Annotated in this window: 57 protein-coding genes, 1 tRNA gene and 1 pseudogene (2 of these 59 cut by a window edge); 22 read left to right on the top strand and 37 right to left on the bottom strand. The window is 61.7% G+C overall.

The genetic code is table 11. The features are described 5' to 3' along the window. Both groL and J3R84_RS02180 read left to right on the top strand, forming a co-directional pair. On the top strand, positions 1-588 hold the 3' portion of the coding sequence (groL, locus tag J3R84_RS02185) for a chaperonin GroEL (RefSeq protein ID WP_203527653.1). The gene continues 1041 nt to the left of window position 1, outside the view; the window shows 588 of its 1629 coding nt (coding positions 1042-1629); its start codon lies off the left edge, out of view; the stop codon is at positions 586-588. Positions 589-1353: 765 nt separating this feature from the next. Continuing rightward, entirely contained in the window at positions 1354-1800 is a 447-nt protein-coding gene (locus tag J3R84_RS02180) for a hypothetical protein (protein ID WP_025426056.1), read from the top strand. Positions 1801-1965: 165 nt separating this feature from the next. Here J3R84_RS02180 and J3R84_RS02175 read toward each other — a convergent pair whose 3' ends face one another. From J3R84_RS02175 to hisS, 6 genes and pseudogenes are all read right to left on the bottom strand, one after another. Next, positions 1966-4764, bottom strand: coding sequence for a bifunctional diguanylate cyclase/phosphodiesterase (locus J3R84_RS02175; RefSeq protein WP_025426055.1), 2799 nt, complete (start codon positions 4762-4764; stop codon positions 1966-1968). A 425-nt stretch (positions 4765-5189) separates the two neighbouring features. Then, complete coding sequence (locus J3R84_RS02170; protein WP_038575919.1) at positions 5190-6428, bottom strand: NAD(P)/FAD-dependent oxidoreductase; 1239 nt, start codon at positions 6426-6428, stop codon at positions 5190-5192. Between the two features lie 77 nt (positions 6429-6505). Beyond that, positions 6506-7214: pseudogene (locus J3R84_RS02165) on the bottom strand (glutathione binding-like protein). 107 nt (positions 7215-7321) lie between these two features. Continuing rightward, positions 7322-8017: an ATP phosphoribosyltransferase gene (gene hisG, locus J3R84_RS02160; protein ID WP_025426053.1), complete on the bottom strand. Its 696-nt coding sequence runs from the start codon at positions 8015-8017 to the stop codon at positions 7322-7324. Continuing rightward, complete coding sequence (locus J3R84_RS02155) at positions 8014-9156, bottom strand: ATP phosphoribosyltransferase regulatory subunit (protein ID WP_025426052.1); 1143 nt, start codon at positions 9154-9156, stop codon at positions 8014-8016. Before J3R84_RS02155 ends, hisG begins: the two co-directional genes overlap by 4 nt. 5 nt (positions 9157-9161) lie before the next feature. Then, positions 9162-10676: a histidine--tRNA ligase gene (gene hisS, locus J3R84_RS02150; RefSeq protein WP_025426051.1), complete on the bottom strand. Its 1515-nt coding sequence runs from the start codon at positions 10674-10676 to the stop codon at positions 9162-9164. A 173-nt stretch (positions 10677-10849) separates the two neighbouring features. On the opposite strand from hisS, the gene J3R84_RS02145 reads away from it, so the two are divergent. Together J3R84_RS02145 and copM are read left to right on the top strand one after the other, a co-directional pair. Next, positions 10850-11218, top strand: coding sequence for a hypothetical protein (locus J3R84_RS02145; protein WP_025426050.1), 369 nt, complete (start codon positions 10850-10852; stop codon positions 11216-11218). Positions 11219-11368: 150 nt separating this feature from the next. After that, a complete protein-coding gene (gene copM / locus J3R84_RS02140; protein WP_025426049.1) occupies positions 11369-11752 on the top strand; it encodes a CopM family metallochaperone in 384 nt (127 codons plus the stop codon). Positions 11753-11776: 24 nt separating this feature from the next. Here copM and J3R84_RS02135 read toward each other — a convergent pair whose 3' ends face one another. Then, positions 11777-12412: a DNA-3-methyladenine glycosylase I gene (locus J3R84_RS02135; protein ID WP_025426048.1), complete on the bottom strand. Its 636-nt coding sequence runs from the start codon at positions 12410-12412 to the stop codon at positions 11777-11779. A gap of 251 nt (positions 12413-12663) precedes the next feature. On the opposite strand from J3R84_RS02135, the gene J3R84_RS02130 reads away from it, so the two are divergent. Together J3R84_RS02130 and J3R84_RS02125 are read left to right on the top strand one after the other, a co-directional pair. Beyond that, the gene (locus J3R84_RS02130; RefSeq protein WP_025426047.1) at positions 12664-13434 is read left to right on the top strand and encodes a L,D-transpeptidase; all 771 of its coding nucleotides are present in this window, start codon (positions 12664-12666) and stop codon (positions 13432-13434) included. Positions 13435-13625: 191 nt separating this feature from the next. Further along, positions 13626-14321 carry a L,D-transpeptidase gene (locus tag J3R84_RS02125; protein WP_025426046.1) on the top strand — a complete coding sequence of 232 codons (696 nt, stop codon included), beginning with the start codon at positions 13626-13628 and terminating at the stop codon, positions 14319-14321. A 63-nt stretch (positions 14322-14384) separates the two neighbouring features. Here the strand turns inward: J3R84_RS02125 and glcF are convergent, their stop codons facing one another. The 4 genes from glcF to J3R84_RS02105 all read right to left on the bottom strand — a co-directional run bounded on the left by glcF (position 14385) and on the right by J3R84_RS02105 (position 18870). Continuing rightward, positions 14385-15680, bottom strand: coding sequence for a glycolate oxidase subunit GlcF (gene glcF / locus J3R84_RS02120; RefSeq protein WP_025426045.1), 1296 nt, complete (start codon positions 15678-15680; stop codon positions 14385-14387). A 128-nt stretch (positions 15681-15808) separates the two neighbouring features. Further along, positions 15809-16189, bottom strand: coding sequence for a DUF4870 family protein (locus J3R84_RS02115; protein ID WP_025426044.1), 381 nt, complete (start codon positions 16187-16189; stop codon positions 15809-15811). 33 nt (positions 16190-16222) lie between these two features. Beyond that, complete coding sequence (gene glcE, locus J3R84_RS02110) at positions 16223-17434, bottom strand: glycolate oxidase subunit GlcE (RefSeq protein WP_057211572.1); 1212 nt, start codon at positions 17432-17434, stop codon at positions 16223-16225. Next, positions 17431-18870 (bottom strand): FAD-linked oxidase C-terminal domain-containing protein, encoded by a 1440-nt coding sequence (locus J3R84_RS02105; RefSeq protein WP_025426042.1) that lies wholly within the window; start codon positions 18868-18870, stop codon positions 17431-17433. The genes glcE and J3R84_RS02105 overlap by 4 nt, the downstream gene beginning before the upstream one ends. A gap of 106 nt (positions 18871-18976) precedes the next feature. Between J3R84_RS02105 and J3R84_RS02100 the strand changes: the two genes are divergently transcribed. Further along, a complete protein-coding gene (locus J3R84_RS02100; protein WP_203527655.1) occupies positions 18977-19873 on the top strand; it encodes a LysR family transcriptional regulator in 897 nt (298 codons plus the stop codon). A gap of 3 nt (positions 19874-19876) precedes the next feature. Here J3R84_RS02100 and J3R84_RS02095 read toward each other — a convergent pair whose 3' ends face one another. Further along, a complete protein-coding gene (locus tag J3R84_RS02095) occupies positions 19877-21151 on the bottom strand; it encodes a DUF3422 family protein (RefSeq protein WP_203527657.1) in 1275 nt (424 codons plus the stop codon). 171 nt (positions 21152-21322) lie between these two features. On the opposite strand from J3R84_RS02095, the gene J3R84_RS02090 reads away from it, so the two are divergent. The 6 genes from J3R84_RS02090 to J3R84_RS02065 all read left to right on the top strand — a co-directional run bounded on the left by J3R84_RS02090 (position 21323) and on the right by J3R84_RS02065 (position 27838). Next, positions 21323-22111 carry a FadR/GntR family transcriptional regulator gene (locus tag J3R84_RS02090; protein ID WP_025426039.1) on the top strand — a complete coding sequence of 263 codons (789 nt, stop codon included), beginning with the start codon at positions 21323-21325 and terminating at the stop codon, positions 22109-22111. Between the two features lie 205 nt (positions 22112-22316). Next, entirely contained in the window at positions 22317-22823 is a 507-nt protein-coding gene (locus J3R84_RS02085) for an NUDIX hydrolase (RefSeq protein WP_025426038.1), read from the top strand. 114 nt (positions 22824-22937) lie between these two features. Then, positions 22938-24443 carry an inorganic phosphate transporter gene (locus J3R84_RS02080; RefSeq protein ID WP_025426037.1) on the top strand — a complete coding sequence of 502 codons (1506 nt, stop codon included), beginning with the start codon at positions 22938-22940 and terminating at the stop codon, positions 24441-24443. Between the two features lie 11 nt (positions 24444-24454). Further along, positions 24455-25192: a 16S rRNA (uracil(1498)-N(3))-methyltransferase gene (locus J3R84_RS02075; RefSeq protein WP_025426036.1), complete on the top strand. Its 738-nt coding sequence runs from the start codon at positions 24455-24457 to the stop codon at positions 25190-25192. A 144-nt stretch (positions 25193-25336) separates the two neighbouring features. Next, entirely contained in the window at positions 25337-26710 is a 1374-nt protein-coding gene (locus J3R84_RS02070) for a glutamate--cysteine ligase (RefSeq protein ID WP_025426035.1), read from the top strand. 300 nt (positions 26711-27010) lie between these two features. After that, entirely contained in the window at positions 27011-27838 is an 828-nt protein-coding gene (locus tag J3R84_RS02065) for a DUF937 domain-containing protein (RefSeq protein WP_057211571.1), read from the top strand. A gap of 353 nt (positions 27839-28191) precedes the next feature. On the opposite strand, the gene J3R84_RS02060 is transcribed toward J3R84_RS02065, so the two are convergent. Next, positions 28192-28482 (bottom strand): YjiS-like domain-containing protein, encoded by a 291-nt coding sequence (locus tag J3R84_RS02060; protein WP_057211569.1) that lies wholly within the window; start codon positions 28480-28482, stop codon positions 28192-28194. Between the two features lie 208 nt (positions 28483-28690). Here J3R84_RS02060 and J3R84_RS02055 point away from each other — a divergent pair, with 208 nt between their 5' ends. Then, positions 28691-29641, top strand: a complete 951-nt coding sequence (locus J3R84_RS02055; protein WP_025426032.1) for a LysR substrate-binding domain-containing protein — start codon at positions 28691-28693, stop codon at positions 29639-29641. Between the two features lie 263 nt (positions 29642-29904). Here J3R84_RS02055 and J3R84_RS02050 read toward each other — a convergent pair whose 3' ends face one another. The 5 genes from J3R84_RS02050 to J3R84_RS02030 all read right to left on the bottom strand — a co-directional run bounded on the left by J3R84_RS02050 (position 29905) and on the right by J3R84_RS02030 (position 35569). Then, entirely contained in the window at positions 29905-30780 is an 876-nt protein-coding gene (locus J3R84_RS02050; RefSeq protein ID WP_025426031.1) for a dienelactone hydrolase family protein, read from the bottom strand. A gap of 242 nt (positions 30781-31022) precedes the next feature. After that, complete coding sequence (gene adhP, locus J3R84_RS02045; protein WP_025426030.1) at positions 31023-32051, bottom strand: alcohol dehydrogenase AdhP; 1029 nt, start codon at positions 32049-32051, stop codon at positions 31023-31025. Between the two features lie 304 nt (positions 32052-32355). Further along, a complete protein-coding gene (locus J3R84_RS02040) occupies positions 32356-32772 on the bottom strand; it encodes an MAPEG family protein (protein WP_025426029.1) in 417 nt (138 codons plus the stop codon). 104 nt (positions 32773-32876) lie between these two features. Next, a complete protein-coding gene (guaB, locus tag J3R84_RS02035; RefSeq protein ID WP_025426028.1) occupies positions 32877-34379 on the bottom strand; it encodes an IMP dehydrogenase in 1503 nt (500 codons plus the stop codon). A 197-nt stretch (positions 34380-34576) separates the two neighbouring features. Further along, on the bottom strand, positions 34577-35569 hold the full coding sequence (locus tag J3R84_RS02030; protein ID WP_025426027.1) for an MBL fold metallo-hydrolase: 993 nt from the start codon (positions 35567-35569) through the stop codon (positions 34577-34579). Positions 35570-35749: 180 nt separating this feature from the next. On the opposite strand from J3R84_RS02030, the gene J3R84_RS02025 reads away from it, so the two are divergent. Continuing rightward, positions 35750-37159: a DHA2 family efflux MFS transporter permease subunit gene (locus J3R84_RS02025; RefSeq protein ID WP_025426026.1), complete on the top strand. Its 1410-nt coding sequence runs from the start codon at positions 35750-35752 to the stop codon at positions 37157-37159. Between the two features lie 4 nt (positions 37160-37163). On the opposite strand, the gene J3R84_RS02020 is transcribed toward J3R84_RS02025, so the two are convergent. The 4 genes from J3R84_RS02020 to J3R84_RS02005 all read right to left on the bottom strand — a co-directional run bounded on the left by J3R84_RS02020 (position 37164) and on the right by J3R84_RS02005 (position 40217). Then, a complete protein-coding gene (locus tag J3R84_RS02020) occupies positions 37164-37547 on the bottom strand; it encodes a VOC family protein (protein ID WP_025426025.1) in 384 nt (127 codons plus the stop codon). A 3-nt stretch (positions 37548-37550) separates the two neighbouring features. Next, the gene (locus tag J3R84_RS02015; RefSeq protein WP_025426024.1) at positions 37551-38288 is read right to left on the bottom strand and encodes an RlmE family RNA methyltransferase; all 738 of its coding nucleotides are present in this window, start codon (positions 38286-38288) and stop codon (positions 37551-37553) included. A 112-nt stretch (positions 38289-38400) separates the two neighbouring features. Continuing rightward, positions 38401-39951: a Ppx/GppA phosphatase family protein gene (locus J3R84_RS02010; protein ID WP_025426023.1), complete on the bottom strand. Its 1551-nt coding sequence runs from the start codon at positions 39949-39951 to the stop codon at positions 38401-38403. A 5-nt stretch (positions 39952-39956) separates the two neighbouring features. Beyond that, complete coding sequence (locus J3R84_RS02005) at positions 39957-40217, bottom strand: hypothetical protein (RefSeq protein WP_128090403.1); 261 nt, start codon at positions 40215-40217, stop codon at positions 39957-39959. 63 nt (positions 40218-40280) lie between these two features. Here J3R84_RS02005 and J3R84_RS02000 point away from each other — a divergent pair. Further along, a tRNA-Gln gene (locus tag J3R84_RS02000) sits at positions 40281-40354 on the top strand. Between the two features lie 207 nt (positions 40355-40561). After that, positions 40562-41401, top strand: coding sequence for a hypothetical protein (locus J3R84_RS01995; protein WP_025426022.1), 840 nt, complete (start codon positions 40562-40564; stop codon positions 41399-41401). Positions 41402-41610: 209 nt separating this feature from the next. Here J3R84_RS01995 and J3R84_RS01990 read toward each other — a convergent pair whose 3' ends face one another. Continuing rightward, a complete protein-coding gene (locus tag J3R84_RS01990; RefSeq protein WP_025426021.1) occupies positions 41611-42249 on the bottom strand; it encodes a class I SAM-dependent methyltransferase in 639 nt (212 codons plus the stop codon). A 189-nt stretch (positions 42250-42438) separates the two neighbouring features. On the opposite strand from J3R84_RS01990, the gene J3R84_RS01985 reads away from it, so the two are divergent. After that, positions 42439-42621 carry a YegP family protein gene (locus J3R84_RS01985; protein WP_025426020.1) on the top strand — a complete coding sequence of 61 codons (183 nt, stop codon included), beginning with the start codon at positions 42439-42441 and terminating at the stop codon, positions 42619-42621. 110 nt (positions 42622-42731) lie between these two features. On the opposite strand, the gene J3R84_RS01980 is transcribed toward J3R84_RS01985, so the two are convergent. Continuing rightward, positions 42732-43871, bottom strand: coding sequence for a fumarylacetoacetate hydrolase family protein (locus tag J3R84_RS01980; protein WP_144239134.1), 1140 nt, complete (start codon positions 43869-43871; stop codon positions 42732-42734). Positions 43872-44116: 245 nt separating this feature from the next. Between J3R84_RS01980 and J3R84_RS01975 the strand changes: the two genes are divergently transcribed. Then, entirely contained in the window at positions 44117-44527 is a 411-nt protein-coding gene (locus J3R84_RS01975; protein ID WP_025426018.1) for a hypothetical protein, read from the top strand. Between the two features lie 161 nt (positions 44528-44688). Here J3R84_RS01975 and J3R84_RS01970 read toward each other — a convergent pair whose 3' ends face one another. Continuing rightward, positions 44689-45309: a TetR/AcrR family transcriptional regulator gene (locus J3R84_RS01970; protein WP_025426017.1), complete on the bottom strand. Its 621-nt coding sequence runs from the start codon at positions 45307-45309 to the stop codon at positions 44689-44691. A 73-nt stretch (positions 45310-45382) separates the two neighbouring features. Between J3R84_RS01970 and J3R84_RS01965 the strand changes: the two genes are divergently transcribed. Continuing rightward, the gene (locus tag J3R84_RS01965; protein WP_203527659.1) at positions 45383-46156 is read left to right on the top strand and encodes an SDR family NAD(P)-dependent oxidoreductase; all 774 of its coding nucleotides are present in this window, start codon (positions 45383-45385) and stop codon (positions 46154-46156) included. Positions 46157-46223: 67 nt separating this feature from the next. Here the strand turns inward: J3R84_RS01965 and J3R84_RS01960 are convergent, their stop codons facing one another. The 5 genes from J3R84_RS01960 to J3R84_RS01940 form a co-directional block, all read right to left on the bottom strand. After that, entirely contained in the window at positions 46224-47477 is a 1254-nt protein-coding gene (locus tag J3R84_RS01960) for an NAD(P)/FAD-dependent oxidoreductase (RefSeq protein WP_025426015.1), read from the bottom strand. 60 nt (positions 47478-47537) lie between these two features. Then, on the bottom strand, positions 47538-48041 hold the full coding sequence (locus J3R84_RS01955) for a TIGR00645 family protein (RefSeq protein WP_203527661.1): 504 nt from the start codon (positions 48039-48041) through the stop codon (positions 47538-47540). 219 nt (positions 48042-48260) lie between these two features. Continuing rightward, a complete protein-coding gene (locus J3R84_RS01950) occupies positions 48261-48425 on the bottom strand; it encodes a DUF1328 domain-containing protein (RefSeq protein WP_025426013.1) in 165 nt (54 codons plus the stop codon). A gap of 639 nt (positions 48426-49064) precedes the next feature. Next, on the bottom strand, positions 49065-49262 hold the full coding sequence (locus J3R84_RS01945) for a CsbD family protein (RefSeq protein WP_025426012.1): 198 nt from the start codon (positions 49260-49262) through the stop codon (positions 49065-49067). 58 nt (positions 49263-49320) lie between these two features. Beyond that, positions 49321-49644: a hypothetical protein gene (locus J3R84_RS01940; protein WP_025426011.1), complete on the bottom strand. Its 324-nt coding sequence runs from the start codon at positions 49642-49644 to the stop codon at positions 49321-49323. 527 nt (positions 49645-50171) lie between these two features. On the opposite strand from J3R84_RS01940, the gene J3R84_RS01935 reads away from it, so the two are divergent. Continuing rightward, positions 50172-50420 carry a YMGG-like glycine zipper-containing protein gene (locus J3R84_RS01935; protein ID WP_025426010.1) on the top strand — a complete coding sequence of 83 codons (249 nt, stop codon included), beginning with the start codon at positions 50172-50174 and terminating at the stop codon, positions 50418-50420. A 123-nt stretch (positions 50421-50543) separates the two neighbouring features. Here the strand turns inward: J3R84_RS01935 and J3R84_RS01930 are convergent, their stop codons facing one another. Beyond that, entirely contained in the window at positions 50544-50768 is a 225-nt protein-coding gene (locus tag J3R84_RS01930) for a NepR family anti-sigma factor (protein ID WP_025426009.1), read from the bottom strand. 164 nt (positions 50769-50932) lie between these two features. Between J3R84_RS01930 and J3R84_RS01925 the strand changes: the two genes are divergently transcribed. Further along, positions 50933-51730 carry a response regulator gene (locus tag J3R84_RS01925; RefSeq protein ID WP_025426008.1) on the top strand — a complete coding sequence of 266 codons (798 nt, stop codon included), beginning with the start codon at positions 50933-50935 and terminating at the stop codon, positions 51728-51730. An 11-nt stretch (positions 51731-51741) separates the two neighbouring features. Here the strand turns inward: J3R84_RS01925 and J3R84_RS01920 are convergent, their stop codons facing one another. From J3R84_RS01920 to J3R84_RS01895, 6 genes are all read right to left on the bottom strand, one after another. Beyond that, complete coding sequence (locus tag J3R84_RS01920; protein ID WP_025426007.1) at positions 51742-52872, bottom strand: AI-2E family transporter; 1131 nt, start codon at positions 52870-52872, stop codon at positions 51742-51744. A gap of 207 nt (positions 52873-53079) precedes the next feature. After that, on the bottom strand, positions 53080-53394 hold the full coding sequence (locus J3R84_RS01915; RefSeq protein WP_144239133.1) for a hypothetical protein: 315 nt from the start codon (positions 53392-53394) through the stop codon (positions 53080-53082). Positions 53395-53485: 91 nt separating this feature from the next. After that, positions 53486-53833: a RidA family protein gene (locus tag J3R84_RS01910; protein WP_025426006.1), complete on the bottom strand. Its 348-nt coding sequence runs from the start codon at positions 53831-53833 to the stop codon at positions 53486-53488. Between the two features lie 271 nt (positions 53834-54104). Next, complete coding sequence (locus J3R84_RS01905) at positions 54105-54932, bottom strand: dipeptide ABC transporter ATP-binding protein (RefSeq protein ID WP_025426005.1); 828 nt, start codon at positions 54930-54932, stop codon at positions 54105-54107. Then, entirely contained in the window at positions 54929-55783 is an 855-nt protein-coding gene (locus J3R84_RS01900) for an ABC transporter ATP-binding protein (protein WP_025426004.1), read from the bottom strand. Before J3R84_RS01900 ends, J3R84_RS01905 begins: the two co-directional genes overlap by 4 nt. A 2-nt stretch (positions 55784-55785) precedes the next feature. Then, a protein-coding gene (locus J3R84_RS01895; protein WP_025426003.1) for an ABC transporter permease subunit crosses the window boundary here: on the bottom strand, positions 55786-56395 show its 3' portion. 299 nt of this gene lie beyond the right edge of the window; the window shows 610 of its 909 coding nt (coding positions 300-909); its start codon lies beyond the right edge, outside the window; the stop codon is at positions 55786-55788.

The following is a 56395-nucleotide window of genomic DNA, read 5'->3' as shown; positions in this document are numbered from 1 at the left end:
CAGATCAAGGCTCAGATCGAAGAAACCACTTCTGACTACGACCGCGAAAAGCTGCAGGAACGTCTTGCCAAGCTCGCTGGCGGCGTTGCCGTAATCCGCGTTGGCGGCTCGACGGAAGTTGAAGTGAAGGAAAAGAAGGACCGCATCGACGACGCTCTCAACGCGACGCGCGCTGCTGTTCAGGAAGGCATCGTACCGGGCGGCGGCGTTGCCCTGCTGCGTTCTTCCGTCAAGATCACCGTCAAGGGTGTGAACGACGACCAGGAAGCCGGCATCAACATCGTTCGTCGCGCTCTGCAGGCTCCGGCCCGCCAGATCGCTGAGAACGCTGGTGACGAAGCTTCGATCGTTGTCGGCAAGATCCTCGACAAGGACCAGGACAACTTCGGCTACAACGCCCAGACCGGCGAATATGGCGACATGATTGCCATGGGCATCATCGACCCGGTCAAGGTTGTTCGCACCGCCCTTCAGGACGCGGCTTCGGTTGCTGGCCTTCTCGTTACGACGGAAGCCATGATCGCCGAACTGCCGAAGAAGGACTCGCCGGCGATGCCGGGCGGCATGGGCGGCATGGACATGATGTGATAGGGCGCCAGCCCAATCGCAGCATTGTCCATAGAGCTTCGCCCATGCACCAAGAGCAGTTCAGCGCGTCAAGCGCGCTGAACGGGCGGCATGGACATGATGTGATAGGGCGCCAGCCCAATCGCAGCATTGTCCATAAAGCTTTGCCCATGCACTAAGAGCGGTTCAGCGCGTCAAGCGCGCTGAACGGGCAGCATGGACATGATGTGATAGGGCGCCAGCCTTATCGCGGACCTGTTCAAGCAGATCCACGATGATCCATTCGGATCGGAAAGGGCGACCCTCGGGTCGCCCTTTCTCGTTTTTGCGATAATCCTGCGGTTGCATCTAACGTGCACGTCAAAGCTGTCCGCAGGAAAAATTACCCGGTAGCTGCGGCGGCACTAAAAAAGCGTTGAAGTCGAGAAAAAACGAACTATAACACCGCCCCAAGTGGACAGAGATTCACGAGAGACTGGATGGTGGGCCTAAAGCGAGCGAAAAATCGCTCAAACTTTTCATATTAACTGTGTGTCCAAGCTCTCTTTGAGAACATCACGCAAAGCATATAAGTATTTCATCGCAAATTAAGCCGGCCTTTCCTGCGAAATCATTTCGCTTGGCGAGCTACGTCACAGTTTCGTGACCTTTCCGTACAGAAAGACGCAAACGACTATCGTGCGTGTTCTTCCTGCTATGGGTCGATGGCTGGCGAGGGTTGTATATTGGGGATGGGCCTGCCTGGTGGGAAGACGACATTCGCCAGGGGTCGTGCTGGGGTAGACCGTGTTTAAGATCACGAGAACAAATTCAGTTCCCCTCGGTGTTCCGGGACAGATGCATTCCGGTCTCCCGCATCAGGAATTCCTGGAACAGTTCTGCGTTTCCGAAGGTTGGTCGGGCGACCTGTCGACGGGCCTGTTCCGGCTTGGCGAGAAGGCGTCCGCGATCCACGGTCTCAACGAGAGCGAATGCGGGCTGCTCAATTTCGTGCGCTGCTACGACCTCGCCGACCGCAACCACGTGCTCGAGCTTTTTGAGCAGGCGGCAACCACGTGTTCGTCCTTCTGCTTCTCGACGACGATCAGCCTCGAATCCGGCCACAAGCAGCCGGTGTTCTGCATCGGCGAATCCTCGGGCCTCGAAGAACGCTATTCCGGTACGATCCACGGCATCTTCTTCTTCCCGCGCTTCCTTGTCGAAGGTGCGGGAAAGATGCTTCTGCGCCAGTAGGTGCATTCCCGCCTACAGAGCGCTTCCGCGCTTAAACAGAGTCCCAAAAGCGTTCCAGCTCGTTGTCTTTACGCGTTTCCTGGTGGAAAATCGCATCGCACTTTTCCTGGAAATAGCCTCAATGATGTTTGCCGGGCCGCCGTGTCGTGCAGGCGGCGGCGACCGTCAGGCGGCCGCCACTTTCACCTTGCCCATGGCGAGACTTGAGATCGGTGCTGGTCTGCCGAGCAGGTAACCCTGCGCTTCGTCACAGCCTTCCGCCTGCAGGATATCGAGCTGCGTCTGCGTCTCGACGCCTTCGGCGAGAACAGGAACCGAGAGGCTCTGCCCGAGTGCGAGGATGGCGCGCACGATCGCCTTTGCCTGCGGACTTGCTTCCACCTCCCACATGAAGCTCTTGTCGAGCTTGATCTTGTCGAACGGGAAGGACCGCAGCGTCTCGAGCGACGAATAGCCGGTGCCGAAGTCGTCGATCGCGATGGTGACCCCAAGCTCCTTGATCTGGCGAAGGGTCAGGAGCGCGCGCTCCTTGTCGTCGATGATCGTCGATTCCGTGATTTCGAGTTCCAGCCGCTTCGGGTCGAGCCCGGTCTCGGAAATCACGTCCTCGACCAGGCTGACGATGTCACCATTGGCAAGCTGCACCGGCGAAAGATTGACGGCGATCTTGTGGGTGCTCTGCCAGCCCGCGGCTTCGCGGCAGGCCTCGCGCAGAACCCATTCGCCGATCGGCAGGATCGCGCCGCATTCTTCCGCCAGCGGAATGAACTCGTTCGGAGGCACCATACCGCGCTCGGGATGGTGCCAGCGCAGAAGCACCTCATAACCGATGACGTCACCTGACATCACCGACTTCTGGACCTGGTAGTGCAACGCCAACTGATTCTTCTCGATCGCATCCCACAGATCGTTGGCAAGGCTGCGGCGCTGGCGTGCAGCCTCATCCATCGACACTTCGTAGAAGCAGACGCTCTGGTTCAGCGCGGCCTTGGCGCGGTACATCGCAAGGTCGGCATTGTTGATCAGCGTGTCGGCCGTCTCGGCGTCCTGCGGATAGATCGCGACACCCATGCTGCCACCGGACTTCAACTCGAAGTCGCCGAAGCGCATTTCTTCATGCAGGCTTTTCTCGATGCGGCGGAGGAAGTCGTTGAGTTCGGACAATTCCTCGAAGCGCTTGACGGCCGCGAACTCGTCGCCGCCGAAGCGGGCCACGAACTCGCCCTCCTGCAACAGCGACTTCATCCGCTGGGCAATCGTCACCAACACGAAATCGCCGGCAGCATGGCCATGCAGGTCGTTGACTTCCTTGAACTTATTGAGGTCGAGACCGATCACCGCGACCTTGCGCGAGAACCAGGCGGCCGCATCGAGTTCCTCCTCTAGATAGCTGCTGAACTGCAGCCGGTTCGGGAGGCCCGTCAGGCTGTCATGGCGAGCGAGGAACGAAATCTGCTCCTCGCTGTCCAGGCGCTCGGTGATGTCCTCGTAGGTGCTGACCCAGCCGCCATCCGCGAGGGTGCGGTGCTTGGTCAGGATCGAGCGACCGTTCGGCAGCTTTTCGACGATGTCGCCACCGCCCTTGCCGACCATGTCGACGCGGTGCCTCTGATAGAGTTCTTCCGATTTCGCCCGGGCGATGACCGGATCGGAATAGGTTCGGGCAAAAACCTCGTCGAGGATCTGGCGGAACGTCAGGCCCTTTCCGGCCAGCGTCTCCGAGAAGCCGAAGATCTCGCGGCAGCGCCGGTTGGATAGCAGCAGGCGGTCGCCGCTGTCGAAGAGGCAGATGCCCTGCGACATGTTCTCAAGCGCAATGTCGAGATTCTTGCTCACTTCGGCGATGCGGTCGGCGTCGACCTTTTCCTTGGTGATGTCCTTGACGATCTTGATGAAGCCCGCATGCGTGCCATCCTCATGCAGGAACGGGTCGATCACGACATGCGCCCAGAAGCGCGTGCCATCCCTGCGATAGCGCCAGCCTACACACTCGAACTTGCCGTTGGCATAGGCTTCGTCGAGCGCCTGTTGCGGTACGCCTGCCCGCTGATCCTCGGGAGAATAGAAGCATCCGAAACTCTTGCCGACGATTTCGTCGGCAGTATAGCCCTTGTTGGCTTCGGCTCCGGCATTCCAGCTCGCGACGCGGCCTTTTGCGTCGAGCATGTAGATGGCGTAGTCCTTGACGCTTTTCACGAAGCGGGCGAATTCGCGCTCGGAGGCGGCGGCGGAAAGCTCGGCATGGTGCGCAAAGCCTGCGGCAAGCAAGACCATGGTTAGCAGGAAGAAAGCGGTTCCGGCGATGACGAAAGCAAGAAAATGCGGCTGTATCATCCCCTCGGGCGACGGCAGCAGCAAATCGGCTTCGATCGTCACCGCACCCATCGCCGTGAAGTGCAAGGCGACGATACCGAGCGTCATGAACAGCGTCGCCAGAATTTTGGCTTTCAACGGCCGATCGATGTGTGTGATGGCCCGCAAGGCGCCGATATCGAACAGGGAGCCGGCAAAGACGGAGGCGACGACGAGCGTCCAGTCCCAGCGGATGGTACCTGGAACATCGAGCGCCGCCATGCCGAGGAAGTGCATGCAGGCGACGCCGAAACCGAGGACGATGCCGCCGGCGATCCAGGCGACAGGTCCCTGCGCATAGGTCGCAATCAGCAGTGCCATCGTCGTCAGAACGACCGCGACGGCAAGCGACAGGGCCGTCAGATCGATCTGATAGCCGAGCACGACGCCTGGGTCGTAGGCAAGCATGGCGATGAAGTGGGTCGCCCAGATGCCGAAGCCACTGGCGATGCCGGCAGCCACGGCCCATATCGCCCGCGCCTTGCCTGCGGATGCGCGTCCTCGCTGAAGCAAGGTCACGGCACCGTAGCTCGACAGGAAGCAGATGAGGGCGGCGAGCACGACCAGCTTTGGGTCATGCTCGACCACGAGGCATGTAAGAACCTTGAACATCGCCAAACGCCTAAATGAAATTTCTGGTCCGGAAATGGAACGCCCACTTCCGGTTCATCGCTTCTGTTGGCGTCGTGCCGTTTAAGGAATTGTGAAAAGTCAGGTCGCAACGTCCGTTTCGAAACAGGACGTTGCTTTCGTCCTTAACGAAGGCTGAAATGCCAACGCCTTGTAGTTAAAGATTTCGAAGCGGCCCAATGACGCTGTGACGGTCACACCGCTAAAGCGCATCGGGGTCTCTACTGCATGTTTCCTTAAATCGTCTTCGATATAAGGATAAAAACATGCAGCAATTCAAAGTGCTACAGCGACCTTTGCGCGTCTAATAAGACGCGCGGCGCTGTAGAATTCGCTTGGTGCGCTTCAAGCCCCTGTTTTCGCCTGTCGATGTCGCAAATCCGCTACGCACTTTTGCGCGACAGGCTCTAAGCCTGGGCCAGAAGCGCCTTCAGATCCGATTGCGGATCGGCAATGACGGCCCTGTCCGGATGAATACCCGTCTCCAGCAGCTTCTTGCCGGTGACATAGGCCTTGGCGTCGTTGATCGCGTCGACGGCCAGAAGCTTGCCCTCGCGGAAATACCAGACCGAAACGCTGCCCTCGCGCTGGCCGGGGCGAACGATGGTTTCGTCGTGGCCGAGGCCAAAGCCGGCGATCTGCAACTTCACATCGTACTGGTCCGACCAGAACCAGGGCTTGGGCGCATAAGGCTCGACACCGCCGGCAATGACGGCGGCAACAGCCTCGGCCTGATCCACGGCGTTCTGAACCGATTCGAGGCGGATGCGCATGTTGCCCCAGGGCTGAACGGCGCAATCGCCCATCGCGAAAATCGCCGGGTCGGAGGTGCGGCCGTGGCTGTCGACGACGATGCCGCCGGCGGTTTCAAGACCGGCGTCGTGCGCCAGGTGGTCGTTGGCGGTCACGCCGATACCGACGATGACGAGGTCGACCGGAAGCACCGACCCGTCGGAAAGCTCGACGCCGGTAACGCGGCCATTCTCGCCAACCAGCCGGTTGAGCCCTGTTCCCTCGCGAATATCGACACCGCGCGATCGATGGATTTCTCGAACGATGCCTGACGTCGCCGCGGAGGCGACGCGTTGCAGGATGCGGTCGGCCATCTCGATGACCGTCACCTCAAGCCCGAGCGTTCGTGCAACGGCCGCGGCCTCAAGGCCGATATAGCCGCCGCCGACGACGAGCGCCCGCCTGCCCGGCTTCATCTCTTCAGCCAGCAGATCGGCATCCCTGAAGTCGCGGACGGTGAAAACGCCGTCGAGATCGCCGCCGACCGAGGCTGGCAACCGACGGGGGGTGGCGCCGGTTGCAAACGCGAGCGTCTCATAGTCGAGCGACGTGCCGTCGCTCAGCATCACGCGGCTGGCATCTCGGTCGAGATCCGTCACCGTGGTCGACAGCCTGATGTCGACATCATGCTCGCCGTACCAGGCTTCCGCCCGATAAAGCAGTCGATCAAGGCTCATCTCGCGAAGCAGGTATTTCTTGGAAAGTGGCGGACGCTGATAGGGCAGGCTTGCCTCGGACGCGACGATGGTGATCGGTCTTTCGTCCTTCAACGCCCGCAGTTTGGCGACCAACGCAAAGGCGGCCTGACCGCCACCGATAACAACAAGCTTTCCGGACACGCTCTCACCCGTCATTTATTCGTTTGTACAACAAGGCGTAGCCTTTCCGCCCGAGCCTCGTCAACTCGAACGACGGCCACGCCGGCCGATCGTCAGCCCTTGGCCGGGATCTCCATGCCCTTTTGCGCTGCCGGACGCGCCAGTCCTCGGTCGACCCAGGCCATCACATTCGGGAAGCTCTTGTAGTCGAGCACATCGGCGCCGCCATAGAATTTGCGCGCACCTTCGACCCAGGGATAGGTGGCGATGTCGGCGATCGTATACTCATCGCCCATCAGCCATTACCGCCCCTGGAGCCGCCCCTCCAGCACGCCCAGCAGCCGTTTCGATTCGTCGCGGTAGCGCTCCACCGGATAGATGTTGTTGGCGACCTTGTCGGCAGCGAATTTGAAGAAGTGACCGAACTGGCCGAGCATCGGGCCGACGCCGCCCATCTGGAACATCACCCAGCAGATCGCTTCATAACGCGCGGCCGCATCCGAAGGCAGAAGTTTCCCTGTCTTTTCCGCGAGATAGAGAAGGATCGCCCCAGACTCGAACAACCCGATCGCCTTGCCGCCAGGGCCGTGCGGATCGATGATCGCCGGAATGCGGCCATTGGGGTTGAGCGACAGGAATTCCGCCGATTTCTGGTCGTTGGTGTCGAACGAGATCCGGTGCGCCTCGTAGGGCAATCCCAGTTCTTCGAGCACAATGGAGATCTTCACGCCGTTCGGCGTCGGCAAGGAATAGAGCTGGGACGATGTCCGGGTTCTTCGCAGGCCAGCGCTTGGTGATCGGAAAGGCGGAAAGGTCGGCCATGGAATGCTCCTCGAAACGAATGGCGCGAACGGCACCCGCCGCTTGCGCCGCGCAGATACCAACCTGCGCTGCGCCCGGCAGAGCGCCTGAGCGGCGGTTCTTAAGTTTCAAAGCGCGTCGCGCACCGCCGAGAGAATGCGACCGACGATCGGGTCGCCGTCATGCGCCGGCTTGCGTGCACGCACCAGGCAGGCCTCCGACCGCAGTATGACGCCGTCGGCAAGGGTCTTCAGGTGGTTGGCATGCAGGGTCGAACCGGTCGAGGTGATGTCGACGATGATGTCGGCAGAGCCGGAGGCCGGCGCACCCTCGGTCGCTCCGAGGCTTTCGACGATGTGGTAGAGCTGGATGCCGTGGCTGCCGGAAAAGTGGTTCTGCGTCAGCCGCCAGTATTTGGTGGCAATCGCCAGCCGCCGCCCGTGGCGGGCGCGGAAGTCGGCGGCGACGTCGCCGAGGTCGGCCATGGTGTCGACGTCGTACCAGATCTCCGGAACGGCGACGACGACATCGGCATGGCCGAAGCCGAGGCGGGCGCAGAACTCGACGCGAGCGTCGGCATTGGCAAGCCCCTCGCGCACAAGGTCTTCTCCGGTGACGCCGAAATCGATCGAGCCGTTGCCGAGCTCGCGCGAAATCTCCGAGGCCGACAGGAAGGCGATCTCGACATCGTCCCAGCCTTCGACACGGCCGCGATAGGAGCGGTCATTGCCGACGGCGACGATCTTCATGCCGGCGCGCTCGAAGATCGCCGAGGCGTCGTCCTTCATCCGCCCCTTGGACGGCAATGCGATGGTGATGGTCATGCGGCACCTCCGCTGGCGGCGATCGCCGCTTCGATCCGGTCGAGCCAGAGCGAGAAGCCGACGGCGGGAATATGTTCGCGCGCGCCAAGCAGGGTTAGGAGCCGGTCGAAGCGCCCGCCACCGGCAAGCACCGCCGGTGTCCCCTCGACTTCGACTTCGAAGACGAGGCCGGTATAATAGTCGAGCGGGCGGCCGAAGGCGGCACGATAGCGAATGACATCGACATCGGCGCCGATGCCGGCAAGCGCCGCCACGCGCGCGTCAAAACGCGCCAGCGCTCCATCGAGCGTCAATCCGGTCTTCTCGGCAAAGCGGAAGAGTGCGGCAGGCGCTTCGGCAAGCGGCATGTCGAGCGCCAGGAATTCACGCACGAGATCCAGCGTTTCCGGATCGAGCCGGGTATTCGCCAGTTCCATCTTTTCCTTCAGGCGGCGGGCGATGTCCTGCGGCGAGCGGCTGGCATTGGTGGAGTAGCCCGTCGCCTCCATGGTTTCGCCGATATGGGCGACAAGCCGCACCTCGTCATCGAGCATGCCGGCGATCGCCAGCCGCTCGACCTCGGGGCCAAAGACGCCGGCAGCCTTTGGATCGGCAAGCTCGGCAAGCAGCTTCTGCAGGTGCTTCTGGTCGCCGAAGGCATGGATCAGCCGCTTCTGCCAGCCGCCCGGCAGGCCACAGGCACCGACGACCGCTTCGAAGACCGACTGGTCGCCGAGCGTGACCGCCAGGCGCCGGCCAGGAAGACGATTGGCAACCACCCGCATGGCATTGCCGACCGCACGCGCGTCGGAGGCGGCGATATCGGTATCACCGAGATCTTCGATGCCGGCCTGATAGAATTCGTTGCCGCCTTCGCGGCGCTGACGAAACACTTCGCCGAGATAGGCATAACGCTTGGGCGTGCCGGTTGCCGTTTCGATGTGGCGAAGGCAGACGGGGATGGTGAATTCCGGCCGCAGACAGAGGCTCTCTCCGGTCTCACTCTCGGTCATGAAGATGCGGCGGCGAAGATCCTCGCCAGCCATGGCGAGAAACGGCTCCGCCGGTTGGATCACCGGTGTGTCGACCCGAAGCGTGCCGAGACTTTCGAACTCGGCAAGCAGATCTGCGGAGAAGGCGGGAAGGTTGATCAGAGGCATCGCCGTCAGCCTGCCCTTGCCCGGTCCTCGGCCTGTGCCGCGAGCATTTCACGCACCTTTTCGACAAGGTCGCCTGCGGGCACGGAGACCTGCGCCACCCGCGCCTCGCGCCATGCCGCATTGTCCTCGATTTCGCCCGACAAGCGCTTGCCCTCGATCAGATCCTTGATCTGCACCAGACCGGCGGCGCGCTCGTCGCCGCCCTGAATGATCGCGAGCGGCGCACCGCGACGGTCGGCGTATTTCAGCTGGTCGCCGAAGTTCTTCTTGTTGCCCTGGTACATCTCGGCGCGAATGCCGGCATGGCGGAGCTGCTGCACGAAGCGCTGGTAGTGGCCCATGCTGTCGATGTCACGGTCCATAACGCAGACGACGACCGGTGCCACGACGTCCGACGTGCCGAGCTTGCCAAGGTTCTTGAGCGCGGTCATCAGGCGCGAAACACCGATCGAGAAACCGGTGGCCGGCACCGGCTGGCCCATGAAGCGCGAGACGAGACCATCGTAACGTCCGCCGCCGCCGACCGAACCGAAGACGACCTTTTCGCCCTTCTCATTGGTGACGGCAAACTGCAACTCGGCCTCGAAAACCGGGCCGGTGTAATATTCGAGACCGCGAACGACCGAAGGGTCGATCTTGATGCGATCGGCCTCGTAGCCCGCGCTCACGACCAGGCTGCGGATGGTGTTGAGTTCCTCGACGCCCTCGCCGCCCTTGGCTGTGCCGGCAACGAGCGCTGCGAGTTCGGCGGCACTTTCGGCGTAGTCCTGGATGCCAACGAAGAACAGGACCTTGTCGATCTGCTCGCCGTTCAGACCGGCGCCCTTGGTGAAGTCGCCGCTCTCGTCCTTGCGGCCTTCGCCGAGCAGCAGGCGCACGCCTTCGGGACCGAACTTGTCGAGCTTGTCGATGGCGCGCAGCACCGTCAGGCGGGCATTCGCCTTGTCGTCGCCGCCGAGGCCAATCGCCTCCATGACGCCATCAAGAACCTTGCGGTTGTTGACCCGGATCACGTAGTCGCCGCGCTTGATGCCGAGCGCTTCCATCGTGTCGGCCATCATCATGCACATTTCGGCATCCGCCTGGACGCCGGCGGCACCGACCGTATCGGCATCGAACTGCATGAACTGGCGGAAGCGACCCGGGCCCGGCTTTTCGTTGCGGAAAACGTAGCCGGCGCGATAGGTGCGGAAGGGAAGCTGGATCTCGTTGAAGTTCTCGGCGACGTGACGGGCAAGCGGCGCCGTCAGGTCGTAGCGCAGCGACATCCACTGGTCGTCGTCATCCGTCAGCGAAAACACGCCCTCGTTCGGGCGGTCGCTGTCGGGCAGGAATTTTCCAAGCGCATCGGTGTATTCGAACAGCGGCGTTTCGACCGGATCGAAACCATAACGCTCATAGACTTCGCGGATCTTGACGATCATGTCGTCGGTGGCGCGAATATCGGCGGCCGAACGGTCGACAAAGCCACGCGGAAGGCGTGCCTTGAGCTTCTGCGGTTTCTTTTGTTTCTCGGTCATGGGGAGCATTCCGGACTGTCAGCGGGTTTCGAGCTTTCCCTATCGGATAGAGGCATGGGCGGCAAGGGTTAGCACGGCGCAAAGCGGCTCCAGGCGTGCGCGAAGGCAACGATCGGACCGGCAGCGTGCCGATCACGTCTTCTCTTTGCCACGGGCCATCCTAAGTAAAGGGCATGCGTTTTGCCGCCGTCATACTCCTGTTCGTTGCAGCCCTGTTCTCAGGCGCGCCTTCGGCGATGCTGCAGGCCCAGGACCTGGCGGCCGGTGCCGCACAAACCGCCGCCCATGACTCGTCGCAAAAGCAAGCCGTTCACGCTGGCCATGCGATCTCCTGCGAAGATATCCGGGCATGCAAGGACCACTCGAAAAAACAGGCGCATCCTTCGTCCTGTTCGGCCTGCATCGCGATCGAGCCAATTGCCTTGATGTTCGATCCGGCGACCACGACATCGTCGCGTCTGGCGGCAGCGACATATCCCGCATTGCACGCGATCACGATCGGGCCGCGCTCGCCACCACCCAAGTCGTTCCTGCTTGTGTGACCGTCATCGTGGCTCACCTTCGGGTGTATCGGCTGCGCTGACGAAACGAAATTCCATATGACCGGCCGCAACAACCGGCCGACATTTCGGCGATTGCACGGCGCTGCCTCAGTCGCGCGAGATGATAATGAGATGAAGAAGGAAACCATCATGTCTTTGAAAACGATCATAGCAGCCTCAGTCCTGATCGCGTCACTTTATGCTCCCGCTATGGCCCAGGACCACGGCAGCAGCATGCATCACGGATCGGCTGAGGCGGCGGCGCCGGCCGGCGACACCTCCGCCTCCAGCAAGGCTTTCGCCGAGGTCAACGCCCGCATGCACAAGGGCATGGACATCGCCTTTACCGGCAACGCCGATGTCGACTTCGTGCGGGGCATGATCGCCCATCATCAGGGCGCGATCGGCATGGCCAGGGTCGAACTCGAATACGGCAAGGACGAACAACTGCGCAAACTGGCGGAAGACATCATCAAGGCCCAGGAGGGCGAGATCCAGATGATGAAGGATTGGCTTGCCAAGAACGGTGGCTGAAGCCGTTCCTGGAAAGATGCAAATTCAGGGTTGCGGGCGCGTCAGCGCCCGCCGCATGTCCTCGACCGTCGCGCGGCAATGGCAGCCTTCGATGTGGTCGTTGACAAGCCCCATGGCCTGCATGAAGGCATAGATCGTCGTCGGGCCGACGAAGGTCCAGCCGCGCTTTTTCAGATCCTTGGAGATCAGCGTCGAGGTCGGAGTCGTCGGATTGGCGGCGATCGCTTCATAGCTGACAAATGCCGGCCGCTCGTCCGGGCCGGGTTCGTGCGACCAGAAATAGGCAGCAAGCGAACCAAACTCGGCTTTAAGCTCCTGGGCGCGCTTGGCGTTGTTGATGGTCGAGACGATTTTGCCGCGATGGCGCACGATGCCGGTATTGCCAAGGCAGCGCTCGATGTCAGCATCGCCGAAGGCGGCAACCGCATCGACGTCGAAGCCGGCGAAGGCGGCGCGAAAGGCCTCGCGCTTGCGCAGGATCGTCAGCCAGGAGAGGCCGGATTGAAACCCCTCCAGACAGATCTTCTCGAAGAGGCGCCGGTCATCGGTAACCGGCCGCCCCCATTCCTCGTCGTGATACCGTCTGTAGTCATCGAGATTGCTCTGCCAGGCGCAACGCCCAAGGCCGTCTTCGCCAATCATTATGCCCTTGGTCGTCATTACCAGCCCCGTTTCATCGTGCTCTTCCGCATTTACCATTCACAAACCAGATTCCTAAAGCGACGGATAACCTTACCCAAAGCTTTATCGGCGCTTCCTCCCTTTCGCGGGCTGCCGTTTACCATTCCGTGGCGCCGCGATGACACGATCGCCCCATTGCCAAGGCGCATGCCGTCCGTCCTGGAGACCCGTTCTCCGGCTGGCCGCGCCCCATTTTGATACGTTTCGGCGAAAGGTAGCGAGTCCGTCCGATGTTGAAAAAATCCCTTGTTGTAGCCGCATCCATCCTCACCCTCGTCGCCGGCCAGGCGCAGGCCCAGGACCGGTACCAGAACCGGCCGCCGGTGATCGTCAGCCCAGACCTGACCGCCCCGTGGGTGATGCAGCTCGGCGGCCAGCCGCAACAGGCGCGCCGGGTCATCTACCGCCAGCAGATACCGACCACCACCCGAAAACAGTATTATCAGGGCCTGACCGTGAAGCCGCAGGCAAAACGCCGCGTCGGCGCCCCGCTGGTACAACCGGTCAACGCCACCCGCGCCCAGCGTCCCGTCAAGTCTAAGTTCGACCCGCAGTATCTGCCGCAGACAGTTGCCTACGACGGCAAGGAAAAGGCAGGCACGATCGTCATCGATACCAACAATCGTTTCCTCTACCTTGTCGCCGGTAATGGTCAGGCACGGCGCTACGGTGTCGGCGTCGGCAAGCCGGGGTTCGAATGGGCCGGCGCTCATAAGGTCACCCGCAAGGCGGAATGGCCGAGCTGGACGCCGCCGACGGAAATGATCTCGCGCGAAGCCGCCAAGGGGCACTACCTGCCGGCCCGCATGGACGGCGGCCCGGAAAATCCGCTTGGCGCACGCGCCATGTATCTCGGCTCGACGCTTTACCGCATCCACGGCACCAATGCGCCCTGGACGATCGGTTACGCGGTCTCCTCAGGCTGCATCCGCATGCGCAACGAGGACGTCGTCGATCTCTATGAACGGGTGAATGTCGGCACCAAGGTTATCGTCATATAATTGGCGCCGGACATAGAATATTTCCCTCTCCCCATACGTTTTGCTGTTGCCTGGTCGTGATCTTCAGGCAACAGACGGGCTTAAAGATACAAAATCCGTGACCATGTTCGGTCTATCGGATGTATCCCGGGCTTGAACTTCGGGCCAATTTGCATAGCCTTGATGTAACGAGGGCTTAGAGGGAATCGTATATGAAACGTCATGCCAGCAAATTGGTCGCGATCGCCATCGCGACCAGCGCTATTCTTGCCGCCGCCAATGCCCAGGCTTTCACGCCCGCGCCGACATCCGGAACCACTCCCAAGAGCAGTGATATCGTCCTTGTCGCGACGCAGAAAAAGCCGCCGAAGCAATTCTGGCGCACCAAGGTTCGCTTCAGCACCGACGAAGCCCCCGGCACGATCATTGTCGATACCAACAACAAGTTTCTCTACTACATCGACGGTCCGAACCGCGCGACCCGATACGGTATCGGCGTCGGTCGTGAAGGCTTCGGCTGGTCAGGCGTGGTGAAGGTGGGCCGCAAGGCTGAATGGCCGACCTGGACGCCGCCGGAAGAAATGCGCCGCCGCGAAGCCGCCAAGGGCCGCATCCTGCCGATCACGCAGGAAGGCGGCATCGACAACCCGCTCGGCGCGCGTGCCATGTATCTCTATAAGGGCGGCCGCGACACGATCTTCCGCATCCACGGCACCAACCAGCCGTGGACGATCGGCCAGAATATGTCTTCGGGCTGCATCCGCATGATGAATAACGACATCGAGCACCTCTACGACCGGGCCGACGTCGGCACCAAGGTGATCGTCATCGGACCCGGCAGCAAGACCGGCGATACCTACTTCAACGATCGCGGCGTCGATATCTTCCGCCAGATCTTTGGCGGCTGATACGCTCGCCAGAAATAGCCCAGAAAAACCAATGCCGGCGCCATCGCGCCGGCATTTTTCGTTTCACAATCCAGCCGGTTTCGCGCCGCCATAGGCCCAGTCGAGCAGTTCGACCGTGTGGACGATCGGGATCGCCGTGCCGGTCGCGATCTGGGTGATGCAGCCGATATTGCCGGTGGCGATCACGTCGGGCTTCGTCGCCGCGAGGTTCTTGACCTTGCGGTCCTTGAGCTTCTGCGAGATCTCCGGCTGCAGGATGTTGTAGGTGCCGGCCGAGCCGCAACAGAGATGGCCTTCTGCGGGATCGCGCACGACGAACCCCGCCTGTTTTAACAGTTGCTTCGGCGCCATGGTGATCTTCTGGCCGTGCTGCATGGAGCAGGCGGAATGATAGGTCACGGTCATGCCGCGCGGATCCTGCACTGGAAGATCCAGAGTCGACAGGTATTCGGTGATGTCCTTCGCCATGGCCGAGACCCTTGCTGCCTTTTCCGCATAGGCGGGGTCGAGGCGCAGCATGTGGCCATAATCCTTGATCGTCGTGCCGCAGCCGGATGCGGTGATGATGATCGCATCGAGACTACCTTCGTCTGCCACGCTCAGCCAGGCATCGACATTGCGCCGGGCCGCGTCGAGCGCCTGGCCCTCCCGCCCCATGTGATGCACCAGCGCGCCGCAACAGCCCTCGCCTGCCGAGACGACCACCTCTATGCCGAGACGGGTAAGGAGGCGGATGGTTGCCTCGTTGATCTCCGGCTTCAGTACCGGTTGCGCGCAACCGTTCAGCAGCGCAACGCGGCCGACGCGCTTGCCGCTGGCGGCATGGGTGCCCGTGATCGCGGTCGCCGAGGGCTCCGGCACCGCCTTCGGCGCCAGATCGAGCATCACTCCGAAGGTCTTGAGCGCCGCCACCTTTTTCAGAACCCTGGCAAAGGGCCTTCCGAAAGCGGCCGCCTTCAAGGCAAGGCGAAAACGCGAGGGATAGGGCAGGACTTGCGCCAGCACGGCGCGGGCCAGCCTATCCTTCAATGGCCGCTTGTAGGTCTTCTCTATATGAACACGGGCATGATCAACGAGATGCATGTAGTCGACGCCTGACGGACACGTGGTGGTGCAGGCGAGACAGGACAGACAGCGGTCGATATGCGTCACGGTTTCGGTGTCGGCCGGCCGACTGTTCTCCAGCATATCCTTGATGAGATAGATGCGGCCACGCGGGCTATCGAGCTCGTCGCCAAGCGTCACATAGGTGGGACAGGTGGCGGTGCAAAAACCGCAATGCACGCATTTGCGCAGGATGGCCTCGGATTCGGCCACATGCGGATCGGCAAGCTGCGCGGGCGTAAAGTTCGTTTGCAAGCGGCTACTCCAGTATCGGGGCTCTGCCCCTCACGCGCGTTGCGATCTCTGATCGCTTACCGCATTTCAAGCTCTTGTTTTCCCATGTCGCTGTCGCAAAACCGCTACACACTTTTGCGCCACACGGTTTAGATCATCCAGCTTTCCGGATTGCTGATCGGCTCCTCGCGAGCGGCGCGTTGCAGGCCGACGACACAGCGCACGACGATCCAGACCGCGGTGGCGATAAACCCTAAAAACCCGATCAGCAACACCATCAGCAGCGCCGAGATGAGACCGAACAACAGCGCAATCCAGAAGGTGCGGATCGCCCAAGTATAGTGTGTCTGGACCCAGGGCGCACCCTTGCCGCGGTTGAGATAAGCAAGCACGACGCCGATGACAGACGTGATCCCCACGGCGAAAGCGACGAGATAGAGCACATAAATGACCTGGACGTTGACCTTCCCGGGCTCCAGCCAGCGATCGGTCTCTCTGGGAGGCGGAGCCTGCGGACCATTGTCACTCATCGATACCTCCCTCTCTCGTCATTTCCCCGTGCCTCAGGAGACGGCCTGCATCCGGCCCGGATTGAAGATCCGCTGTGGATCGAACTTTTCCCGGACGCGCTCGCTCAACAGCGCCACCGGCGCGGGTTGCGGCTCGAACGATGGAATGGTCGCGCGAAAGCCGTCAGCTGCGCGAACGAGGCTCGCATGGCCGCCGCCAAGCGCCTTGATATAGCGGCGCACCAGCGCCGCCTCCGGATCGGCCTCCATGCGCAGCCACACAAGTCCGCCCTGCCAGTCATAAAAGGCATCGACACCCGTTTGCAGGCGCAACGCGGCAACCAGTTGGTGGCCGGCCGAAGGCGCAACCGAGACACGCCAGAGCGGGCGATCCGTGCCATCTGCATAGGGCTTCACATCGCGGATCTCCAACCAGAGCGCCGCCGTCTGCTCCGCATCGAGCCGCGATACCGGACCGAACTTTTCGAGCGCCTTCGACAGTTTTTCCGCGCGGATCGAGACCGAGGCCTGCAAGCCTTCCAGCCGAAGAACGGTTGCTGCGCCATCGGGCAGGCCGCCGGCGATGAACCGGCCGCGGACGCTCTCGGCCAGATGCGCCGCACCTGATACCTCGACCGTTTGCGCCATGGCTTCTGCCATCACGGCCGCCGCCTCGGCATCGTTCAAGCCCGAGACCACGACGGTTTCGCAGGCTGGCGGCTTCGGCAGCACGCGGAATGTCACCTCGGTCAGAATTCCAAGCGTTCCGTGCGAGCCCGCCAAAAGTTTTACCAGATCGAGGCCGGTGACGTTCTTCATCACCCGGCCGCCAGCCTTGATCGCGTCGCCCCTGCCATTGACGAAACGGACGCCGAGCAGGCTGTCGCGAGCGGCACCGGCGATGAGGCGCCTCGGCCCCGAGACATTGGCCGCGAAAACCCCGCCGATCGTCGGTTCGCCGGTCGTTGCAAAGATCGGGCGGTGGTCCATCGGTTCGAATGACAGCATCTGCCGGTTTTCGGCAAGGGCCGCCTCGACCTCGGCAAGCGGCGTCCCGGCGAGCGCGCTGACGGTCATTTCCGCCGGGTTGTAGCTGACAATACCTGAGAGACGGCGGGTGGACAGCACCCGGTCGGCGCGCACGGGGTTGCCGAGGCCGGAGCGCGTGCCGCCGCCGATGACGGTAAGCGACGCCCTTTCCGCGGCCATCGCCCGAACCACGGTTGCGATCCCCTCTTCGCTCGCAGGCTCGAAATGCACGATCATGCGGCGGGGCGTCCTTCGAGCGGAAAGACCTTGGACGGGTTCAGGATCCATTGTGGATCGAAGGCGGCGCGCGCCGCCATCTGCTGGTCCAGATCGGTCTGGGTGAACTGATGCAGCATGAGATCGCGTTTCTCGATACCGACGCCATGTTCGCCGGTCAGGCATCCGCCGGCATCGACGCAAAGCTTCAGGATGTCGTTGCCGGCGCTTTCGGCGCGTGCCGCATCATCGGGGTCGTTGATGTTGTAGAGGATCAGCGGATGCATGTTGCCGTCGCCGGCGTGAAAGACATTGGCGACGCGCAGACCGTAGGAAGCGACGATCTCGCCGGTGCGGCGCAGAACGTGGGAAAGCTGGCTGAGCGGCACGGTGCCGTCCATGCAGATATAGTCGGCGATGCGTCCGGTTGCGCCGAACGCCGATTTGCGGCCCTTCCAGATCAGCGCCGCCTCGAGCGCCGATTGGCTTTCCTTGATTGTGGTAACGCCGTGGCGCCGGGCAACGTCGATGATGCTTGCGAGCATCGCGTCCATCTCGGCCTCCGAGCCCTCCACCTCGACGATCAGTAGCGCCTCCACATCCAGCGGATAGCCGGCATGGGCAAAGGCTTCGCAGATCTCGATTGCCGGCTTGTCCATGAATTCCATGGCGACGGGGATGATGCCGGAACCGATGACGTCGGCGACGCAGGCGCCGGCGGCTTCAGAGGAGGCAAAGCCGAACAGCACCGGGCGGGCGCCCTCGGGCTTGGCGATCAGCCGCACGGTTGCCTCGGTAACGATGCCGAGCTGCCCCTCCGAGCCGCAGACAAGGCCGAGCAGATCGTAGCCGGCCGCATCGAACGCCTTGCCGCCGAGATCAATGATCGTGCCGTCGAACAGCACCATCTTCACGCCCAGCAGATTGTTGGTGGTGACGCCGTATTTCAGGCAATGGGCGCCGCCGGAATTCATGCCGATATTGCCGCCGATGGTGCAGGCAAGCTGCGAACTCGGATCCGGCGCGTAGAAGAAGCCATCGGCGGAAACGGCTTCGGAAATATTGAGATTGGTCACACCGGCCTGGACCGTCGCGGTGCGGTTGAAGAAGTCGATATCGAGGATGCGCGACATCTTCGAGAGGCCGATTACCACAGCGTCTTCCTGGGGGATGGCGCCGCCGGACAAAGAGGTGCCGGCGCCACGCGGCACGACGGGAATGCCGTAGCGGCTGCAATATTTAAGCACCGCTGCCACCTGTTCGGTCGTCTCGGGCAGGGCGACGGCAAGCGGCATGCGGCGATAGGCGATGAAGGCATCGGTCTCGAACGGCTTTAAGCCGCGCTCGTCGCTGATGAGGCAGCCTGATGGCAGCAGGTCTGCCAGGTCAGCAGCGATCTCGCGGCGCCGGGCGATGACGGCCGGCCTTGGCTGCAGAAAGCCGATCGTTTCCGCCATCAAATCCTCCGCCCATATGTCAATTGGTTCATTTTCTTTACCACTAGGATAGCCCCCTCGCAAATGCTATCGAGCTTTTCCATTTCGGAAACAATGGCAACGATTGATGACGAATTTAGGCGATCTTGAGATTTTTGCACGCGTCGTTTCCTCCGGCAGTATGTCGGCAGCAGGGCGGGCGCTCGGATTTTCCCCCGCGGTCATCTCCAAACGGATCAAGCGGCTGGAAGACCGGCTGGGCACGCGCCTGTTGCAGCGCACCACCCGGCAGATCTCGCTAACCGAGGCGGGCCAGGGCTTCTACGACCGCGTGCTCGGCATCCTCACGGGCATCGAAGAGGCGGAAGCCTATGCCTCAGGACGCTCGTCGCAGGCGCAGGGCGTGCTTCGCATTTCGGCGCCGACCTCCTTTGGCCGCATGCATATCGCGCCGCATCTGACCGGCTTCATGAAGGACCATCTGGATCTCAAGCTGCACATCGTGCTCACCGACGACTTTACCGATATCGTCGCCGAGGGCTTCGACATGGCCGTGCGCATCGGTGAGCTGACCGATTCGAGCCTGGTAGCGCGCAAGCTCGCGCCGGTCCGCCGGCTGCTCTGCGCCTCGCCGGACTACATTGCCAGCAACGGCGCCCCGAACGAGATTGGCGACCTCGCCCGGCATTTCTGCCTGCCCGCCCACAACAACGACAACTGGAAGCTCGAAGGGCCGGAGGGATCGCTCGTCTGGCACCCCGAAGGGCCGCTGGTGACCAATTCCTCTGAAATCGTCCGGGCGGCGGTGATCGCCGGCGCCGGCATCGCGCTCCGCTCCACCTGGGATATCGGCCCGGAGCTGCGCAGCGGCCAGCTGGTGCAGGTGCTGCCGCAATGGGAGGGCTCGAAGAACCTGACGCTATCGGCCGTCTACCCGAGCCGCCAGTTCCTGCCGGCCAAGGTGCGCCTGTTCATCGATCATCTCGCCGGCCTCTACGGGCCTGTCCCCTATTGGGAACGATAGGCGCTATTTGTGCTCGCCGTCGCCGTGATGGTGGCGGATGCGGCGAACGATGAGCCAGACGACGGCGACCGCGAAGGGCACGGCAAGTCCGGTCAACAGACCGGGATCGATCGGCAGCTCATGGCTGACCGCCTTGGCGAGATAGCCGAACAGACCGACGACGTAATAGGAGATCGCGGCAACCGACAGACCCTCGACAGTCTGCTGCAGCCGCAGCTGCAACTTCGCGCGCCGATCCATCGAGTTCAAAAGGGCGCTGTTCTGCCGCTCCAGTTCGACATCGACCCAACTGCGCAGGAGCGCGGTGGCGCGGGCGAGCTTGCGCGACAGGTTCGCCTGCCGCTCCTCCACCGACTGGCAGGTGCGCATTGCCGGCGCCAGCCGACGCTCGAGAAAGGTGCCGATCGTCTCGTAGCCGGGGACCGCCGTCTCGGCCAGGGTGCGGATGCGCTCCTGGACGATGCCGTAATAGGCGCGGCTGGCGCCGAAGCGATAGAGGCTGAGTGCAGCACCCGCCTCCAGATCGGCCGCAAGCCGGGTGATCTCCGCCAGCATGTCGTCCGCCTCTTCGCGGACGTTCTCCTTCATGCGCTGAGTGATCGCCGTCAGGCCGTCTTCGGTGCGGCGGATCTCCGGCGACAGTGATTGCGCCAACGGCAGGCCGACCATCGCCAGCGTCCGATAGGTTTCGATATCGAGCAGACGCTGGATCAACGCGCCGGTGCCGGCCTCGGTCATGCCGCGGTCGATCACCAGGATCTGCGTCAGACCGTCACCGTTCTGGCGAAAGTCAGTGACGAGGATCGCCTGGCCGTTCTTCGTCTCGCTGTAACAGAGGCTGGTCGGGTCGAAAGCCTTGATCGCCTCGCGGGTCTCCGGTGAGTCCGCGCGGATCTCGAGGCGGATGCCCGAAATGAGCGAGCCGGGCGGCGAAAAGCCGTCGCCGAATGGGTGGATCGCCACCTCGCCACCGAAATGCTCCGGCGCCGGGCCGTCCCAAAAATAGGTCGAAAATTCCGTATGCCGTTCCCAGCGCAGCGTGCCCTGCCCCCAGGCCATGGCATGATGGTTGGCATCGCGTCCAGGCGGCGCAATGCCACGCGAACGCGACAATTCCGACAGAACGGCGTGGTCGACGATCGAGCCGCCCTCGGTCATGAAGGCGAGCTGAAAGATCACGCGCGGCGTCGCCACCAGGGCGTAAGGCCGCGAATGGACCTCGCCCAGCGCCTGCGCTCGCATCGGCGCGACCGGAAATGCAAAACTTCCCTTTGCCATGAAGCGCTTTATCCCCCTCACGCGTTCATCATGACTCTCTTATCAACCGAATGAGCAAAAGCAAAAGGACGCATTGCCGCAGTTTGACTTTTGTCAGGGCGGCCAAAGTGGACAAGGAAATTGACCAGTTGGCTGCCGATGCCTAGATTGCGGCGCATGGGAGACCCAAGCGTGACCGAAGACCAGATCGACCTCTATGCCCGCATCAGCCACAGCCGCACGGCGGACGAGGTTGTCCAACAGATCGAGCTTCTCATCCTCGAAGGCATCCTGCGCGACGGCGACAGGCTGCCGGGCGAACGGGAACTGTCGAAGCGTTTCGACGTGTCGCGGCCGATCCTGCGCGAAGCGTTGAAGGAACTGGAGGCGCGCGGCCTCGTCGAGAGCCGCCACGGCGGCGGTACCTTCGTTGCCGATGTCGTCGGCGAAGTCTTCTCCAAGCCGCTGATCGAGCTGATCGGCCGCCACCACAAGGCGACGCAGGATTATCTCGAATATCGCCGCGAACTCGAAGGCTTGACCGCGGAACTGGCGGCAACGCGCGCAACGGATTTCGACCGCGATATCCTCACGCGCATTATCGAGCGAATGCGAACCGCCCACCGCAGTGGTGACTTCAACGACGAACTAGCCTCCGACGTCGAGTTGCATCAGGCGATCGGCGAAAGCGCCCACAACATCATCCTCATGCACACGCTGCGCGCCTGTTACCGGCTGCTGACGCAGGGGATCTTTTTTCACCGCAATTCGGTCTTCGACGCGCCAGGGGCGCGTGACCGGCTGCTCGCGCAACACGAGGCAATCTACGACGCGATCATGGCCGGAGACCCGAAAGCGGCCAAGGCCGCTGCCCAAAGCCATATCGATTTTGTTGCCGCCTCCACCCGCGAGGCCGAGCGCACCGGCGAGTGGGCGCGCATCGCGCGGCTGCGCCTCCAGCAGCGCGATCAGGCGAGCTGAAGCCGGGACCAACGCCCGGTTGCCGCCCCGCTGGCAAAACAGGCGCGAAAGCACCATATTCTGTCGCATCGGGACCACAGTTTGCAGCGAAGCTGACCGCATATCCGGCAGCCGACACGGTGCGACGTTTACACGCAACGCGACGCTGGCATACTGGCTGGAACGTCCAACGAACACTGATTCGCTAAGAGGAGAGCAAACGACCTTGAACTTCCTGAACCGGCTCGCATCCGATGTGCAGCTGATGCTGCGTCGACCGGCGCGCATGCAATATGCAGCGCTCTGTTTCCGTGTTCGCAAGAAGTCCAAGGCGCTCGAGATTCTGCTGATCACCAGCCGTGATACCGGCCGCTGGGTCATTCCCAAGGGATGGCCTATGCAAGGCAAGCGTGCCCACGAGGTGGCCGAGCGCGAGGCCTATGAAGAGGCAGGCGTCAAGGGCCGAGTGCAGAAGGCCCCGGCCGGCTTCTATCTCTACAAGAAGCGCATGGATCACGGCCTGAAGATCTCGGTCAAGGTCCAGGTGCATGCCCTCGAGGTAGACGATCTCTGCAAGCACTTCCCCGAGGAAGGTGTGCGCAAGCTGGAATGGGTCAGCTGCGAGGAGGCAGCCAGCCGTGTCGCAGAGCCGACACTGAAGGAGCTTATCCTCGCCTTCGGCCGCCGCGTGGCGGCACCGCCCTCGCCGGTCCCCAAGGCCGTCACCGGCTAGCCACCGCGGGCGATATCTTCGGCCATCTTTTGCACAGCTTTGCAGACATCATCAATTCCGCTTGAAAGCATTTCGCGGTGGCAGTAGTGGCCATGGTGAAAAGGGAGACCGCCATTGCCAAAGTCGCGCACGCGCCTTGAAAAGCAGACGCTCGACAAGGATCTGGACAAGTTCAGCCTTGCCGAGGAGGCATCGCAGCAGGTGATGCGTGGTCTGGCAGCCCCGGGCCTCGCTCTCCTGTTCCTGCTGCTCAGCATGGCATTTGCCGCAAGCTTCGTGACGAACTCGGCGACCGCGCCGATCATCATCGCCGCAGCCGCGATCGCCGGCTACATGGCGATGAACATCGGCGCCAACGACGTCACCAACAACGTCGGCGCGGCCGTTGGCGCCAAGGCGATGTCGATGGTAACGGCGCTGACAATCGCCGCCGTCTTCGAAATCGCTGGCGCGATGCTCGCCGGCCGTCAGGTGACACTGACGGTCGAGGCGGGCATCATTTACGGAGAAGACATTCTCGGGGCCCAGACGATCGTCTGGGTGATGATGGCGGCGCTCGCCTCGTCGGCCGTCTGGATCAATATCGCCACCTATTCCGGCGCGCCGGTTTCAACGACCCATTCGATCATTGGCGGCATCGTCGGAGCGGGCATTGCGGCTGCAGGCGTCTCCAGCGTGCAATGGTGGGAACTTGCCGGCATCACCGCCAGTTGGTCGATTTCACCTGTTCTCGGCGGCGTCATCGCCGCTGCCTTCCTTGCGCTTCTCAAGGAATTCATCATCTACCGCGAGGACAAGATCGCATCGGCCAGGCGCTGGATGCCCGTGCTTCTCGGGGTGACGGCAGGTTGTTTTACCGCCTATCTCGCGGTGATCGCCCTGGTGCAGGTTGCCTCGATCTCGCTGGTGACGGGCCTCGGCCTCGGCCTGATCGTCGGCATCGTCGTCTATTTCCTGAGCAAACCGTGGATTCGCCGTCAGTCGGAGGGTCTCGACAACCGCAATCAGTCGCTACGCAAGCTGTTTCGTGCGCCGCTGATCCTGGCGGCTGCGCTGCTTTCCTTCGCACACGGCGCCAATGACGTTTCCAACGCCATCGGTCCGCTGTCGGCGATCGTGTCCGCGCTCGACGGTGTCATCACCACGGAGAGATCGCCAACACCGCTTTGGGAACTTGCGATCGGCGCCATCGGCATATCGCTCGGCCTGCTGCTCTATGGCCCACGGCTGATCCGCGTCGTCGGCCAGGAAATCACCCGCCTCAATCCGATGCGCGCCTTCTGCGTTGCGCTGGCAACCGCGGTAACCGTGCTGCTCGCCTCCGCCCTCGGCCTGCCGATCAGCTCGACCCACACGGCGGTCGGCGCCGTCTTCGGCGTCGGCTTCTTCCGCGAATGGTATACTCGGCACTCGCAGCGTCGCCTGGAATATGTGCGCCAGAAGACCGGGCAGGCAGACTTCATGGGATCGACCGAGACCAACTTTGCCGAGGTCCGCCGCCGCCGACTGGTGCGCCGCTCGCATTTTCTGACGATCGTTGCCGCCTGGGTCATCACCGTTCCGGCCTCGGCCCTGCTTTCGGCCGTCGTCTACTTCATCCTTTCCAGCCTGTTCATCTAGAGGTAATCGACATGCGCGCCAATTTTCGCATGCAGCGACTGTTCGTGGAACATGCACTCCATGCCGGTGCAACCCAGGAGACGACCAAGGAACAGTTCAACTATTTGATCAACGTGCTCCGCTACGAGGAAGGCGGGTCCGTCCTCGTGTTCAACGGCCGCGACGGCGAATGGCGAGCCGAGCTTTCGCTCCCGACCAAGAAGCGCCTGATCCTGACTGCCGTCGAGCAGACACGTCCGCAGCCGGCACCTTGCGATCTCGTCTATCTCTTTGCACCGCTAAAGGTCGGCCGCCTCGACTACCTCGTGCAGAAGGCCGTCGAGATGGGCGCCGGGGTGCTCCAGCCGGTGATGACGCAACATGTTCAGGGCAAGATCGGCAACCTCGACCGGGTGCGCGCCAATGTCGTCGAGGCCGCGGAACAATGTGGCGTGCTCGGCATACCCAGTGTCGAAGAGCCCCGCCGGCTTGAGGACCTGCTGCAAAGTTGGCCCGCGGATCGGCGCATCATCTTCTGCGACGAAGGCAGCAACAGCCAGAATCCGCTACCGATCCTGAACGGCATTAAGGAAAAGAAGCTGGCACTGCTGATCGGGCCCGAAGGCGGTTTTTCCGACAGCGAGCGAAGCCTGCTGCGCAGCCTCGATTTCGTCACCGCCATTCCTCTTGGCCCCCGCATTCTCAGGGCCGATACCGCAGCGGTTGCGGCCATGGCGGTCATACAGGCAACGGTCGGTGATTGGCACTAACCGGTCGTTCGCACGCAAGCGCGGCGCATACTTTTTTTGAACAGATCTTGAAAGAAATTGACTTGCACCGCACCTGAATACGGTTCAAGCAGCCCCATCCACTTCCGCTGACCGGCGGAACCGCTCAAGCAAAAGAAGACGCTCATGGCCCGAGATACCACCGACCAGACGCCGGTAACCTCTGTCGCTGACCTGACCGCTTATCTGGCGGAGGGCTCGAAACCGGAGGAGCGGTTCCGGATCGGAACGGAGCACGAAAAGTTTGCCTTCTTTAAGGCGGACAACAGCCCCGTGCCCTATTACGGCGACGCCAGCATCCAGGCGCTGCTCAACGGTATGGCTGCAAAGAGCGGCTGGGATCCGATCGTTGACGAGGGCAATATCATCGGTCTTGCCGAGCATTCCGGCAACGGGGCGATCTCGCTGGAGCCGGGCGGTCAGTTCGAGCTCTCCGGTGCGCCACTCGAAAACCTCCACCAGACTTGCAAGGAATCGAACCAGCACCTCGCCGTCCTGCGCGAAGTGGCCGAGCCACTCGGCATTCGCTTCCTCGGCATCGGTGGCAGCCCGAAATGGACGTTTGACGAAACGCCGCGCATGCCGAAATCGCGCTATGGCATCATGAGCCGCTACATGCCCAAGGTCGGCACCAAGGGTCTCGACATGATGTATCGCACCTGCACGATCCAAGTGAACCTCGACTTCTCCTCGGAAGAGGACATGCGCCGCAAGATGCAGGTGTCCTTGAAGCTGCAGCCGCTGGCGACCGCTCTGTTTGCAAGCTCCCCCTTCACCGATGGCAAGCCGAACGGGCTCCTGTCCTGGCGCGGCGATATCTGGCGCGACACAGACAACCAGCGCTCCGGCCTTCTGCCTTCCGCTTTCAAGCCGGACTTCGGCTTTGCGGACTATGTCGAATGGGCGCTCGACGTGCCTATGTATTTTGTCGTTCGCGACGACCACTATCACGACTGTACCCATGTCACCTTCCGTCAGTTCATGGGCGGAGCGCTCAAGGGCGAGATCGCCGACTGGCAGCCGAACATGGGCGACTGGACCAATCATCTCTCGACCCTCTTCCCCGACGTGCGCCTCAAGCGCTTCCTGGAGATGCGGGGCGCCGACGGCGGCCCCTGGCGTCGGATCTGCGCTCTGCCTGCCTTCTGGGTCGGCCTGCTTTACGACGGCGAGGCGCTCTCTGCCGCCGAAGCACTCACGCGCGACTGGACCTTCGAGGAGGTCGGCTCACTGCGTGACACAGTGCCCGCCCAGGCGCTCAACACAAAATTCCGCGCCGGCAGCCTCTACGACATCGCCCGCGAAGTCGTTTCGATCTCGCGCGGCGGCCTGAAGCGACGCAACCGGCTGAACGGCGACGGCATCGACGAAAGCCAGTTCCTCGCACCGCTCGACGAAGTGCTTGCCAAGAAGGCAACGCTCGCCGAGGATCTGCTGTCGCTCTACAACGGCCGCTGGAATGGCTCCGTCGATCCGGTCTTTGCCGAGTACCAGTACTGAGCCGGTAAGCCTGCCATTACAGCGCCGCGCGTCAGGCATGACGCGCCCAAGGACGCTGTAACCGCTTAAACTTGCTGCATAATTTCGTCCTTAAATCGAGCCGGATTTAAGGAATTATGCAGTAAAAAGCGGTTTCCAGCCTCCAATTTCCCGGTATAGTGCAACGATATGCGTCGCTTGCAGCGCCGCGCATCAGACATGACGCGCAAAGGACGCTGCCACGCTTTACACTTGCTGCATCATTTTCCCCTTAAATCGTTCCGATCTAAGGAATCAGGCAGCAGCCGAAGGGAACCGGGGATGGCACCGCTTTTTGACATGTTCACGCAGGCGCAGAACGGACAGGCCACGGAGCTGATGGCTCGACAATTCGGGCTTGCGCAGGAGCAGATGGCGAAAGCTACCGCAGCGCTGCTCCCGGCCTTTTCCGCCGCCTTCAAGCGCAACACCACAAACCCCTACGATTTCGGCGCGCTGCTGACGGCGATGTCCAGCGGCAGCTATGCCAAATACTTCGAGGACGTGAGCCAGGCATTCACGCCGCAAGGCATGGCCGACGGCAACGGCATCCTCGGCCAGCTCTTCGGCTCCAAGGAAATGTCGCGCGCGATCGCGGCCCAGGCAGCCCAGGTCACCGGCATCAGCCAGGAGATCTACAAGCAGATGCTGCCGGCCATGGCCGATACGTTGATGGGCGGGCTGTTCAAGCAGGCGACGGGCCAGTTTGCAGGCGCGAACGTCGCCTTTGCCAACAATCCGATGGCAACGATGATGCAGCAGTGGATGCAGGCGGCCGGCCTTGCCAGGAAGCCGGAGCCGCAGGCCAACCCCTTCGACAATCCGTTTACGCAGGCGATGCAGGACTTCTTCGGTGCCGGCAAGAAAGAAGAGAAGGCCAAGGCGCCCGACCTCTTCGCCGATAATCCCTTCATGAAGGCGTTCCAGGACATGATGCAGACCGGCGCCGGCACGACAGCCAAGCCGGCTGCTGACAATCCTGCCGTCGCCCAGTTTTCGCAGATGATGAACAGCATGTTCGACAGCGGGCTGGAAATGCAGAAGGAATATCAGAAGAACATCGAGGCGCTGTTCGACAGCTACAAGACCGGCACCGGCGACAAGGCCTGAGCTGGATTAGAGCATTTCCAGAAAAAGTGCGAAGTGGTTTTCCGCCTGGAAATGCGTAAAAACAAAGAGATAGAGCGTTTCTGCGACTCCGTCTAAACCGGAAACGCTCGACGACGCTACCCTCACCAATCCGGCACCTGCTGGAAAAGAAAAAGGCCCGGTACATGTCTTGGTTCATGTACCGGGCCAAGCGGCAGGGTCTATTGGCTCTACCCTGCGGGGAACGTTTGGGCGCGCGATAGAGGCAGCAGCACCGAAACTTCGAAATTCGTAGCATGACCCGCGTTGGCGGCAGCTTGCGCGGATCATGCTCGACTGGCGCATCTCAAGCGGCGGGATGCGCCATAGGGAAATCAATCGTGACGGATCCCCTTGTAGAAGAGGCTCACGCGGTTTCGCGACGCACGCGTCAGATAGCTGGCGGGATTGTCGAAGAAGGGCGAGGTGATCGCCTCGTGCACATCTTCGCGCCGTAGCCCCATATCGAGCAGTTGGCGGTCATCCAGCTCATTCAGACGCGCAATCTGGCATCGGCTTCGAAACAGGCGCCATGCAGCCGTCATCACGCCGATAACGCCAGCGGCGCGGGAGGCATAGGCCTGCTTTCCGGCAACGAGGTCGAGGACGTGGTCGGTCGTGCGCATGACGGTACTCCTTTTTTCAGGCACGAAGGGACCCGTCCCCTGCGCGAGGTCAAACGCAGGGGTGGGCCAGGGAAGTTGGGATTAGCCGGCACCTGTGCCGGCCGGGATCAATGAAATTTGCCCCTGATAGATCGCAAATCCTTATTGATCAGTCCAACGAATGTTTTTAATGATATTCATCAAACAATCTTATGGGTGTATCACGGCCATGTCCGCACCGCTTGACATTGATCAGCTGCAAACCTTTGTCGCGATCGCCGACACGGGCAGCTTCACCAAGGCCGCCGACCGGGTTTTCAAGACACAGTCGGCCGTATCCATGCAGATGCGGCGCCTGGAAGAGCGCATCGGCAAGCCGTTGTTCATGAAGGACGGGCGCGGCAACCGCCTGACCGTCGAGGGTGACCGGCTGCTCAACTTCGCCCGCCGGATGATCCGTCTCAACAACGAGGCGATGGCCTCCTTCGACGACAATCGCCTCGAGGGCACGCTGCGCATCGGCACGCCTGATGACTATGCCGACCGCTACATGCCGGAGATCATCGTGCGGTTTGCCAAGACGCATCCGAACGTCGAGCTCTACATCATCTGCGAACCTTCGGTGGATCTTGCGGAGAAGATGGCCAAGGGCGATCTCGACATCGCACTGGTTACGCACAATCCACGTGCCCGAGCCTCGGACGTGGTGCGCACAGAGCCGCTCTGTTGGGTAAGTTCGATCAACCATCCGCTGCCGGAAAATGCGCCAATCCCGCTTGCGGTCGGCCGACGCGACTGCCAGTGGCGGCAGGCGGCCTGCGCCGCGCTCGATGCGACCGGCAAGGAATACCAGATCCTGTTTACCAGTTGGTCCTCGACCGTGGTCGCGGCCGCCGTGCTTGCCGGCATGGCGGTTTCGGTCCTGCCGGAATCGGCGCTGCGTCCGGGCATGAAGGTGCTGACGCTTGCGGACGGCTTCCCGGCGCTGGCTCCAGTGCAGATCGGCATCATGAAGCGGCCGGGTCTGTCGCCATCGCTATCGAATGCGATCACCAACCACATCACCGCCTGCCTGGACAACATCACGCCGATCACCGTCAACGACGACATCGACGGCGATATCAAGGGTTTTCCGCGCTATCCGCGGCTGCGGCAAAGCCACATGCTGCCGGGCTGGTAAGCATTTTTCGACACTTAGCAAAAAGGCCGCGCTTCCCGTGGGAGGCGCGGCCTTTTTTACGCGAAACGAGACGGGAGGGAAGAGGCGGACCCAGTGCCCGCCTCTTCTCCCCGCTTACAAGGTAGCGCTGCTGATCGCGCCGCCTTCATAGGCGTGAGCGGCTAGATCATTTCACTGTTTCATCGAAACAGTGAAATGATCTAACTCGTTGAAATAACGCAATTCCGGACGGGAAACCGTTTCACACTCTTCCTGGAATTGCTCTAGCCGAGCTTCGCCTTCAGAAATTCGACAGTGCGGCTCCAGGCAAGATCGGCTGCGGCCTTGTCGTAGCGGGCGGCCGACGTGTCGTTGTTGAAGGCGTGGTTGACGCCGTCATAGACATAGATCGTCGCGTCCTTGCCATTGTCGGTCAGCGCCTTGCGATAGGCTTCGATACCCGCATTAATGCGTTCGTCGAGGCCGGCATAATGCAGCAACAGCGCCGCCTTGATCTTCGGCACGTTCTCGGCCTTGGGCTGCGCGCCATAATAGGCGACACCCGCCTTGAGATCGGGCGCATTGACCGCAAGCCGATTGACCAGTCCACCGCCCCAGCAAAAGCCGATGGCGCCGACCTTGCCGGTCGACTGCGCGTGCTCTTCGAGGAATGCGACGGTTGCCACAGCATCCGCATTGGTTTCGGCGGCATCGAGCGCGCCGATCATCTCGCGTGCCTTGTCCTCATCCGCCGGCGTGCCGCCCGATGGCGACAGAAAATCCGGGGCGAGCGCGATGAAGCCCTCGAGCGCCATGCGGCGGGCGACATCGCGAATATGTGGATTGAGCCCGCGGTTCTCGTGGATGACGATGACGGCCGGCAGCTTTCCGGTCATGTTTGCCGGGCGGACCAGATAGCCCTTCATGTCGCCGTCGGCGCCGGGATAGGAAATGTCCTCGCCGATGATGCGATTGTCGGTATCTGCGATCATTTCGGCCTTGGCGCTGCTAGCAGCAAGCAAGGGGGCAATTGATGCTGCGGCCGCGGCAGAGCCGGCAAGTGCGGTCAGCGTTTCCATGAAACGGCGGCGATCAAGACTGAGATGGGTGTACTCGTCGTAAGCGTCGATCATTGCCTGCGTGATGACGGGTTTGTTCATGACGGCCTCCTTCGGTTTCTTCTCCTCAACAGCGCCGCGCGTTAGATATGGTGCGCCAAGGGCGCTGTAAGGCTTTAAACTCGCTGCATGATTTCTCCCACAAATCGGTTCCGATTTAAGGAATTATGCAGTGGCGGCAGCGCGAAAGATTACCGCCCGCGACAGAATAGGTCAGCGGGCGGCATCGAACATACAAACTTGCGTTACCGCTTGGCGGAAAGGCACACTTCGCAGCAGGCGGATCAGCCGGCGAGATCAAGCACAATGCGGCCATCGATCTTGCCCTCTTCCATGCGCTGGAAGATGGCGTTGATGTTCTCGATCTTGTCCCAGGTGAAGTGGGAGGCGACCTTGCCCTCGCCCGCAAACTCCAGTGACTCCTCGAGGTCCTGGCGGGTGCCGACGATAGAGCCGCGGATGGTGATGCGCTTCAGGACCGTATCGAAGATCGGCACGCACATCTGGCCAGGCGGCAGACCGACCAACGCCATCGTTCCCTTGGAGCGCAGCATGTTGAAGGCCTGCTCCATCGCCTTGGGTGCCACGGCCGTCACCAGCGCGCCGTGCACGCCGCCGGTCGCCTTCTGCACCTGCTCGACCGCATCCTTGTCGCGCGCATCGACGACGAGATCGGCGCCCAGCTTTCCCGCCAGCGCCAGCTTGTCGGGGAAGATATCGACGGCTGCGACATGCATGCCCATGGCCTTGGCGTATTGAACCGCCATGTGACCGAGACCGCCGATGCCGGAGATCAGCGCCCATTCGCCGGGGCGCACTTCCGTTTCCTTGAGACCCTTGTAAACCGTGACGCCGGCGCAAAGGACGGGCGCCGCCGGGCCGAACTCGAGCTTATCAGGCAGCCGGCCGACAAAGTCCGGATCGGCCAGGCCATACTCCGCGAACGTGCCGTTGACCGAATAGCCGGTGTTCTGCTGGCTGCCGCAGAGCGTCTCCCATCCGGTCCGGCATGGCGTGCAACCACCGCAGGCGGTGTGCAGCCACGGCACGCCGACGCGGTCGCCTTCCTTCAGCCGCTTGACGCCGGAGCCGAGCTTGGCGACATAACCGACGCCCTCGTGGCCGGGGATGAATGGTGGATTGGGTTTTACCGGCCAGTCACCGTTCACCGCATGCAGGTCGGTATGGCAGACGCCGGTCGCCTGAAACTTGATCAGCACCTGGCCGGGACCGGGCACTGGTATCGGCATTTCCTCGATCACGAGCGGCTTGCGGAATTCGCGCACCACGGCGGCTTTCATCGTTGCGGTCATATCGATCTCCGATGCTGTCTTGTTCGACGTCGGCGCAAAGGCCTTTGCCGGGCACGCGAGGCGCCAGCGACAAAGCTACGCTAACGACAGCCAGACTATCCGCAAAGTCGTGACGGGTACTTGATACGCATCAAGGCGCGAAGTTCATGTCGGAAAGTGTCGCAGATTTGCGTCAGTCGTGCCGGAGCGGCACCCGACCCAAAGCGCCGCGCGTCTTACCAGACGCGCAGAGGTCGCTGTAGCGTTTTGAATTGCTGCCTGTTTTGTCCTGAAACCGGCTGCGATTTAAGGAAACACGCAGCCATCAGTTCATCGCCATCCAGACGGAAAGCCAGATCCACATCCCACCGAGTGCAGCCACGCCGACCATGAACAGCGGTCGGCGGTAGCGGATGCGGTTGCTGGTGACATGGACGAAGGCATGCAGATAGCGCGAAGCAATGAACACCCAGGCGAGCGCCAGCGAGACGATATTGTCAGCCTCGGTGATGTAGAGAAGCACGCAGCAGACGTGGAAAAGCACCGGCAGTTCGAACTGGTTGGCGATGCTGTTGCGGACGACCAGGCTCTCGCCCGGCTCGTCGCGGTTCTCGCGAAACTGCGAAACCGAAACCTTGCCGGCCCGCACGAGACCGACGCGGCGGATCGACAGCAGGGCATAGAGGACGAAAACGAGCAGCACATGCGCCACCATCGGCCGGAAGATCTCGAAGCCCGTCACCGCTCTTACTCCACTCGACACAACCAAACAGGAAAACGGGGGCGCCGGATGGCACCCCCCATCAGGAAAAACGGGGGCGCCGGCCGGCGCCCCCGGGAGGACTCTTAGTGCGAGCCCGGATAGTTCGGGCTTTCGCGGGTGATGGTGACATCATGCGCATGGCTTTCCCGAAGGCCGGCGCCGGAGATGCGCACGAAGGTGGCGCGCTCCTGATAGTCCTTGATCGTCGCGCCGCCGACATAACCCATCGACGCCTTGAGGCCGCCGGCGAGCTGATGCAGAACGCCGGACACAGGGCCCTTGTAGGGAACCTGGCCTTCGATGCCTTCCGGTACGAGCTTCAGCGTGTCGCGCACTTCGGCCTGGAAATAGCGGTCGGCCGAGCCCCGCGCCATCGCGCCAACGGAACCCATGCCACGATAGGCCTTGAACGAGCGGCCCTGGTAGAGGAACACTTCACCTGGGCTTTCGTCGGTACCGGCAAGCAGCGAACCGACCATGACGGCGGAAGCGCCGGCGGCGATCGCCTTGGCCAGGTCGCCCGAGAACTTGATACCGCCGTCGGCGATGACGGGAATGTCCGCGGCCTGAGCGGCTTCGACAGCAGCCATGATCGCGGCCAGCTGCGGAACGCCGACGCCGGCCACGATACGCGTGGTGCAGATCGAGCCCGGACCGATACCCACCTTGACCGCATCGGCACCGGCGTCGATCAACGCCTTGGTGCCATCAGCGGTGGCGACGTTGCCGGCCATGATGCGAACCGAGTTCGACAGCGTCTTGACGCGGGTGACCGCATCGAGAACGCGCTGCGAATGGCCGTGCGCGGTATCGACAACAATAAGGTCGACGCCGGCGTCGATCAGACGTTCGGCGCGCTCGAAGCCATCATCGCCGACGGAGATGGCGGCGGCGGCGCGAAGACGGCCCTGCGCATCCTTGGAGGCGTTGGGGTTCAACTGCGACTTCTCGATGTCCTTGACGGTGATGAGGCCGACGCAACGGCCGTCGCCGTCGACGACCAGAAGCTTTTCGATGCGGTGCATGTGCAGCAGGCGCTTGGCCTCCTGCTGGTCGACGCTTTCCTTGACGGTGATGAGGTTTTCACGCGTCATCAACTCGTAGATCTTCTGGTTCGGATCGGAGGCGAAACGCACGTCGCGATTGGTGAGGATACCGACGAGACGGCCCTGCTTCTGGCCACCGTTGCCGCCGTTTTCAACGACCGGGATACCGGAAATGCCATGGATCTTCATCAGGCCGAGGGCGTCCGCCAGGGTGCCATCGGGACCGATCGTCACCGGATTGACGACCATGCCGCTTTCGAACTTCTTGACCTGGCGGACCTCTTCGGCCTGCTCGACCGGCGTCAGGTTGCGGTGGATGACGCCGATGCCGCCGGCCTGTGCCATGGCGATCGCCAGGCGTCCTTCGGTCACGGTATCCATGGCCGAGGAAAGGATCGGGAGGTTGAGGTCGATATCCTGCGCGATGCGGGTAGAGATGTTCGTCTGTCCCGGCATGACTTCGGAATGCCCGGGCTGGAGCAGAACGTCGTCGAAGGTCAGAGCCTCCAGACCGGTTGCCGTTTCGATGATACGCGCCATGGCCAATTCCCTTCAATAAACGAAAATCCCCGGGAAACGGGCTGCGATTTGCCCACCGGGTGACTTCAAAGCTTTTCTTGGAAGTTGGCGAGGGCTCGTAACACGGATATGTCAGGATGAAAATAGCAAAGCCCGGGAAATGTCCCGGGCTCGACCCATTGTTGTTGCATGGCAACATTTTTGCCCGTCCGCAAAGCTCAGATATCGAGCTGGTAGCTCGCCGGCACGAAGCGATAGCCCTGGTCGTGCACTTCCACGAAACCGACGGCCGGGAATGGCATGTGGTAGCCGATGAAGGGCAGTCTTTCGTTCGCAATCATGTCGAAGACCTTGCGGCGCGAGACGGCAGCCGCTGCCTTGTCCATGTCGAAGCGCACCTCCCAGTCCGGCCGCTGCAGCGACAGGACATAATGATTGGCGGTATCGGCCGTCAGCATCATCGCCTTGCCGTCCGATTCGAGACGGAACACCATGTGTCCGGGGGAATGGCCGAAGGCAGCCATCGCCGAAATGCCCGGCGCCACGTCGGCGCCGTCGCCGATGAACGTCGCCTTCTCGGCGAGCGGCACGACCTTTTCCAGCACACCCTTATGGCCACCCTCGGCCGGCGTGCCGACCCGGGCCGGGTCCTTCCAGAAGGCATATTCGGCCTCGCCGATGATATAACGGGCATTGGCAAAGGCCGGCTTGCCGCCCTCCATCAGGCCGCCGATATGGTCGCCGTGCATATGCGTCAGCACCACCACGGAGACGCGCTCGGGCGCGTAGCCAGCCGCGCGGATGCCGTCGATGAGGCGGCCGGAACCCGCTTCCCGTCCGGCTTCGCCCAGGCCGGTGTCGAACAGGATCACCTCGCTCCCGGTATCGACGAGAACAGGCGAATAGCTGTTGAGCAGCGCGTCGGTTGGAAGAAAATTCTTGGCCAGCAATTCGGATACGGCCTGTTCCGACTGGTTCGTGCCGTAGGTCTCATGCGGCCTGGCAGAGACGCGCGTGCCGTCGCTGATGACAACAACCTTGAGCGCGCCGAGTTTGAGAGCCCGGATGGGCGTTTGTGCTGATTGCATGTTCCGGTTGTCCGCTTTTTCCTGCGCTGCGGCAGATCCCACCATGATTGAGGGTGCCGCCAATACACCCGTTGTCCCCGCCGTCATCAAGGTGCGGCGGTTCATCGACATGTCGCTCGTCATCATTTTCTCCCGAAATCGCAGCTTCGGTTCCATCACCCGGCCAGAACTAGCGTCTTGACAGCAACGGACAGGCGGGATCACAGGCTTTTGATCCACAATCGTCGGTTTGGTCCCGACAAAGCCATCGCAAGCGCTAGCTTGGAGCCGAGCTGACGCTGACCACGCCCAAGGCAAATTCGCATGAACCGTATCGTCCCGATGATCCTAGCCGTCGCGCTCTTCATGGAGCAGATGGATTCCACCGTCATTTCGACATCGCTGCCGGCTATCGCCCGCGACATCGGCGTCGGGCCGATCACGCTCAAGCTGGCGCTGACCGCCTATATGGTGTCGCTGGCGATCTTCATCCCCTTGAGCGGCTGGATGGCCGACCGTTTCGGCGCCAAGAAGATCTTTCGCGCGGCGATCCTCGTCTTCATCGCTGGTTCAATCCTTTGCGCCATCTCCGACAGCCTGCTCGCCTTCGTGCTGTCACGGTTCCTGCAGGGCATGGGCGGTGCGATGATGACGCCCGTCGCCCGCCTCGTCTTGGTGCGCAGCGCACCGCGCAGCGAGCTCGTCTCGGCCATGGCGCTGCTCACGATCCCGGCGCTGGTGGGGCCGCTTGCCGGGCCGCCGCTCGGCGGCTTCATCACCACCTATTTCTCCTGGCACTGGATCTTCCTGATCAACGTGCCTGTCGGCATCGCCGGCTATATCCTCTCCGGCATCTACCTGCCCCACATGGAACCCCGCAATCCGCCGCCGGTCGACATTGTCGGCTTCCTGCTCGGCGGCATCGCCGCATCCGGCGTCGTCTTCGGCCTGTCGGTCATCAGCCTGCCGGCGCTGCCGCCGATCATCGGTATCGGCTCGGTCATCACGGGTGTGATCGCCACCCTGCTTTACATCGTCCATGCCCGAAGCCATCCGCACCCGATCCTCGACCTCAAACTGTTTCAGGACAGCGCGTTTCGCGCCGCCCAGATCGGCGGCACGGTATTCCGCATTTCCGTCGGCGCGGTGCCCTTCCTGATGCCGCTGATGCTGCAGGTCGGTTTCGGCCTCAACCCGTTCCAGTCCGGGATGATCACCTTCATCGGCGCGGTCGGCGCGATCACCACCAAATTCTATGCGCGCCGCGTGCTCGCCTTCGCCGGCTTCCGCACGACGCTGATCATCGCCGCCATCATTGCAGCGGTCACCACCTTCGCCAACGGCTTCTTCACGCCGGCAACGCCCTATCTGGTGATGGTCACCATTCTCTTGATCGCCGGTTTTGCCCGCTCGTTCTTCTTCACCAGCGTCAACGCACTGTCGTTTGCCGATATCGACGATGCGGATGCCAGCAAGGCGACATCGATGAGCGCGGTTCTGCAGCAGATCAGCCTGGCGCTCGGCGTGGCCGTTGCCGGCGCGATCCTCGAAATCGAGACCTCGCTCAGCGGCGGGCCGCTGCAACTCGACAACTTCCATACTGCCTTCATGATCATCGCCATCGCCAACCTTCTGGCGGCAATCCCGTTCCTGACAATGGCGAAGAATGCCGGCGCATCCGTTTCCGGCCACAGGCTGCCCGTGCGGGAAATCGAAACGACGGCAGGAAAGTGAAAGATTATTCCGGCCGTTCGCAGACGGCAGACAGCTTGTTGCCATCCCGGTCGCGCACGAAGGCCGCGTAGAAATGCGCGTGGAACGGCCTGAGGCCGGGGGCGCCCTCGTCCGTGCCGCCGTTGGCAAGTGCTGCCGCATGGAAGGCATCGACCGCCGCGCGCGTTTCGGCTTCAAGCGCGATGGTCGCTCCATTGCCAAAGGTCGCAGGCTTGCCATTGAACGGTGTCACCACCCAGAAGCGGCACCTGATATCGCCATCGGCGCTGTAGCCGATTTCGGTCTCGTCCTGGCGCTGACGGCGGTATCCGAGCGTCGCCAGAACCGGGTCGTAAAACACGCCCGCGCCGTCGAGATCGTTGGTGCCGACCGTCACATAAAGCAGCATGATTTAGTCCGCAGCCTCGTCTTCCATCGGTTCGTCCGTGTCGGTGACGCGGCGTCCCTTGAAGCCCTTGGCGAGCAGGAACATTTCCACCGATTCGGCACGCGAAGACGCCGGCTTGATGTGGATGACCTGGCGGAAATTCTGTTTGAGCATGTTGAGCAGATCGCGCTCGGTGCCGCCCTGGAAGGTTTTTGCCAGGAAATGCCCACCTTCTGCGAGAACGTCGACGGCGAAATGGGCTGCGACTTCGCAGAGATGCATGGTACGGAAATGGTCCGTCTGGCGGTGTCCCGTCGTCGGCGCCGCCATGTCGGAGATGACCAGATCCGGCGTGCCGCCGATCGCTTCCATCAGCTTCTCAGGCGCCTGCGGGTCGAGGAAGTCCATCTGCAGGATGCGAACGCCCGGCAGCGGATCCATCTCCAGGAAGTCGATCGCTGCCACACGCGGATCGCCATCCGTCGAATTGGTCACCTTGGCGGCGATCTGCGACCAGCTGCCGGGAGCGGCACCCAGGTCGATGATGCGACGGGTGCCATTGAGGATCTTGTGCTTCTCGTCGATCTCCAAGAGCTTGAAGGCCGCGCGCGCCCGGTAGCCTTCGAGCTGGGCGCGCTGGACATAGGGATCGTTGATATGGCGCTCGATCCAGCGGCGGGACGAAGCCTTGAGCTTGCCCTTCTTGACCTTCTGACCAAGCTTTCGACCGCTGCGGTTGCCGCCAACAGGAGGTTTCGTCATGTCTTGTTTCCTTCGTGGCGGCGACTGCCGCACATCCCTTCGGACGCACCGGGCCTGCCGTATCTGCAGAAGTTATCGCACAATTGCCTAAATCGTTGTCCGATTGAAGGAATTATGTGGTTGAGCTGCGCTGATGCCGGCGCGGTCGCGAGCGCCGCCAGGCGCCATCATCCGCCATCATGTCGGTCAGCAAGCCTTCGCGCAGCCCGCGATCGGCAACACGCATGCGCGTCGATGGCCAGCGGCGACGGATCGCTTCGAGGATTGCGCAGCCTGCCAGCACCAGATCGGCGCGATCGGGGCCGATGCAAGGGTTTGCCGCCCGCGCATCAAAATCCCACGAAAGCAGCCGCGCTTGCATGGCGGACACCTCGTCATCGGAAAGCCAGAGACCATCGACGCGGCGGCGGTCGTAGCGCGGAAGATCCAGATGAACGCCGGCAAGCGTGGTCACCGTGCCCGACGTGCCGATCAGGTGGAAGCCGCTGCCGGCAATGCCCGTTGCCAGCGCTTCGACCGGCGGGCTGTCGAAACGCGACAGCATGCCCTCGACTTCCTGGACCATGGCTTCGAAGTTTGCCGGGGTGACATGTTGGCCGCCATGGCGTTCGGAAAGGGTCACGACGCCGACCGGCAGCGAGGTCCAGTGGGTGATGTGATTGGCGAGCCGATTAGACCTGCTATCGCCGATGCGGATGACGGCGATCTCCGAGGAGCCTCCGCCGATATCGAAGAGAACGACCGACCTTGTCTCGCGATCGACCAGCGACGAGCAGCCCGACACGGCAAGCCGCGCCTCGGTCTCGCGGTTGATGATCTCAAGCTCGAGCCCGGTTTCCTTGGCCACGCGCTCGAGGAAGCTTTCGCCGTTTTCGGCGGCGCGCGCAGCTTCGGTGGCGATCAGCCGGCGGCGGCGAATCATCCGCGCACCCAGTTTGGTAGCGCAGACTTTCAGCGCCTCGACGGCGCGGTCCATCGCGTCCTCGGACAACCGGCCGCTGGCACCCAGCCCTTCACCCAGCCTGACGATGCGCGAGAAGGCATCCACCACCCGGAACTGGCCGGGGCGGGTCGGCTGCGCAATCAGCAGACGGCAATTGTTGGTACCGAGATCCAGCGCCGCATAAAGCGGCGCCGGCGGCTCGCTGGCGGCAACGAACGGCGCGCGCGGCTGGTCGCCCCGCGGGGCAGCCTGCCCGCCGGACTGAGGCGCTCCGGGCCTAGACGTGGTTGCGCCCTCGCTGGGGCGCGATTGTGCTTGCTGCTGACGCTCGCCCGAGGTGAGCGGCCGTCCCTGAATGCCACGGCGATGCCGCGCCTTCTTGTTGCGCTTGTGCCCCTTCCTGTCGCCCATTGCCGGGTCGACAAGCTGCACGTCGCGACCGCCCGCGGAAGCGGGCGCGGCCTGAGCCTGCTGTTTTGCGGATTTCGAACGACGACGCCGTTTGCGCTTGCGCGCCGGTTCCGCATCGTCTGGTCCTGCGGGACGCCCTGCCATGCCGGCACCGCCGGGTTGGCTGGCAATTGCAGACGGCAAAGCAGACGACTTGCGCCGTTTCCGCTTGCCCTTGCCGTTGCGCGGACCCATCTTGGGTCCATCGCTACGGCCTGCTGCCGACGCCCCGGATTCGGACGGCTTTTCGCCGTGATCGGGGTCTTTCACTTGTCTCAACCATCGCGCCGCGCAAAGCCTTTCGGCCGCTCAAGGCGCTTTCTCGATTTTTCGTTGGGGCGACTGTACCAGTGCAGTCCCCATTCGCCAAACTTTTTTTGAGAAACGGCTTGTGCACAACAAAGTGGCTGCGCGGCTTTCCCCTGCCCGACACCAACGGACAGACCGGGGTTGCCGGTTCGCCGGCCTGTTGACATCGCCGCCAAGCACACCATCGCCGCCGCCTGTGCGATTTTTTTTGCAAAAGGTATTTGCATCGGCCGCTGATTTGTTTATAAGCCCGCCAACCAACCCGACGGGCTTCGCCCCGACGGCGGCTTTGGGGAATAGGTTAACGGTAGACCCACGGACTCTGACTCCGTTAGTCCTGGTTCGAATCCAGGTTCCCCAGCCAAACTCTTTCACAAACAAATTCAGTAGCGTAAACACCTCGGCACGCGTGACTTTCGCACGCCTTGCGCCGATGCCTAGAATGCCCCTTTCGAAAGACACGGTCGCGTTCGACACCCTCACATCCAGATGCCTTGCAAACGGAATTCGCGTTGAGATTGCATTAACGATGTTTGCTTACTCTTTGCTAGGGTTTTCAGGGGGTGGGCAGATGTTTCGGACGAACGGTTTTCTTGTTTTTCTCTTGTCGAGCGCATCGCTCGCAGCGGCCGCCGATATGGATGGGCCATTGGTCGGGGCGGCCGACTACTATGAAGCGCCGGTCGAACAGGCATCGCTGGGCGTAACGGGATATATCGAAGGCGCCTACGGAAGCGTCGTCGATTCTCCCGGCGACATTGATGCCGACGCATGGGCGCTGCGTGGCGCCGTCAACTTCGATGCAGGCGGCGGCTTCAATCTCCAGACGGATCTCGGCTACGCCCGCGCCTCGATCGGGGACGCCGACACGAATACTTATAACGGCACCCTGCACGGTTATTACCGAGACAACCTCTATGCGGCGGGTGTGTTCGTGCAGGCGGCGCGTCTCGATGCAGGGTTCGACAGCCACATCAACGATTATATGGGCGGCATCGAGGGCGCCTATTTCCAGGACACATGGACCATCCACGGTGCGGCCGGTTATGGCCAGGCGGGATGGGAGGGTTTCGACGCCGACCATTACATGGCCGCGCTCGGCGCTCGCTTCTATGCTACAGACAACGTACGCTTCGATGTCGACGGCGCTCTCGACCGCATCACCGACAGCGGCATCGACTACGACATCCGCAGCCTGAAGCTGACGGCGAACTATCGCTCGGTATACTTCCCGGTCACATTGTTCGGCGGATACAAATACGCCGACGAGGAGGTATCCGGTTTCGGTTCGTCGGTGTCGGGCGACAGCAGCACGATCTTCGGTGGCCTCCGGTTCTCCTATGGGTCGAACAGCATCAAGGAAGAAGAGCGCCTGGGACCGGTCTGGTCCAACAACAGCCGAGCGTTTTGATCACGAGACCTATCTCGCAAATAGCGGTCGGGTCGCTGTGTGCCGGCAAATCGCATACCGAACACCGCGCCGGCTCTCCCCAGACCTCGGCGTGGCTGCGCCCGAATGTCGAAGGCTGACGCAGTCTGCCGGCAGACATACCGCGAAGATCAGGCTCGCAAAGTTCGGCGTGGAGATCGTCACGAACGCCGGAGCCGCGGCCCGACATGTCATCTCTTGCGCGCGACGATATAGGGACGGCTGTCGTTGCCCTTGGTCGCGTGGTTTTCCGTGGCAAGCACGTCGAAACCGGCAGCATGGATGATCTGACCCAATTCAGCCGCCCGGAAGATGCCGGCGTAAGGCGCCTGCCCGAGCGCTCGCATCGCGGGCAGCAGGACAAGCCGAATGAGCGGGTTCATATCCCCGACGCAGGGCGTCTTGGAAATGAACAGACCCTGCGGCGCCAGCAGGGCGTGAATGTGGCCCAGCGTGCCGGCCAAGTCGCGAACCAGATGCAGATAGTTGAACCCCATGATGACGTCGAACTGTGTTTCTTCGGGCGTCAGCGCCTCGACGGTTGCGACCCGGAAGGCTAGCCCCGGGATGGGATCGGCGGCACACCTTTCTTCGGCAATCGCTACCATTCCTTTGGAAATATCCGTCCCAAGATAGCTTTGCACATGGCTCGCAAGCCGGAGCGCCGTTGTTCCTGCCCCGCAACCCACTTCCAGCACCCGGTCGCTTGGTCTCAAAAGGGCGCGGGTTCGCTCCAGCGTGCGCTCATATCCGGCTTGATCGGCAATCTTGCCCATGGCGTATTTGCGCGCGCTCCGGTCCCAGAAGCGGGCGTCAGTCTCCATGCTCATGGTGGGTTTTCTGCCTTTCCAGTGCGGGGCCGGTCCGCTGTGTGGGAAATTGCTCCATCGTCCATACGAGGATCAAGGTCAGGTGAAGCGGACGTGTAGATTTGAATGAGACCGCCGACATCTTGTCAACGCCGCTTGCAACTGCCACGCTAGTCCCTGCGTGATTCACGATTACATATGGGAGGGCACATGGCTCATAAGTTCGAGATCTACAAAGACAAGGCTGGCGAATATCGGGTTCGCTTCAAGTACAACAGCGAAGTGATGTTTTCGACCGAAGGCTATTCGAGCAAGGCAAGCGCTCAGAACGCCATCGATTCGATCAAGAAGAACGGACCGAACGCGCCTGTCGAAGACAACAGCCAAGCTTAACTAAATTCCATGAGAGGCCCGCCGATGAGGATCGGCGGGCCTCTTTCCTTTAAGGCGGGCACTTGCCTAGCGCGCAATCCGGGCGCTTATTTCCGGCTGATGAGCCGCGGCTAAATCAGACCACGGCTGGCGAGATTGCGCATCAGCGCGGCCATGCCGAACGTCCAGGGCGGGCAATCCGTCGACAGGCGCACCACGTTGGTCAGGCTACCAAGTTCAGCATTTGAAATCGTCACCAAATCGCCGATCCTGTGGGTGAAGCCCTGCCCCTTCTCGTCGCGGTCTTCGACCGGGGCAAACAACGTGCCCATGAACAGCATCAACCCATCGGGATATTGATGGTGTGGCCCGATCGTCTGGGCGACGAGGTCGAGCGGGTCACGACTGATCTCCGCCATGCTGCTCATTCCCTTCAGGCGGTAGCCATCGGCGCCTTCGACCAGCAGCTCGAGTTCGGCCCTGCGCACATGATCGACCGTGTAGGTCTCGTCGAACAGGCGGATGAACGGGCCGATCGCACAGGAGGCATTATTGTCCTTCGCCTTGCCGAGAAGCAGAGCGGACCGGCCCTCGACATCGCGCAGGTTGACGTCATTGCCGAGCGCCGCGCCCTTGACGGCGCCGTCAGAGGCAACGGCCAGCACGATTTCCGGTTCCGGATTGTTCCAGCGCGAAATCGGGTGGAGGCCGACATCGGCACCCGAACCGACCGATGACAACACCTGTGCCTTGGTAAAAACTTCCGCATCCGGACCGATGCCGACTTCCAGATATTGCGACCAGACGCCCTCCTCGATCAGCGCGGCCTTGACACGGGCTGCCTCCGGTGAGCCGGCCTTAAGGTTTCGCAGGCTGTCGCCGATGACGGCAGTGACGCGTGTGCGGATCGCCTCGGCGCGGGCGGCATCGCCGGCCGCCCGCTCTTCGATGACGCGTTCGATCATCGAGCGCGCAAAGGTGACGCCACAGGCCTTCACGGCCTGGAGGTCACAGGGCGCAAGCAGGCGAAGGGTCGAGATCTTGCCCTCCCCCGTGAGTACGTCGGTCACCGACGCGAGACGTTCGCCATCGAGCTGACGGATGTGGGCAACCGGGTCGGGAAGCTCCAACAGATCGCGCATGGTGGGCGCCATTTTCGAGGTGATGTCGACAATCGCGCCGTCCCTGACGGTCACGAGCGCCGGCCCGTCAATATCAGATCGCCAGACGCGCCCGACAAAGGTTCCGCTTCGGTATGCCTCAAGCGTCATGATCGCTCCCCCAAAGAGATGATTTTCTTGCAGCGAAAACAGCGGGCTGTAAAGCGCATGCGATTTGGGTGGGTTGTACCCGATGGAACATTGCAAGTTTTCGCGCGTTTCCTGTTGCAGAGCGCGTCCAGTCGAGCATGCGAGGTTCGCAACGTTAGTTTGCAACCGCACAACCCGGTCCTCTGCCTTTGCCGAGGCCGTTCCGGCCGGCAAGACCCGTAGGCCGGAGGACGCCCAGAAAGGATGTGAACGCGATGAATCAACGTGAAGAGTTCAAGGAAAAGCCGCTCATCGACCCGGTGACAGGTCAGCCGACACCCATGCCGACAGATCCGGCACCGGTCCGCTCCGGGCGCAGCAGCTGGCCGCTCGTCATCATCCTGCTTGCCGGCCTCGTGCTCGCTTTGATCGCCTGGCTCCCGGCAGAACTGACGCGGGATACGACCGAGACGGCAACGCCACCGGCCACCACCGACCAGTCGACATCAGGGCAGACGGCGACACCGCCAGCAACGGATACGACGGCCACGCCGCCGGCCGATACGACCACCGCACCTTCCGGCGGAACGATGACCGCCCCGGAAACGACGCCGCAGCAGGGCACGACCCCGCCGGCAACGAACGGAACGACAACACAGCCGGCACCGGCCCAGTAACGGTATTGTCGCAATGGCTTGCCTTTGCCGGAAGAGCGTTCTTCCGGCAAAGGTCGAGTGTTGATCGCACCAGGACGTGGTTGTGCCGAAGAGCGCGCGCATTGGGGCGACCGCGATCAATTGAGACGACGCTTATCGGCCGTCATCGACAGCAGATCTCGTCATTCTCTCGTCGATGACGCCTTGACCATCGCGTCCCACCCCGCCGCGCAACAATCGGCGATTGCCATCAGGGTCTGACGCGAGGCTCCGTCGCGGGCGTGGATCGACATTCCATGCTGGATCGACGTGACATAGGCGGCGATGTCGTCGCAGGCCGTTCCCGCGGGCAGATCACCTTCCGCCACGCCACGCTCGAGACGCTGCTCTAATGCCGCCTGCTTTTCCAGCCGGCGCGCCTTCAGACCGTTGCACACCGCCGGGTCGACCCCCTCCATCTGCGGGGCAGAGAGCACCACCATGCAGCCGCGTGGCTCGGCCCATTGGGTAAAATTCTCGGCCGACCGGCGCAATAGGTCGTGCACCGCCTCCTTTGCCGTCGGTGCGCTGTCCAGAAACTCCCAGATACCGGCGCCATCGGTCCGGCCATAGAGGTCGACGGCCTCGAGGAAAAGCTTCGCCTTGCTGCCGAAGGCAGCGTAAAGGCTCGGCGGATTGAGCCCCATCACCCGCGTCAGATCGGCAAGCGAGGTGTTGTCGAAACCCTTGTCCCAGAAGATTTCCATCGCGCTCCTCAGCGCTTCCTCACGCGAAAAATTGCGCGGCCGGCCACGGCTGGACATCGCATGAACTCCTTTTTTTGTATCGATCAATACATAAATGACTTGACAGCGGGAGGCAAGTCGCCGCGTATATATGTATCGATCACTACAAATACGGAGCAAGAGCGTGTCGAATCTGAAAAACAAGGTCGCGTTGGTGACAGGCGGCGGACGCGGCATTGGTGCGGCGATCGCCAGGCGGCTGGCAAGTGAGGGCGCCATTGTCGCCATCACCTACGGGCAGTCGCAGGCAAAGGCCGATGCACTGGTCGCCGAAATCGAGCGCGCGGGCGGCAAGGCGCTCGCCGTACGCGCCGACAATCGAGATGCAAAGGCGTTGGAGACCGCCGTCCAGACGGTCGTCGAGCGGCACGGCCACATCGACATTCTGGTCAACAATGCTGGCATTTATGAAGCAGCCGCCATTACGGACGTGACCGCGGACGATTTCGACCGTACGGTCGATGTCAATGTGAAGGCGGTGGTACTGGCCACGAGCGCTGCGGCAAAACATATGCCGGAAGGCGGACGCATCATTTCGATCGGCAGCAATCTGGCGCAGCGCGTTCCCTTTCCGGGCATCAGCCTCTATGCGCTCAGCAAGTCAGCGCTCGTCGGCTTTACCAAGGCGGTCGCGCGTGACCTCGGACCGAAGAGCATCACCGTCAACATCGTCCATCCCGGCTCGACCAATACTGACATGAATCCGCAGGACGGCGCGCATGCGGATCCGCAACGCGGCTTGATGGCAATCCCCCGGTTCAACGATGCGAGCGAGGTGGCGAGCCTCGTCGCCTGGCTTGCCGGGCCCGAAGGCCGGGGCGTGACCGGCGCCGAATTCACCATCGACGGCGGCACGAACGCCTGACCGGCGACCAAATGCAGAAGAGGCCGGAAGCGATGCTCCCGGCCCCTTTTGGCGATCGGATAAACGATCAGGAGAAGAAGCGCTCCGGGCGATAGGGGGCGATGTCGATCACCGTCTTCTCGCCGGTCATGGCTTCGGCGAGCGCCCGGCCGGTGACCGGGCCGAGCGTCATGCCGTGATGGGCATGACCGAAGGCGAACCACAGGCCCTGGTGACGCGGCGCCTTGCCGATGATCGGCATCATGTCAGGCGTGCACGGGCGAGCGCCCATCCACGGTTCTTCGTCGCGGCGCTCGGCCAGTGGGAAGAACTCGCGCGCTACACGCTCGGCGCGGGTGAGCTGAACCGGCGTCTTCGGCGCATCGCGCCAGGCAAATTCCGCCCCCGTCGTCAGGCGGATGCCGCGCAGCATCGGCGCCAGGAAATAGCCCTTCTCGGCATCCAGTACCCAATTGTTGAGCTGGGCGCCCTCCTGCATGCCGTAATGCATGTGATAACCGCGCTTGACGGCAACCGGGAAATGGTAGCCGAGCTTGCGCGTGACCGTATCGGCCCAAGGACCAAGTGCGACGACGACTTCATGCGCCTCGAGCGGCCCTTCCGGGGTCGCGACCCGCCAGCCCGGACCTTCGAGAATGTGTTCCACCGTCGCCGCGTCCCCGGAAACCAGCCGGCCGCCGAGCGACTGGAAATAGGTGAGATAGGCCTTGTTGAGGCTGTGCGGATCGCGGATCGACCATGGGTCGCTCCAACGCAGGCCACCGACGAGATCGGCCCTGATCGAAGGCTCCAGGGTCTTCAATTCGCTGGTCGAGAGTTTCTGATGATTGACGCCGAAACCGGTCGACAGCTTCTCGGCATCCTTGTAGGCCGCGTCGCGCTCCTTCTCGGTGCGGAAGACCTTCATCCAGCCGTCCTTGCGGATCAGGTCGCCCGCGCCGGATGCATTGATGAGATCCTCATGCTCGGCGATCGAATTTTCGATCAGCGGCGCATACATGTTGGCGATGCGCTGGTGCTGGGTGAAGCCGGAATGCCACCAGTAGCGCGCCAGGAACGGCACCAGCCCCGGCAGCGCGCGAATATGGTAGTGCGCGTCGATGGTGTTGTTCAGCGCGTAGCGGAACAATGCCCCGAAATCATGCGGGAAGCCGTAGGGAAACACGCCCTCGCGCTGGATCAGGCCGGCATTGCCGTAGGATGTCTCTTCGCCCGCACCGCGACGATCAAGCAGCACCACCGACTTGCCGCGCCGCGCCAGATGGATGGCGGTCGATATGCCGACGATGCCGGCGCCGAGAACCACTACGTCAGTCTTCATGTCCAGTGCCCCGCTACTCGATCAAGACCATCAGCAGCGATGCACGCCGCTCGGCCCAAGCTACTTCCTCTTCAGCCCATTCATGATCTGCTCGAGATAACCGAGCAGAACCGCCGAAACCACGAAAGCGAGATGCATGATCGTCGCCCACATCAGTTGCTGGCTGGTATATTGCTGCGTGTTGAGGAAGATCTGCAGAAGATGGATGGACGAGATCGCGACGATCGACGATGCGACCTTGATCTTCAGGCTGCCGGCGTCGAGCTTGCCGAGGAAGGAGACCTCGGCATCAGCCTCGTCGAAGCGGCTGACGAAGTTCTCGTATCCTGAGATCATCACCATGACGATCAGGCTCGCCACTAGGGCGGCATCGATCAGGCCGAGCATCGACAGGATCATCTGGGCATCGTCGTAGACGAAGACCATGCCGGCGATCTTCAGGAACTTGTACATGAACGAAATGCCGTAGAGCGCCAACGCTGCAACAAGCCCGAGATAGAAAATGACCAGCAGCCAGCGACTGGACAGAATGATCCGCTCTACGAGGAGCTCCAGCGATTTCATGTGTTCCGCATTCCTTGGTGCGCGTCAGATCCGTTTCGGCATGAATAGCCAAGCACACCTGGGAGGGCAAGGGATGTAACCGGAGCATCGCGACATGCGAAAGGGACGAAGTCTTTCGACATTCGTCCCTTGTTGATTTCCTACTGCATAAATCCTTAAAGCTGAATCGATTTAAGCAGATAATTATGCAGCAGGTTTAATGCGTTACCAGCGCCTGGATCAGGTTCTGCGCATGAGCCCCACGACCAGCGAGATCACCAGGAAGGCGAGGAATAGGAAGAACAGGATCTGTGCAATACCTGCGGAAGCACCGGCAATACCGCCAAAACCAAGTACACCTGCGATAATTGCTACTACCAGAAAGACGAGAGCGTAGTAAAGCATAGGATATCTCCTTGTATGCGTCGCTGGAAATGAAACGTCATGACCGCCTATTTTGTTCCAGCACCGACGCAAGCAACGATGAAATCTTCAATCCCGCCCCGGAGGTTCGAAACCATCTGTTAACCATGATCGCCAAAACAGTCTCGATTTGGCACAGCCGAGGCGAAATTCGCCAGGAACCTTCGTGATAGTCTTACGTTGTTCCCTCAAGGAATGAAGCGGGTTCGACATGAAGATGCCAATGTCACATATTTGGAAGTCCGCAGCTGAAACAGCGCACCGAAACGCCGAAACGCCGGACAGTAATCTTCACATCGGTAGAACGATGCGTGATCTCTACGCGCACAACACAGACAAACCGAGCCAGAACTTAAACAATCTTCTCGAAAAACTGAAAAAGACCGAGCCGAAACCGAAGAGATAATTGCGCAGCGCCGTTCTTCCGCTACTGCCTGTTTCCTTAAATCCTATTCGATTAAGGATAAAAACATGCAGCAATTCAAAGTGCTACAGCGACCCTTGCGCGTCTAATAAGACGCGCGGGGCTGTGGGGGCTCAAAAACCAAAAGCAAACGCCGCGACGGTCGATCACCACGGCGGCGTTTGCTTTTGGCCTTTCGGCTCGGTCGGGTTCGCCTCTCAGTGGCGGGAAGCCCAGTCGTCGATCTGGCGTTCGGCTTCATCGCGGGCGATGCCGTAGCGGGCCTGGATACGGCCGGCAAGTTCCTTGCGCCGCCCGTCGATGACATCGAGATCGTCATTGGTCAGCTTGCCCCATTCGATCTGAGCCTTGCCCTTCAACTCCGCCCATTTGCCCTGAATGATGTCCCAGTTCATGCCTTGATCCTTTCAGCGCGGCGACGGAGAATCGCTTCGCACTTTTCCTGGAGATGCTTTAGTTGCGGAACTTCGGCTTGTCGTCCGTGCGGGCAGCAACAGCGTAGGTGCCGTCGTCAGCGATCACATTGACTTCAAGCTGACGCGAAGGCGTGATCCACCATTCTATCGTCGCATCCTCGACAAACAGGGCGGGATCGACTTCGGCACATTTGCCATAGGCGCTCTTGAACGCCTTGCCGACCTCCTCGATCGACGGCGAAAGCAATTCATGAAATTCCTCGACAGTCTCAAAACCGACGACCGGTGTCGGGACTTCACGGCAGGCGGCGTCGCCCTGCATGCAACCGACGAGGACCATGATGGCAGCGATATGTTCCATCCGCATGCTCCTTCCATCAAAAACGTGAACAGCAAACGGTTATGAACGGCGCGAAGTTCCATGGGCCGAATCAAATTTCGTCGATGCCTTCGCTGGAGCGAGCACTCGACGCGGTATTTCATGCCCAGCGCGATGGTTGCGGCTGGCGAAACAGGTCGCAGGCGCACGTCGGAGCAATTGCCGCTGGCGGCCCTTCAAATCCCCGGATCGACGACAGGTCTGGGAAGAATTTGCCCAATGGAACAAATCGGCGTGATCGTCGTTTCCACAGCAATAACAAGCGCCGCACCCGTGGCGATACCACAAGGGAGACATTGATGAGCGGTGCGGATCCGACCGTTGCGAGCATTCCAAAGGTGGTTAAGATAGGCGCGAAGCCAGGGTCAGGGCTGGCGTCGGCAAGGCGTGTTCGCTTTGGCGAACGGCCTCATTGTCGTCATTCTGTTCGTCATCAGTCCCCCGCAACCGGTCTCGGCCGAATGCATCCTTCAATGTTCAACAAAGCAAACCTCGGATAGGAACGCGTCATGAAGAAGATACTTATCGTAGCAAGCCTGATCCTCCCCTTGGCGGCATGCACGCAAACGGAGAAGGGCGCGGCGATCGGCGCGACCGGCGGCGCAATCATCGGCGGTGCAGCCACGGGCAATGTCAGAGGTGCTGCGGTCGGTGCCGCCATCGGCGGTGTCGCCGGCGCGCTCGTTGGCAATGCCAATGAGCCGGGACGTTGCATCTATCGCGACCGCTACGGCCGCCGCTACGAGGCCGCCTGCTAAGGCGCAAACGTCAAGAGGTCCAGGGAAGCGGGCTTCGGCCCGTTTCTCATGTCTTGCGCTTACAACTCGGGGAGAACTTTTTCGTCGGCACGGCTACTGCATAATTGCAGCAGGTTTAAAGTGTTACCGCGTCGTTTGTGCGTCCTGTTTGACGCGCGGCGCTGCAAGCGCCTCGGCGTCATCCAGCTTTTGCAGAAGGTCGATGAAAAGGTCAGGCACCGGCTCCTGCTCGATCGCGCGGTAGAGCGCCTTCAGCTTCGAGCCGATCAAGCCGTTCGGATCTGAGCCTCTCGCAGCCTTCGCCGTTTCCTCTTCCCCTACGCCACGCTCGTCCACAGGATGCTCCATCCCACAACCCCTAAGCCAGACAGCGCTCGAAACACCTCGAGCACGCATCGCTGTTGCCAGCTTCCCATAGGCCGAAAAACGTGTTCAAAACATTCACGTCTTTCGCAGGATGCTCATTGTCCTCAGAAAACAAGCGAATCACATCAGACCCAAGGAAGTACTTGATGTCACTTTCGACCCGTATTGCACCACACCTTCCCTTTCTCCGCCGTTACTCCCGCGCCGTGACCGGTTCGCAGGCGGCCGGAGACGGTTATGTGGCTGCAATTCTGGAAGCATTGATCGAGGACATCAGCCTTTTCCCGGAGGGTTCCAACGACCGCATTTCCCTCTACAAGCTGTTCTGCTCGCTGTTCGAGAAAGTCTCCGTCGACCGGACGGAGAACGTCTCTCCATTCGCCTGGGAACAGCAGGCTGCCGCCAATCTTTCGCTGATCGCGCCCGCGGCACGGCAGGCCTTTCTGCTCGTTTCGGTCGAAGGTTTCTCGATTGCCGATGCCGCCGAGATCATGGGGCAGAGCCAGGCGGCGTTTTCCAAGCTGCTGACGGTGGCCTCGGAAGACATTTCGCGCCAGGTGGCAACCGAAGTCCTGATCATCGAGGATGAGCCGCTGATTGCGCTCGATATCGAAGATATGGTGACGAGCCTCGGCCATCGCGTGACCGGCATTGCCCGCACGCATAAGGAAGCGCTGGATCTTTACCGCAAGACGGCGCCGAAGATGGTTCTCGCCGACATACAGCTGGCCGACGGCAGCTCCGGTATCGACGCGGTCAACGAGATCCTGAAGGATGCGGCGGTACCGGTGATCTTCATCACCGCCTTCCCCGAGCGGCTGCTGACAGGCAAGCGGCCGGAGCCCGCCTTCCTCGTGACCAAGCCGTTCAACCCGGACATGGTCAAGGCGCTGATCAGCCAGGCCCTGTTCTTCGACGAACACGCCCGCTCGACACGCGGATAAGCGCACACGCCTTAGGCCGGCAGCTGCCGTTCCGGCTGCTGCTCGCGCACCTCCTCGAAGATCGTCATGGCGATCAGCGACAACGGCAGCGCCAGCATCGCGCCGACCGCGCCCCACATCCATGTCCAGAAGATGATGGCGACGAAGACGAGGAACGGGTTGACTTCGAGCCTGTTGCCCAGGATCGACGGGATCACCAGATTTTCCATGACCAGATGCACGACGAAAAAGACGGCCGCCGGCGCCAGCGCCAGGAGGATGGCTTCGTGCGTCATCAGCCCGCCGACGAGCAGGGCCAGCGTCATCATGGTCACGCCGAGATAGGGTATGAAGCTGGAGACGAAGGCAAACAACCCCCAGAGCGGTGGCATGGCCAGGCCGCCGACCAGCGCGATGAGCATGGTGACGACGCCGAGCGCCAGATAGATTAGGCTCGCGATCGAAAAATACTGCGCCAGTGCGGTTTCGATCGCGTTCATGATCCGGATCGTGCTCAGACGTCGCTCCCGGCTGTTGAAGGCAAGGATGATGGTCCTGCGCAGATGCAGGCGACCCAGCAGGAAGAGCCCGAGTGCTGCAAGGAAAATCAGCGTCTGGACCAGGGCCGGCGTCAGCCCGGCGGCGACAACGCCGAGAACCGGACCAGCGTTCTTCATGACGGTGTCGGCAAGGGCTCCGTTGCCGGTTCCTCGCGCCACCGCCAGGCGCAGCCATTCGAAACGCTCGATGAAGGGTAACACACGTTCGACGACCCCCTCCGCCAGGGCCGGTGCCTTTTGCGCCAAGTCCGTCATTGGTCCGAGCAGGGCGCTGACCACCGAGGCGAGCCCAAGCACGAAGAACAGTGCCAGCAGCAGCCCACCCATGATCGGCGGCAGGCCGAACTTTGCCAGGCTGTCGGCCGCGCGTCCGAGCACGATGCCGACGACGACGGCGAGCGTGATCGGCATCAGGATCGTTTCCATCGAGTAGACGGCGGCTGAGCCGGCGATCACGAAGAGGCCGATGATGCTCCAGGCCACCATCAGGTCGATGCCGTCCCGCTTCGGCTCGGCGGGAAGTGCCGCCTCGACCGAGGCCTTTTCCTCCTCGGCGATGCGCTTCAGCTTGTAGTAAGCAGCCGTGTGCCCGGATGTGTCCAATGCCGTCCCTCGCCGTTGTTTGTCATGCGTCACGCCTAGAGCATTTTCGAGGAAAAGTGCGAAACGGTTTTCCGTCAGGAAATACGTAAAAGGAAAGAGATAGAGTGCGTCTGCGGCTCCGTCCAAACTGGAAACGCTCTACAGCGCCGCGCGTCTTATTAGACGCGCAAAGGTCGCTGTAGCACTTTGAATTGCGGACCGGATCACTCAGTGCCGTTCAGGCGGAAACACATGCAGGGTCAGCGACAGAAGCCCCAGGCCGAGGACGATGATGAGCAATGTGTGCGCCACGCCGACGGCTGTATGCGGGATGAACCCAAAACCGATCAACAGACCTGCAAAAGCAACCACGCAGACCCGCGGTAGCCAGTAGAGCATCGACAGCCCTCCCGTTTTTTTATGGAACCACAGGTAAACGTGCGGACTGGCGAATGGTTCCTGCCTGGGAGCCGCAGGTGGGGCGGTCGCGACAAAAGAAAACGCCGCCGTGCGTTGGGCACGGCGGCGGAAAGATAACATCACGCAAAGCCTTCTCGGCTTCGCCAAGCGCCTTAAAGCGTTTCCGGTTTAGACGGAACCGTAACAGCGCCGCGCAATTTTTGCGAGAGATGCTTTAGGCAGCGGCCGCGACGACGATTACTTCGACGAGGTATTCCGGCGTTGCAAGCTTGGCTTCGCCGGTGGCGCGTGCCGGGGTGTTGCCCTGCGGTGCCCAGGCGTCCCAGACCGAGTTCATCTTCGGGAAGTCGGCCATGTCCGCGAGCCAGATGGTGGCCGAGAGAATGCGGGTCTTGTCGGTGCCGGCGAGCGCCAGAAGACGGTCGACTTCGGCAAGCGCCTGCTTCGTCTGGGTCACGACATCGTCACCGGCATTGCCGACCTGGCCGGCGAGGTAGACGGTGTTGTTGTAAACCACGGCCTGGCTCATCCGGGGGCCGGTTTCGAAACGCTTGATTTCCATGATCGTGTTCCTGAAGTTGGGTCGAACGCTGATGGTTCGACCGAAAAGCGGCTGCCCGCCGCCGGAAGGCGAGAAGTGAATGGCGGCGCGAAAGCTCTACACCATCGGCCCGGCAAGGCCAAGAAGCCGGGGCGTTCTTTCCCCGGCCTCCTATTAGAGCGCTTCCACTTTAGATAGAGTCATGGAAACGCTCCATCTCCTACGCACTTCCGGACGGAAAACCGCTCCGCACTTTTCCTGGAAATGCTCTTGTTACACGGCGCCGAAAGGCTCAGGCCGCCTGTTTCTTGGCGAGCCGTGCCTTGATGCTGGCAACGTCGGCGCGCGGCGTCGCGGCAAACAGCGTCTTGGTGTAGCTGTGCTTGGGATCAGCGAAGACTTCGTCGCGGCTGCCGTATTCGACGGCCTCACCGAAATACATCACCATCACGTCGTCGGCGATATAGCGCACCACCGAGAGGTCGTGGCTGATGAAGACGTAGGTCAGTTGGAACTCGTCCTGCAGGTCCGCGAGCAGGTTCAGCACTTGCGCCTGAACCGACAGGTCGAGCGCCGAGACCGGCTCGTCCAGCACCAGAAGCTTCGGGTTGAGCATCAGCGCGCGCGCAATGGCGATACGCTGGCGCTGGCCGCCGGAGAACATGTGCGGGTAACGATTGTAGTGCCGCTCGTCGAGACCGACCTTCTTCAGCATCGCCATCGCTCGCTCGCGACGTTCGTCGGCGGGCGTCTTGGTGTTGATGATCAGCGGTTCGGTGAGGATGTCGCCGATCTTCTGGCGCGGGTTGAGCGAGCCATAGGGGTTCTGGAAGACGATCTGCACCTTGCGGCGCATCTCCGGCGTCAGGTCACCCTTGGTGATGTCGATCTTGTTGCCATCGATCAGCAGGTCGCCTGATGTCGCCGGATCGATCAGCGTCAGGATGCGGCCAAGCGTTGACTTGCCGCAGCCGCTTTCGCCGACGATCGCCAGCGTCTTGCCCTGTTCGACCGAGAAGCTCACGCCCTTGAGCGCATGCACGGTCTTGGCCTTTTTTATCAGGCCGCCGGGGATATGGTAGTCGCGCACCAGATTGCGCGCTTCGAGAACGACGGTCATCGGGCGGCTCCTTGAAGGCTCGGCTCATCGACGAAAAGTTCGGAGATGGTCGGCAGCCGGTCACCGGTCGCATTGTCCGGCAGGGCTGCCAGAAGCGCGCGCGTGTAGTTACTCTTCGGCGATTCGAACAGCGACAGGACGTCGGCTTCTTCCATCTTGCGACCCTTGTACTGCACGACGACGCGGTCGGCCGTCTCGGCGACCACGCCCATATTGTGCGTGATCATGATCAGGCCCATGCCATGCTCGGCCTGAAGCCGCATCAGGAGGTCGAGGATCTGCTTCTGGATCGTCACGTCGAGCGCGGTCGTCGGCTCGTCGGCGATCAAGAGCTTCGGGTTGCAGGCAATGGCAATCGCGATCATCACGCGCTGGCACTGACCGCCCGACATCTGGTGAGGATAGTGCCCAAGCCGTTCGGCCGGATCGGGAATGCCGACCGCCTCGAACAGTTCGATGGCGCGCTTGCGCCGCTGAGCCTTGTCGAGACCGAGGTGAATGCGCAGCACTTCCTCGATCTGGAAGCCGACCGTGAAGCACGGATTGAGGCTTGCGACCGGCTCCTGGAAGATCATCGAGATATCCTTGCCGATGATCTTCTTGCGCTCGGACGACGACATGCCGAGCAGGTCGCGTCCGTTGAACGTCAGCTTGTCGGCCGTAACGTTGGCCGTCCAGGGCAGGAGACCCATGGCCGCCAACATAGACACGGATTTGCCCGAGCCGGACTCGCCGACGATCGCCAGCACTTCCTTTTCATGAACCTTCATCGACACGCCGTCGACGGCGCGGAAGGGACCGGTGGCCGTCTGGAATTCGACGACCAGGTTTTCAATTTCGAGAAGCGCCATGATCAGGACCTCTTCAGCTTGGGATCGAGAGCATCGCGCAGGCCGTCACCCATCAGGTTGATCGCCAGCACCGTGACCAAAATTGCAACGCCCGGAAGCGTCACTACCCACCACTTGCTCTGGATGAACTCACGCGCTTCGGCGAGCATCGTGCCCCACTCCGGTGTCGGAGGCTGTGCACCCATACCGAGGAAGCCGAGAGCGGCGGCGTCGAGGATCGCGCTCGAGAACGACAGCGTCGCCTGGACGATCAGCGGCGCCATGCAGTTCGGCAGGATCGTCTTGAACATCAGGCGGCCGTGGCCGGCACCCGCCACCTTCGCGGCAATGACGTAGTCACGGCTCTTCTCGCTCATGACGGCAGCACGCGTCAGGCGCACGAAGTGCGGCTGGAAGACCAGTGCGATGGCGATCATCGCATTGGTCAGGCCCGGTCCGAGAACGGCGACCAGCACGAGGGCCAGCAGCAGCGACGGGAAGGCCAGGATGATGTCCATCACACGCATGATGACGGTATCGACCCATCCACGGAAGTAACCCGCGATCACGCCGACGAAAATACCGCCGACCAGCGAGAGCGTGGTGACGATGACGCCGACGAACAGCGAGAAC

Source organism: Ensifer canadensis (assembly GCF_017488845.2).
Taxonomy (GTDB): domain Bacteria; phylum Pseudomonadota; class Alphaproteobacteria; order Rhizobiales; family Rhizobiaceae; genus Ensifer; species Ensifer canadensis.
The sequence above is the reverse complement of the archived record's forward strand: the minus strand, read 5'-3'. Positions and strand labels throughout refer to the sequence as shown.

Excerpts from the sequence above, each read along its gene's own strand:
- J3R84_RS02030 (WP_025426027.1), bottom strand. The coding sequence starts at position 35,569 with ATGACGAGCGACATGTCGATGAACCGCCGCACCTTGATGACGGCGGGG.
- hisG (WP_025426053.1), bottom strand. The coding sequence starts at position 8,017 with ATGACCATCACCATCGCATTGCCGTCCAAGGGGCGGATGAAGGACGAC.
- J3R84_RS02135 (WP_025426048.1), bottom strand. The coding sequence starts at position 12,412 with ATGACGACCAAGGGCATAATGATTGGCGAAGACGGCCTTGGGCGTTGC.
- J3R84_RS02055 (WP_025426032.1), top strand. The coding sequence starts at position 28,691 with ATGTCCGCACCGCTTGACATTGATCAGCTGCAAACCTTTGTCGCGATC.
- J3R84_RS01900 (WP_025426004.1), bottom strand. The coding sequence starts at position 55,783 with ATGGCGCTTCTCGAAATTGAAAACCTGGTCGTCGAATTCCAGACGGCC.
- copM (WP_025426049.1), top strand. The coding sequence starts at position 11,369 with ATGTCTTTGAAAACGATCATAGCAGCCTCAGTCCTGATCGCGTCACTT.
- J3R84_RS02025 (WP_025426026.1), top strand. The coding sequence starts at position 35,750 with ATGAACCGTATCGTCCCGATGATCCTAGCCGTCGCGCTCTTCATGGAG.
- J3R84_RS02020 (WP_025426025.1), bottom strand. The coding sequence starts at position 37,547 with ATGCTGCTTTATGTGACGGTCGGCACCAACGATCTCGACGGCGCGGGC.
- J3R84_RS02130 (WP_025426047.1), top strand. The coding sequence starts at position 12,664 with ATGTTGAAAAAATCCCTTGTTGTAGCCGCATCCATCCTCACCCTCGTC.
- J3R84_RS01980 (WP_144239134.1), bottom strand. The coding sequence starts at position 43,871 with ATGACGCTTGAGGCATACCGAAGCGGAACCTTTGTCGGGCGCGTCTGG.
- J3R84_RS01995 (WP_025426022.1), top strand. The coding sequence starts at position 40,562 with ATGTTTCGGACGAACGGTTTTCTTGTTTTTCTCTTGTCGAGCGCATCG.
- J3R84_RS02015 (WP_025426024.1), bottom strand. The coding sequence starts at position 38,288 with ATGACGAAACCTCCTGTTGGCGGCAACCGCAGCGGTCGAAAGCTTGGT.
- J3R84_RS02125 (WP_025426046.1), top strand. The coding sequence starts at position 13,626 with ATGAAACGTCATGCCAGCAAATTGGTCGCGATCGCCATCGCGACCAGC.
- J3R84_RS02105 (WP_025426042.1), bottom strand. The coding sequence starts at position 18,870 with ATGGCGGAAACGATCGGCTTTCTGCAGCCAAGGCCGGCCGTCATCGCC.
- J3R84_RS02100 (WP_203527655.1), top strand. The coding sequence starts at position 18,977 with ATGACGAATTTAGGCGATCTTGAGATTTTTGCACGCGTCGTTTCCTCC.
- J3R84_RS01925 (WP_025426008.1), top strand. The coding sequence starts at position 50,933 with ATGTCACTTTCGACCCGTATTGCACCACACCTTCCCTTTCTCCGCCGT.
- J3R84_RS01960 (WP_025426015.1), bottom strand. The coding sequence starts at position 47,477 with ATGAAGACTGACGTAGTGGTTCTCGGCGCCGGCATCGTCGGCATATCG.
- J3R84_RS02145 (WP_025426050.1), top strand. The coding sequence starts at position 10,850 with ATGCGTTTTGCCGCCGTCATACTCCTGTTCGTTGCAGCCCTGTTCTCA.
- J3R84_RS02065 (WP_057211571.1), top strand. The coding sequence starts at position 27,011 with ATGGCACCGCTTTTTGACATGTTCACGCAGGCGCAGAACGGACAGGCC.
- J3R84_RS01990 (WP_025426021.1), bottom strand. The coding sequence starts at position 42,249 with ATGAGCATGGAGACTGACGCCCGCTTCTGGGACCGGAGCGCGCGCAAA.
- J3R84_RS01910 (WP_025426006.1), bottom strand. The coding sequence starts at position 53,833 with ATGGAAATCAAGCGTTTCGAAACCGGCCCCCGGATGAGCCAGGCCGTG.
- J3R84_RS01935 (WP_025426010.1), top strand. The coding sequence starts at position 50,172 with ATGAAGAAGATACTTATCGTAGCAAGCCTGATCCTCCCCTTGGCGGCA.
- J3R84_RS02175 (WP_025426055.1), bottom strand. The coding sequence starts at position 4,764 with ATGTTCAAGGTTCTTACATGCCTCGTGGTCGAGCATGACCCAAAGCTG.
- J3R84_RS02095 (WP_203527657.1), bottom strand. The coding sequence starts at position 21,151 with ATGGCAAAGGGAAGTTTTGCATTTCCGGTCGCGCCGATGCGAGCGCAG.
- J3R84_RS02115 (WP_025426044.1), bottom strand. The coding sequence starts at position 16,189 with ATGAGTGACAATGGTCCGCAGGCTCCGCCTCCCAGAGAGACCGATCGC.
- J3R84_RS02050 (WP_025426031.1), bottom strand. The coding sequence starts at position 30,780 with ATGAACAAACCCGTCATCACGCAGGCAATGATCGACGCTTACGACGAG.
- J3R84_RS01985 (WP_025426020.1), top strand. The coding sequence starts at position 42,439 with ATGGCTCATAAGTTCGAGATCTACAAAGACAAGGCTGGCGAATATCGG.
- hisS (WP_025426051.1), bottom strand. The coding sequence starts at position 10,676 with ATGACCGAGAAACAAAAGAAACCGCAGAAGCTCAAGGCACGCCTTCCG.
- J3R84_RS01940 (WP_025426011.1), bottom strand. The coding sequence starts at position 49,644 with ATGGAACATATCGCTGCCATCATGGTCCTCGTCGGTTGCATGCAGGGC.
- J3R84_RS01950 (WP_025426013.1), bottom strand. The coding sequence starts at position 48,425 with ATGCTTTACTACGCTCTCGTCTTTCTGGTAGTAGCAATTATCGCAGGT.
- J3R84_RS02070 (WP_025426035.1), top strand. The coding sequence starts at position 25,337 with ATGGCCCGAGATACCACCGACCAGACGCCGGTAACCTCTGTCGCTGAC.
- J3R84_RS02170 (WP_038575919.1), bottom strand. The coding sequence starts at position 6,428 with ATGACGGGTGAGAGCGTGTCCGGAAAGCTTGTTGTTATCGGTGGCGGT.
- glcE (WP_057211572.1), bottom strand. The coding sequence starts at position 17,434 with ATGATCGTGCATTTCGAGCCTGCGAGCGAAGAGGGGATCGCAACCGTG.
- J3R84_RS02060 (WP_057211569.1), bottom strand. The coding sequence starts at position 28,482 with ATGCGCACGACCGACCACGTCCTCGACCTCGTTGCCGGAAAGCAGGCC.
- J3R84_RS01965 (WP_203527659.1), top strand. The coding sequence starts at position 45,383 with ATGTATCGATCACTACAAATACGGAGCAAGAGCGTGTCGAATCTGAAA.
- J3R84_RS01945 (WP_025426012.1), bottom strand. The coding sequence starts at position 49,262 with ATGAACTGGGACATCATTCAGGGCAAATGGGCGGAGTTGAAGGGCAAG.
- J3R84_RS02005 (WP_128090403.1), bottom strand. The coding sequence starts at position 40,217 with ATGCAAATACCTTTTGCAAAAAAAATCGCACAGGCGGCGGCGATGGTG.
- J3R84_RS01930 (WP_025426009.1), bottom strand. The coding sequence starts at position 50,768 with ATGGAGCATCCTGTGGACGAGCGTGGCGTAGGGGAAGAGGAAACGGCG.
- J3R84_RS01955 (WP_203527661.1), bottom strand. The coding sequence starts at position 48,041 with ATGAAATCGCTGGAGCTCCTCGTAGAGCGGATCATTCTGTCCAGTCGC.
- J3R84_RS02075 (WP_025426036.1), top strand. The coding sequence starts at position 24,455 with ATGCGCGCCAATTTTCGCATGCAGCGACTGTTCGTGGAACATGCACTC.
- J3R84_RS01905 (WP_025426005.1), bottom strand. The coding sequence starts at position 54,932 with ATGACCGTCGTTCTCGAAGCGCGCAATCTGGTGCGCGACTACCATATC.
- adhP (WP_025426030.1), bottom strand. The coding sequence starts at position 32,051 with ATGACCGCAACGATGAAAGCCGCCGTGGTGCGCGAATTCCGCAAGCCG.
- J3R84_RS02155 (WP_025426052.1), bottom strand. The coding sequence starts at position 9,156 with ATGCCTCTGATCAACCTTCCCGCCTTCTCCGCAGATCTGCTTGCCGAG.
- J3R84_RS01970 (WP_025426017.1), bottom strand. The coding sequence starts at position 45,309 with ATGTCCAGCCGTGGCCGGCCGCGCAATTTTTCGCGTGAGGAAGCGCTG.
- guaB (WP_025426028.1), bottom strand. The coding sequence starts at position 34,379 with ATGGCGCGTATCATCGAAACGGCAACCGGTCTGGAGGCTCTGACCTTC.